Raw genomic sequence first — 57,671 nt, 5'->3', positions numbered from 1 at the left:
CACACCTACAGCCCCGGCGTGCTGGTGTACCTGGACAGTGAAACGGACCCCGAGCGGCCCCACCTCATCTACGAACTGCGCCTGCGCCCGCTGCCAAGGCAGACACAGATCATCGAACTGTCCCTGGGCGTGATGTTCAAGACCCTGCAGATGCTCTACGGGCCGGGCTTCAAACCGCATGCGGTGTTGTCACGTACCGAGGCCCATCTTCCCCAGGCTCGTTACCAGCGTTTCTTCGGGGCGCGCGTGCACTTCGGCCAGGCCTGCACGGCACTGGTATTGCTGCCGGAGCAGCTGAGCAAGCCGATCGACCAGCACAACCGCCAGTTGCACGACACCATGGTGGAGTACATCAGCAGCCTGGGGGCGCACCAGCCGCTGGAGATTCATACGCAGGTAGAGGATGCGATCCGCCGCTTGCTGCCCACGCAACGTTGCGCCCTGCCGCTGATCGCCGAGCAACTCGGGATGCGCGAGCGCTCGCTGCAGCGCCGGCTGGCCGAAAGCGATCGGGTTTTCGAGGCGATGGTCGAGAGTGTCCGTCGCGAGCTGGCCGACCTCTACCTGAGCGAGGCGCAGATGCCCATGGCCCAGGTGGCCGGCCTGCTCGGCTATGCCGAGCAGAGCTCGTTCAACCGCGCCTGCCGGCGCTGGTACGGGACGCCTCCGCGGGAACGGCGCGCGCAATTGCGCGCCGGGGCGGCGGTACAGGGTCAGTCGTAGGTGATGATGATCTTCGCCTGCTGGTCCGGCTGGGCCAGCGCGCCGAAGGCATCGGCCACGCCATCCAGCTTCACCCGCGCGGTGATCATCGGCGCGCCGTCGAGCTTGCCATCGGCCAGCGCGTGAAGCGTCTGCGCAAACTCCTCGCCGGTGTAGCCGAAGGAGAAGTGCACGTTCATTTCCTTGCCGATGCCGATCAGCGGCTCGATGCGGTCGCTCTCCATGCACACGCCCACCACGATCAGTCGCGAGCGCGGCGGTGCGTTCTGGATCACCTGCTGGATCAGCCCCGGTACGCCAACGCACTCGAACACCACGCACGGCCTGGGTTGCGGACCGAGTCCGAGCAGCGCCATGGGGCCATTGATGTCGTAGCCGGCAGGTGCGGCCACTTCCAGCCACGACGCATAGGGCGATTGCTCGGCGGGGTTGACCACCACGTCCGCGCCCATCTTCTCCGCCAGCGCACGACGGCCGGCGCTGAAGTCCGCCGCCACCACCGGGCCAATGCCGCGTGACTTGAGGATGGCGATCATCGCCAGGCCGATGGGGCCACAACCGATGACCACCGGCACTTCGCTGCCGTCGAGCTGCGCGCGGTTCACCGCGTGGGCGGCGACGGTCAGCGGCTCGGTCAGCGCGGCAATGTCCGCCGGCAGGTCGCCGGGCACCGGCAGCAGCATCTGCTCGGCCAGCACCATCTGCTCGCCGTAGCCACCGGGGTAGCGGTTGGAGAAACCGATGTGATGGAACTGCTGCGGGGTGATCACGAACGGCAGCGAACAGACGCGGGTGCCGACCTTGAGCTTGCGCTCGCTGCCCGGTCCGTGGTCGAGAATCTCGGCGCAGTATTCGTGGCCGAACACCACATCCTGACGATCATCGAAGGCGATCGGGATGTTGCCGCGCTTGAAGTTGGCGAGCACGTGCTCGCAGTGGTGGAACATGTGCAGGTCCGAACCGCAGATACCGCAGGCCAGGGTCTTGACCAGCACCTCGCCCTGCCCCGGCTCGGGGTTGGCCAGCGAATCGACCTGCAGCTGCTTGTCGCGCATCACGACAGCTTTCATTGAGCGTCTCCATATCCAGGGGTTGGCCACCGCGATGGGCGGCGTGAACAATCAGCTCAGTTGGCCGACTTCGCGCAGCCAGGCTTCGGAGCGGCGCAGCCCTTCGTCCAGGCTGACCTTCGGCGCATAGCCGAGCATCTGTCGTGCCTTGGCAATGGAAATGCCGCCCGTGCGGGAAAACATGTACATGGCGTCCGGGGTGACTTCGTCGTGGCGCCCGAGCAGCCGATTGACGCCCCAGATGCCCCGGGTCAGCGCCGTCGCCAGGCCCAGTGGCAGGCTGCGCGGCGAGCCGGAGCGGCCCGCCCAGCGCCAGTGATGGCTGAAGAATTCCTTGCAGCTGACGTCCTCTGCCGCACTGATGTGGAAGACCTGGCCCTTGCCCTGGGCGAGGCCCGCCGCCAGCATCACGCCGTCCAGCAGGTCGTCGATGTAGACCGGCGTCCAGCGGCCGGAACCGCCGTTGGGCAGGATCAGTGCGCCGGCCCTGGCCATCTTCAGCGGCTCGCTGAGCCAGGCGCGCGAGCCGGGGCCGTAGACATCGCCCGGCCTGACGATGGTGCAGTCGATTTCCCTGGCAGCGTGGGCCGCCAGCACCAGGTGCTCGCTCGCGCCCTTGGCCACGCCGTAGCGGTATTGCTCGCCGATGACCACGTCGCAGCGCTCGTCGGCCTGCTCGGGGTACTGCCAGCCCAGCGCGGCAATGGATGAGAACTGCACGAAGCGCTTGGTTCCACTCTGGATGGCGACGTCCAGGCAGTTGCGCACGCCACGCACCGACACTTCGCGGTATTGCTTCCACGACGCGGCCAGCGACACCACCGCCGCCGTATTGATGAACAGCTCGCAGCCGCGGGCCTGTTCGGCCCACTGCTGCGGGCGTGTCAGGTCACCCGCGACAACCCCATTGGCGGGGTCGGCGCGCAGGTCCATGCCGCGCACTTCGGTGCCCAGCGCACGATACCGCTTGGCCAGCGCCTGGCCGATGAAGCCGCTGGCGCCGGTGATGAAGACCGAACGCGGCACTTCAGGGGTTTGCCCCTGTGCCCCGACCGGCATTGCAGGATGGCCCATCGAGCACGCTCCAGGAATGTTCGTGAAGGACGGGTGCACGGGCACCCGTCTACCGGATTCAGCCGACGCTGTAGCCTGCGTGGCCAGGGCGGATATAGCGCGCCGGGTCAAGGCCGCGCTCGGCCACCAGGCGATCGATGAGCTGCATGATGTCGGTGGCGTCCATGACATTCACGAAGTTGCCGTCCTGGTCGAAGTTGATGTTGGCGCCATGCACCACCATCACGGTGTCGGTCGGCTCGGTGTTGTCCGCCGGCACGCTGAAGGTGTGGATCGAGCCACCCGGCTCATAGAGGTAGCAGCCGGCGGTTTGCGGCTGGTCCGGGTATTCCACGTAGTTCCACTGGCCGCTCAGGGTGAACAGGTGCACCGGGCCGGTGTGGTAGTGGCAAGGCAGGCGCACGCCGGGCTGGAAGATCACCCGCAGGGTCCACACGCCCAGGTTCGGGTCCAGGTACAGCGGCTGTACGTCGACACCGGGGAAGTACGGCGCGAGGGCGTCCTTGTAGATCGGCAGTTCGCGGGTGTTGAGGGTGAGCAGTTCCTTGTGCTCGAAGACGGGAGTAGGCATTGGCATTGTTGTTCTCCTCAGGCAGGCAATTGACGGGGCGGCTTCTGCGCCCTGTCGCCATACTGCGGCGACGCCTTCCCGAAGAATTGTCACTTCACGTCAGGCACTTGGCATTTGCCGCCAGCGCAGAGCATGAAAGCCCGTGGCCAAGGCAGTGCCGGAGCTGCGCTCAGCCGGCAACCAGAGCGGGCATTGCCCTCCGCATTGTTGCCTGCTGCCGCGCGCCATTCTTGTCATTTGCCGCCGCCGATTTGCCCTTTCGTGCCAGCTGAAAATTCAGCCCCGCCAGCGCTGTTCAAGCATTTACTTCGCGCAACGGTCGGTGCTACCTGAATAGCGATCGATCCGAATCAACGGAAGCGCCCCGGCAACTTGCAAACCTGTGGCTAGACTCCACTGACCCGGTCTGATTTGCCGCCCATGGGCATTCCGTTCAGCCGGAAAATCCCCGTCGATCGCCCCACTGGTACTGAAGATTCCAGGCAATACAACAGGAGTGTCCATGAAACCGTTGATCTTCGCTGCGTCCCTGCTTTCCCTTGCGATCCCCGCCGCCTATGCCCAGATATCCGACAAACAGGCCGAAGACGCCTACCTCTACGGTTACTCCATCGACGAGGCGTACAAGTTCTTCTATGAGACAGCGGTCAAGACCCACACGCCGCTCAATCGCTTCCAGAACATCCGCCACCTGGCCGACGACACCTACACCGACCACCCGACCATCAACAACGACACGCTGCACCTGATGGGCTGGCTGGACGTTGCCGCGGAACCGGTGATCGTCAGCGTCCCGGACATGGACAAGGGCCGTTACTGGGTCCTGCACACCATGGACATGGGCCACTACACCGTGACCATGATCGGCTCGCGCACCCACGGCAACAAAGGCGGCCACTTCATGTTCGCCGCGCAGGACTGGAAAGGCGAAGTGCCGGGCAGCGTCGACGAGGTGATCCGCGTCGACTCCAACCTGGTCAAGCTGATGGGACGGATCATGGCCACCGGCCCGGAAGACACCAAGGTGGCGCTCAAGTACATGGACGACTGGAACGTGCGGACGCTCTCGGCGTACCTGGGCGAGCGCGGCCCCAAGGAAAAGCAGCGCACCTACCCGGACCCGGCGAAGACCAACTGGCTGCAGCGGGTCAACTTCGTGCTGTGCGATGGCAGCATGGGCAAGGCCGACCAGAAGTGGCTGAGCCAGTACAAGGCCGAAGGCCTGGAGCCCTGCAAGGAAAACTTCAGCCAGGAGCAACTGGCCGCCGCCAAGAAAGGTGAAGAGCTGGGCATGAAGCACATCAAGGAGCTCGGCCCGACCCTGACCAGTTCCGAGAAGTCGCTGGGCACCCGCGAACAACTGGGCGACGGCGCCCGTGATCTGTTCGCCGTGGGCACCTATCTCGGCCAGTGGGGGCTGCCGCCGGAAGAAAGCACCTACCTCCAGGCAGTGAAAGGCAGCGACGGCAAGCCGATCAACGGCGCCAACGGCAAGTCCTACCGCATGACCTTCAAGGCGCCGGACGTCAGCCAGTTCTGGTCGTTCACCGTCTACGGCACCGACAACCGCTTCATGGCGCACAACGAGCTCAACCGCCACAGCCGTGGCGACCGCACGCTGAAGCCGGACGCCGATGGCAACTACACCATCGAGCTGAGCGCCAAGGGCGACGCCAACGACCCGAACTTCCTGCCGATCCCCGAGAAGGATGCCTACATCATCATGCGCCTGTACGGCCCGAGCAAAGCGGTGCAGCAGGGCAGCTACAAATTCCCGGCCATCGAGGTCGTCAAACAGTGACGGCGCGTCCTGCCCCTCTCGCGGGGGCAGGACTTTCCCCTCCTCCGCGCCACCCGCCCCGCCAAACCTGACAATCCCGCGCACCCGCTGCGCAAAAGCACAAAGGCCCCTGCATCACCGGTTGTCGATGAGGCAGAGGCCTTCGTTGGCAGGTCCGGCTCCGCTTGCCGGACGCGGACTCGAAAGCGCGATCAGGACTTCTTCGGGCAGGTCCACACCGTCTCGATGATGTTGCGCTGCATGTACATGCCCTTCGGCGCGTACTCGCCCATCACCTTGGCGATGTCGCTGTCCTTGTCGACGCTGTTCACGCCGTGCTTGAAGTCCGGCGAGGTGAGCATGTTGCGCAGTTGTACGACGGCAACGTCGGGGTCCTTCACGCCGTCGCCATCATCGGCGATCGGCAGCCAGGCGATGCCGCATTCGGTGTGGGCGACGCGCGGGCGGTCCTTCTTCTTGCTGACCATGATGGTGTAGTAGCCCTTGGCATCCAGCGGCACCTTCTCGTCGAACACGCAGTCGTTGACGCGGGTGTTGGCGAAGCCCTGGTTGGAGCACATCGACCAGTAGCGCATCTCGCCGCTGCCCATGTGCTTGTCACCCTTGAAGGTGGTCGGGGTGGTCGGCGCCTTGCCGCGGATCACCAGTACGTCGCCGAAGCGAGTGTTGATGATGGTGCGGATGTACTGGTTGTCCAGGTTGGGGAAGAAGCCGCCTTCGCTGCGCCGGGCGTTGGGATCGATGTCACCGGTGTACATGCCGATCAGCGCCTTGCGGTCGAGCTGGATGTGCCACTCGGGGGTTTCCTGGGCCGGGTGCGTATCGGGCTTGCCGGGCTGGTTCAGCAGCGCCAGGTACTGCGACTTGGGAATGCCGATCGCCGCAACGTTCAGGCGCGGCGGCTGCTCGGCGTGCAGGGCCTGGCAGGCTTCCTGGCCTTCGAGCACGGTGCCGTCCTTGAGCGTCAGTACCGGCACGGGTACGTCCACGCCGCCGGTGGGGTGCAGCCCCTTGTCGGAAGCGTAGATGCGGTAGAGCACGATCTGCTGGCCGGCCTTGCTGGTGGGCGCATGCAGGCTGCGGCCGGCGCCGTCCTGTTCGAGCTTGCCGATGCTTTCTTCGCCGGCATCGCGGGACTGGTTAAGCACCGTCAGGCGGTAGTCGCGCTGCTTGCCGTCGCGCGCGGCACCGGCGACGAAGGGGTTGGTGCTGCCGGGCTGCGGCTTGATCAGGTAGTCGGCCACCGACTCGATGGGCACGCCCTTCTCGTCATAGCTGATGAAGGAGATGTAGCGCGAATGCGGGAACTGGCCCTTGATCTCCAGCTTGGCGCCTTCGGGCGTATTGAACATCGCCGCCCAGTACGCCGTGGCGGCGTCCGGGTAGGCGGCGTTGGCATAGGGGTCGCCGCTGACCGGGCCATGCTTGAAGAAGCAGTTGCGCGGCCCGGGCACGCCGATCTCATCCGCCGCGCTGGCCTGTCCGGCCACGCCCATCAGCCCGCTGGAGGCCAGCAGGACAGCGCTTATCAAAGCTTTCATACGCAGTTCCTTTCCATTGTTTCCGGGCGCACCCGGCCAGGCCGGGCGCCATCCGGCGCCCAGCGGTGAGGGTTGTGAGGGAGTGGACTCAGCGGCCCATGCGGCGCAGCGCGTTGGCGCTGAAGTCCATCAGGTGCGCGGGGGCGCTGAAGTTGTAGCCGGCTTCCTGGTTGCGCAGCCCGACCACACCGTAGCGGCGCGATTGCAGGTCGTAGGAAACCTCGCTGGGGGCGTAGGGCATGGCGACGTCATAGAACTGGATCGGATGGGCTTCCTGTACGCGCCACAGTTCACCACGGCCGTCATACAGGTCGGCGGCGACGATGGCCCAGCTGTCCTCGTCGAGGTAGTAGGTGCGCTTGGCATAGATGTGCCGCTCGCCGGCCTTCAGCTTCGCCTCGACCACCCAGACGCGGTGACGCTCGTAACGCAGCAGGTCCTGGTTGAGGTGCCCCGGACGCACGATGTCGGCGTACTTGAGCGCGTGGTCCTGCAGCTTGTAGGTGTTGTACGGGATGAGCATTTCGCGCTTGCCGACCAGGGTCCAGTCGTAACGGTCGGGCGCGCCGTTGTACATGTCGAGCATGTCGGTGGTGCGCAGGCCGTCGAAGTTCTGCTGCGGGTTGTCATAGGCGATTTCCGGCGCGCGCAGCACGCGGCGCTGGCCGGGGTTGTAGGTCCAGGCCAGACGGCGTTCCTTGACCTGGTCCAGCGGCTCGTGCACCAGGTTGGCCGAGCCGGCCACGCTTTCCGGCGCAGTCAGGTAGGTGATGTAGTACAGCAGGCGATTGGGCTCGGCATCGGACACCGCGCTCGCTGGGGCCAGCTTCTGCCGGCGAATCAGCGGCGTGAAGCTGCCGTTGGCCTGCACGGCGAACTCCGCGTAGCTGGTTTCCCAGCCGTTGCCGCGGTAGCGCGCCAGGTGGTTCCACAGCGCTTCCAGGCCATTCTTCGGGATCGGGAACGGCACGCTGGCGCCGCTGTAGCCTTGCAGGCCGTTGCCGTTGGCGAGCAACTCCACTGCCTGGCTCTGCTGGCGAGTAGCCGCGTAGGCGGCGTCGGGCAGCGCCGCGCTCCGGTGGGTCGGATAGACCGGCAGCTTGTAGTCGCTGAAGGTCGTGAGCATCGCCTTCTGCCCCGGCGACAGCAGCTCGGCGTACTGCGCCATGTTGGCGGCGCTGACGGTGAACAGCGGCGCTTCGCTGGCATAAGGGTCGGCGTAGTTGCCGCCGGCCTTGAAGCCTGCCGGAGCCTGGGTCAGGCCGCCGGTCCAGGCGGGGATGCTGCCGTCGGCATTGCCGGCTTTCTCGGCGCCGGTGGGTGTCAGGTCGGTGCCCAGGTGCGCCACCTGGCCGGCATCGAGCTTGGCAAAGGCCACGGGGCTGGCGAGCAGCGACGCTACCGCCAGGGCTATCAGGGTTCGGGTCATGTCGGAATCTCCGGCTTAGAAGCCCATGCTCAGGCTCAGGGAAATGAAATCGGTGTCGGCACCGAGGAAGTACGGCGAGCCACCGGCGGCGTTGTAGGAGAGCTCGGCGCTGTAGCGCGACAGGTAGTCGGCCTTCACGCCCAGCGCGCCCTGCACGCGTTTTTCGATGATCGAGCCGTCCCACGACCAGCCGTCCACGTCGTAGCCCAGCGCCAGGTAGGGCGAGAGGTTGACGCCGGCGAAGGCGTCCGCGTAGTTGAGCTGGGTGCGGGTGCGAATGCCCCAGGCGGTGGAGGTGACGAAGCCCTTGTCGGTGCAGCCCTTCTTCGCCGCCGAGGGGTTGCTCGCCGAGGTGCAGCTGCCGTCGAGCAGGGAGAAGCCGTACATCTCGGTGCGGCCGTAGCGGCGTTGGTCGCTGTCGGGCAGGCCGTTGGCCCAGCGCCAGGCGACCTCGCCGGTGAACGCCAGGTTCTCCGCGCCCAGCACGTTGCCGAAGGTCTTCAGCGTACCCAGCGAGGCGGCGCCGACGTTGAAGCGGTCATAACCCGCATTGCTGCCACCGGCCGGCGTGGCAAGGAAATCGTCGTTGAGCAGGAACGCCGGGTTGCCCGCCAGCGGGCCGCCATAGGACGCCAGGAGATCGCCCGAATGCAGTTGCAGCGGCTGGTTCGGGCGGAAGCTGACTTCGCCGAACACCGACCAGCCAGCCAGGTTGCTGTTGAAACTGGCACCGATGACGTGGATGTCCTCGGGATAGCTCAGCTGGTACTGCGCATTGTTCACCAGGTCCGTCGGGCTGAAGCTGGCGCCGCTGGCGCGGTTGGCCTTGATCGCACCGATCAGCGGCGTGCGGCTGTGGATGTTCAGGTAGTAACCGGCCACCTCCGTGCCCAGTTCATCGATGAAGTAACGTGCCGCGACACCGAACTGGCCGTCGTCGCGCGGGTCCTTGTCGCCCGCGCGGCGCAGGTACGCGCCATTCTCCAGGCGCGTGCCATCGTCGAAGCCGGCCAGCGCCGCGCCATTGGGCGCCATCACCGCGTTGCAGCCCTCGGAGATGTAGTCGACCGCGGCGAAGTAGGTGCCGCAACCTTCGAGCACCGACTTGCGCCACTGCAGCTGGTAGAAGGCTTCCAGGCTCAGGTTGCTGGTCAGGCTGAGGTTGCCGTAGAGCATCGGCACCGGGACCAGCGCCTCCTTGACCTCGGAGCCCGGCCGGCGCAGGGCGGCGGCATCCACCGGGTTGATGCTGTTGATGCCGTTGAGGAAGAACAGCGATTCGCCCCAGTTCACCGACTGGTTGCCACCGCGTACCTGCAGGGCGCTGTCGCCGAGCTGGAAATCACCGTAGGCATAGGCGTCGAGCAACTCCACGCCCTGGAACTTGGCGAGGTCGTCGTAATGGCTGTCGTCCAGCCGCCCGCCGTGGTCGTAGCCATTGGCGGAGCTGCCCCAGGGCACCTCATCGTGGTTCAGGCGGTAGTCGTACCAGGCCTTGGCGCGGGTGAAGAGGCCGTAGTTCTGCCACTTCAGGTCCATCTCGCCGATGAAGCTCAGCGGCGTGGAGATCAGCGTGCCGCTGTCGCGGTAGTTGAGGCGGCGGTCGTCGTTGTTGCGGCCGACGCCGTTGGGGTCGAACGACTGGCCGATGGCCTGGGCGTTCTGCGGGTAGATCATGGACTTGTTGGCATCCTCGGCGCTCCACAGGGCGCCGAGGGAGAGCTTGCCGTTCGCGCGTCCCTGGATATCGCCCAGCTGGAACTCGGCCGCCAGCACCGGGCTGCCGATGAGGGCGATCAACAGTGCGAGGCGGTGCGGACGGAACGCAGGGACGCGCCGACGATGAGCGATGCGGTTCATGCAAGGAGACCTTTCTTGTTTTAGTGTTGGTGGAGCCCGCGCAACGGGTCACCGCACCATTGTCAGACTCTCCTTCTCCCCTGCCCTGACCTTGCGATTCAAAAGACTGACTCTGGAAAGCAGGGCCACCAGCGCCGGCAGCAACAGCAGCGCGCCGAGCATGTTCCAGAGGAACAACAGCGTCAGCAGCAGGCCCATGTCGGCCTGGAAGCGGATGCTGGAGAACACCCAGGTGGCGACGCCCAGTGCCAGGGTGAAGCCGGTGAAGGCCACTGCCGTGCCGGTGCTGCGCAGGGTTTCAAAGTAAGCCTGTTCCAGCGGCAGGCCGCGCTTGAGGAAGGCGTCCAGGCGGCTGTACAGGTAGATGCCATAATCCACGCCAATGCCCACCCCGAGCGCGATCACCGGCAATGTGGCGACCTTCACGCCCATGCCCATGCGCGCCATCAGCGCCTCGCAGAGAATCGCCGAGAGGTACAGCGGCAGCACCAGGCTGAGCGTCACCCGCAGCGAGCGGAACTCCCACCAGACCATCAGCGCGACGATGCCCAGCACCAGCGCCAGCATCCGGTGGTTGGCCACCTCGATGACCTGGTTGGTCGCTGCCTCGACGCCCGCGTTGCCGCCGGCGATCAGCAGCTCGTGTTCGGGCAGCTGATACTCCGCGTTGAACGCCTCGATGGCCTTCACCAGCCCGGCCAGGGTCGTGGCCTTGTGGTCGGCGAGGAACACGCTGATCGGCACGCTGCTGCAATCGGAGCTGGCGAATTCGCTGGAAACGCTGGAACGGGCGGCGTTCATCACGAAGCGATCGCGCGACAGCTCATCCCACTTCGGATTGGCCTCGTTGCGCGCGAGGATCGCCTGGCGCATGCGCTGGTACAGCGAATCGGTGCGGGTCACGCCCGGCACCTGGCGCAGGCGCTGCTCCAGCAGGCTGGCGAGATCCGCCGCCGCAAAGCGCGCACATTGCTCGGCCGGGGTATGCAGCAGCACCACCAGCACATCGGTGCTGGTGCTGTAGTGCTGCAGCAGGTAGGCGTTGTCCAGGTTGTAGCGCGCAGTGGCGCGGAACTCCGGCGCGCCACGGTCCAGGTCGCCGATCTGCAGGTCGCGCGCCAGGTACATCGAGCCTGCCAGCAGGCCGGCGCTGACCAGCACGCAGAGCAGCGCCGGGCGCGGCCGGACCACGCGACTGACCAGGCGCCACAACGGGCGCGGCGAGGCATCGCGCAGACGTTGCCGGGCCAGCCCGCGCGGGCTGACGCCGACATACGACATCAACACCGGCAACAGCAGCATCTTGGTCAGCAGGGCCACCGCCACACCGAGGCTGGCGGAGAGCGCCAGCTGGCGGATCACGCCGATGTCGATGATCAGCAGGGTGGCGAAGCCGATGCCGTCGGCGATCAGCGCCATCGAGCCGGGAATGAACAGGATGCTGAAGTTCTTCCGCGCCGCCTCCAGGCGCGTGGCGCCAGTGGCCATTTCGCTGGCCATCAGGTTGATGTTCTGCACCGCGTGACTGGTGGCGATGGAGAAGATCAGGAACGGCACCAGGATCGAGTAAGGGTCCAGGCCCACGCCCAGCAGGCGCAACAGGCCCAGTTGCCAGACCACCGTGAGCAGGCAGGTGGCGATGGTCACCAGGGTGCTGCGCCAGCAACGGCAGTACAGGTAGATCAACACGCTGATCAGCGCCAGGGTGGCGCAGAACAGCAGGAGGATGACCCCCGCCCCGCTGATCAGGTCGCCGATGATCTGGGCAAAGCCGACCACCCGAATATGGCTGTCCGCACCATCGAAGTGCTCGCGCACCTTGGCTTCCAGGGCATGGCTGAAGCTGGCGTAATCCAGTTGCTGGCCGGTCTGCGGATCAACCTCCAGCAACGGCACGAGAATGATCGCCGAGCGCTCGTCGTTGGCCACCAGCGAACCGACCAGGCCGGCACGCGCGACGTTGCTGCGCACCTGTTCCAGCGAGGCGGCAGCGCCGTCATAACCATCCGGGATGATCCGTCCGGCGCGCAGGCCATCGCTGGTGACTTCCTGCCAGAACACGTTGGGCGTCCACAGCGATTTCAGGTTGCCGCGGTCGACGCCGGGCAGGTAGAAGATCGCGTCGTTGACTTCCCGCAGGCGCTCCATGAAGCCCTTCTCGAACACCGATCCCCTGGGGTTCTCGACGATCACCCGGAGCAGGTTGCTCTGCGGCCGGAGCATGTCCTCGAAGCGCAGGTAGTTGAGGATGAACGGATGCTTGAGCGGGATCATCTTGCTGAAGCTGGCGTCCGGGCGAATCTGCACGGCTTGCCAGGCAAGCAGCAGACTGGCCAGCAGGAACACCAGCAGGACCAGCGGGCGACGGGAAAACAGCACGCGTTCGAGGGTGCCGATGAAGCGGCGCTCGTGGTGGGATACCGGCATGTTCATTGGAAGCGCTCCAGCAGTTCCTGGCGTTTGAGCTGCAGCAGGCCCTGGCGTCCGGCCAGTTCGATGCTGCCGTCGGCGAGCTGAGCGGCCGCCATCCAGCCGCGCTGCTGCGGGTCGCGCCAGAGGCGGAAGGTCTGCAGATCGTCGCTGTAGAGCAGGCTGCCACCCTGGCCGACCAGCAGGACCCCGCCATGGTCCAGGCGCGTCCCGCCGAACAGGCTGGCCTTGGCCGGTACCGGCAGCTTCTGCCAGGTAACACCGGCGTCCTGCGAGCGTGCGACGAAGCCGCCAAAGCCAACTGCCAGCACATCGCCCGGCGCGGTCAGCGGAATCAGTCGATACAGCGAGGCATTGCCCAGCTGGCGCAGCGCGTCCCAGTTCTGCCCGGCATCGTCGGAGCGATACAGGCGCCCTCCCTCACCGGCAACCAGCAGCACACCCGGCGCGGTTTCCAGCACGCTGTTCAGATGCAGCCGCTCAGGGTTCGGCAGGTTGTCCAGCAGACGCCAGCGGGCACCGCCATCGTCGGTTTCGAGCATCACGCCGTAGGCGCCGACAACCCAGCTGCGGCGCTCATCACGACTCCACAGGTCGAGCAGTGGACGGGCAGGTCCGGCGTCCTGGCTGGCCTGGGCGTCGTCGGCATAGAACTGCGCATCATCCAGTCGCAGGCGCAGTTGACTGTCATCCGGCGCGGCATCGCTGGCGGCCTGGGCCGCCTGCAGCGCGCGCTGCGCGGAGTCCTGCAGCAGCTGGTTGATCTGCCGACCATCGAGCACGCGCTGCCACGGCTTGCCCGGCAGCTGGCGCAGGACCAGACCATCGTGCCCGGTCGCCCAGAGCGCCTGGCCAGGCTGGCCGCGCACAGCGGTCAGCAGCACGCTGGAAGGGCTGCCCTGCTGCTGCCAGTTGCCGCGCCCATCGCCTTGCAGGATCAGGCCATCGCGACCGACCGCGACCAAGCCTGCGGGCAGGCTCAGCAGGTCGTTGAAAGACTGCTGCGCAGCCTTGGGTTGATCAGGTGCCGGACGCTCCAGGCGATCGACCGGCGGCTGGGCCGCAAGCGCGCCAGCGCTGGCCAGCAGCAGCGCGGAAAACAGGATGGACAGGTGCATGGGGGAAGCCTCATGGCGGACCGGGCATTGGCCGCCTCCTGCCCCAGCATGGCGCTCGCCGTGACGGCGAACCTGTCCAAACCGTTCAAATCACTGTCCGTGGGAGTCAGCCGCCGGCATCAGCAGGTGGCTCATGCCCTGCTGATAGATGCTGCGCATCCACGCCACCAGTTGCTCGATATCGGCGTCCGGCTGGTGGATCACCATCCAGCGCAGCACGCCGATCATCTGGCCGCTGATGCTGCTGCAGATCACCTCCAGCGGAATCGCCGGGGTGATGTTCTGCGCGGCGCAACGCTGGCGATGCAGCGCCAGGGAAGTCTCGTAGAAACGCGAGTAGAAGCGCTCGAGGGGGATCGGCCCGGCGCCGCCAGTGAGCAGCAGGCGGAACAGCGCTGTCTGTTCGCGCGCCTTTCCCAGCACGGCCTGCACGACCCGGCCGGTGAACGGAGCATCCTGCGCCTGCCCCTGCCAGTCGATGCTGGACTGGATCTCGTCGAGGAGGCGCTCCACCTCCCAGGCCAGCAGGGCGTCCATGTCGGTGAAGTGGCTATAGAAGGTGGCCCGTGCCACGCGGGCACGCTCCAGAACGAGGTTCACCGCGGGTGGATAGGCCTGCCCCTCGCCGATCAGGTCGAACAGGGCATTGGCCAGTTTCTGGCGGCTACGCAGGACTCTCGGATCAGGCATGGCATTCGATCGGCTGGTGATTGACGCCCCGATCATACCTCGCATAGGATTCTGAACAAAAGTACGGAAAGTACAATTATCCGCCCCAATTCCTCCCGTCAGGTGCCCCCTCATGACCGTGCCCAGTGCGTCCGCCCAATGGTTCCAAGGCATGCTGCCAGCGCTCGCACGGCGCGGCGTCGACGTGGAGGACCTGCTGGCCCGCAGTGGTATTGCCGCGGAACTGCTGTGCGACAGCAACGCCAGCATTGCTCACATCCAGATCGCCCGCTTCTGGACGCTCGCCTGCGAAGTCACCGGCGATCCCCTGCTGGCCCTGCGCGCCAGCCAGGACTTCCGTCCCGGCTGCATGAACCAGGTCGGTTACCTGATGCTCGCCGCGCCGACGCTCGCCGACGCACTGGCTCATCTCATGCGCTACCAGCAGTTGCTGAGTGACGTTTCCGACTGTGAGCTCACGCTCGACGCGGAGGGTGGCACGCTGCGCCTGGAGGTGATCCCGCAGCTGCATGCCATTCCCCAGGCGATCAACGACATGATGCTGGGCGCCACCATGGTGTTCTGCCGCTGGGTGCTCGGCCCCGGGTTCCGCCCGCGCCAGCTGTGCCTGCGCCGGCCGCAACCGGCGCCGTCGGACCTTGAACTGTACCGGCGCGTATTCGATTGCCCGATCCGCTTCGACAGCCCGATGGACTGCCTGAAGCTGTCGCCGCGCAACCTCCACGCGCCGCTGCCATCGGCCAACCCCCAGGTCTTCGAGATGCACCGCCAGCATCTGGAGGAGCGCCTGAAGCGACGCCGCCAGCAGTCGATCTCGTTGCAGGTCGGTGATGTGCTGCAACAGTTGCTGCCGGAAGGCGAGCCATCCCGCGAACGCGTCGCCGGCCTGCTCAACCTCAGCCCCAGCACCCTGCATCGCCGCTTGCTCGCCGAAGGCACCTCGTACAAGACCCTGCTCGATCAGCGCCGCGCCGTCCTGGCCAAGGGCTACGTCACCCAGAGTGCCCGCCCGCTGCTGGATATCGCCTTCCAGTTGGGCTTCTCCGACCCGAGCAACTTCTTCCGTTCGTTCAAGCGCTGGTATGGCGTATCACCCGGACGCTACCGCAAGCAGGCCGGCAACCGGACGGCTGAACGTCACCCGGCAGCCAGCAGCATCAGCGCCGGGCATACCGGCAGCTAGCCGGCTCGCGGAATCGGCGACGGTCGCCGGGCCGAGATGAATACCCTGTGCTATACGGATTTCACCCTCCCGATGGATCTCGAAGGTCGCAGTCTCAATTCGTATTGGGCGGTCACTTCACCAACAAATGAGGTTCTACATGCGCATCCTCAGAGACGTCCTGCTGGGTCTCGGCCTGGGCATCGCGGCGCTGGGCTCGGCCCAGGCGGCGGAAAAGCCCAATATCGTGGTGATCATGGTCGATGACATGGCGCCCATGGATGTATCGGCCTACAACCGCGGCCTGGGAGCCGTCACCACACCCAATATCGATCGCATCGCCAAGGAAGGCGTGATGATCTCCGACTACTACGCCGAGCCCAGCTGCACGGCCGGGCGCGCCGCGTTCATCACCGGCCAGTACCCGATCCGTACCGGGCTCACCGCCGTCGGCCAGCCAGGGGCGAAAGTCGGCCTGCAGAGCAGCGACGTAACCCTGGCTCAGTTGCTCAAGGCCGAAGGCTACGCCACCGGCATGTTCGGCAAGTCCCACGTTGGCGACCGCAACGAGTACCTGCCGACCGTCCACGGCTTCGACGAGTTCTACGGCTTCCTCTATCACCTCAACGTGATGGAGATCGCCGAGATGACCAACTTCCCGAAAGACCCGAACTTCCCCGGCATCCCGCGCAACATGATCCACGCCGTGGCCACCAGCACCGACGATGCCACCGAGGAGCCGCGCTGGGGCCGCGTGGGCAAGCAGAAGATCACCGACGAAGGGCCGCTCACCATCGAGCGCATGAAGACCATCGACGACACCTTCACCGCTATGTCGATCGACTGGGTGAAGAAACAGAAGGCGGCCAACAAGCCGTTCTTCCTCTGGTTCAACCCCTCGCGCATGCACCAGAAGATTCACGTCAGCGACCAGTGGCTGGGCAAGAGCGGGCACACCGAATACGCCGACGCGGTGCTGCAGCTCGACTCGCTGGTGGGCAAGCTGCTGGATACCCTCGACCAGGAAGGCCTGAGCAAGAACACCATCGTCCTGTTCACCTCCGACAACGGCGTCAACCTCTCGCACTGGCCGGATTCCGGCGCCGCGTCATTCCGCGGCGAGAAAGGCCTCACCTGGGATGGCGGCTTCCGCGTGCCGATGCTTGCGCGCTGGCCCGAGCACATCAAGCCCGACACCTGGACCGGCGAGTTCATGGCTTCCGAGGACTGGCTGCCGACCCTGATGGCCGCCGCCGGCAAGCCGGACGTGAAGCAGCAACTGCTGAGCGGCCTCGATGTCGGCGGCAAGACTTTCAAGAATCACCTCGACGGCTACAACCAGCTCGACATGCTGACCCAGCCCGATGGCAAGTCCAAGCGGCATGAATTCTTCTACTTCGCGGAAACCAGCATGAACGCCGTCCGCGTCGACCAGTGGAAGATCCACACCGCAGTCAAGGACAAGTGGATGGAGGATGCCCGGAAGATTCCCGGCGGCCTGGTCATCGACATCAAGCTCGACCCCTACGAGCGCTCCCCAGAAGCCGGCGATCACTTCCGCTGGCAGCAGCAGCGCAGCTGGATCATCCCGATCCTCGCGCCGTACATCCAGGCATTCGAGAAGAGCATGAAGGACTTCCCGCCGTCGCAGAAAGGCGCGGGAGGCATCGGCATGGCATCGATGGAGAACTGATCTCCGCCCCTCGGCGGCCCGGTGTCACTGCCGGGCCGCGTCCTATCGAACACGACACGTGGCTCAGGCCTCTGGCGGCCTGAGCGCTCGGCGGTAGTGCACTAACCAGGCCTCGAACGGCAGGCACTCAAGGACCCAGGCAATGACCTATCTGAAAAAGATCCTGATCTGCAGCGCCTTGTTGAATGCGGGTACGGCTTACGCCGGCATTCCCGTGACACCTGAAAACTATGCCCGTGCTGAGGTGGATGAGTCCTACAAGCACATCGTGGCCGATGTGGGTTCCAATGCCTTTCGCCATGACCGTGCACTCATCCCCCTGGACAAGCAGCCGGCAGTCACCATGAACCGCGATACGGTGTACTCATTCGGAGTGTTCTACGCCCCGAAAGGCACGACGATCACCTTGCCCAGGTCGGCGGACAATCGCTACCAGTCGGCCATGATCATGCAGAACGACGACTACACCGACCAGGTGTTCTATGCACCGGGAACATTCGAGATCAAGTCGAAAACGGAATTCGTCGGAGTAGTCATGCGGACGCAGATCAACCCAAGCGATCCCGACGACACGAGGAACGTCAAAGTCATTCAGGATGGCGTCAAGGTGAATTGGCCCAAAGGCGTGAAACCCGAGGAATACAAGATCGTCGACTGGGATCAGGCGAGCCTCAAGTCGCTCCGCGCGCAGTACCAGAAAGAAGCAGCCAAACTCCCGAACTTCAATGACACCTCGGGGCCACGCGGCGTCATCAAGCCTGAGATGCTCCGCTTGAGTGCATCGGTTGCATTGGGGCTGCTGCCAGCCAAGGATGCCGTGTACATCTACCGTGACTACGGGCTGAGTGGCGAGCAATGCTATGAGGCTACCTATACCAGGCCCGACTTCCTCGAGGGCGGCTTCTTCTCCCTCACCATGTACGGGGCCGACAAGTACCTCAAGAGCGAGAATTCCAACCTCAATAATCGCGCGATCAACTTCAACAAGGACGGCACCTTCACCGTTCGCTACGGACCCAAGGAAAAGTGCGGCGACTCGGCCAACTGGCTACCCACCCCAGGTGACAATTGGTATCTCGGAATGCGGATCTATCGCCCCGGCAAGACGGTTATCAGCGGCCAATACCTGCCGCCCACACCCAAGCCCGTCCAGTGACCGGAAAATTCCCCTGCATCCCGACGGCTGCAGGGGAATACACCCGACAAGCTACTCGCTGGCCGCCTTGCAATCACTCGCCCCACGGCGCTCGCAGAACCGATAGCGAACCTGCTCGGCCCAATAGCGTTCGGCCTCGGACACATCGCTCCAGGAGTCGTAGGTGCCGCTCTCGAACAGGCCGATGATGGGTTTGCGCGCACCCACGCGGCGATCGATCATCGCGGCAACCACTTCGCCCGACGCCGAATCCGTCACCTTCCCTTCCACCGTCACCTGCCCGGCGAAAGGCGGCTTGCCCTGGGTATGGGTCATGGTCTGCATGGCGGTCAGCTTGGCGCCCGGAAGGCCGAGCGGAATCGGCACATAGGAAATCGCCTTGGCCGAGGTGTCGGCCTCTTCCGCATCAACGATCGCGACGGACACCTGCAGGGTGTCCGGGCCTGCCTGGTCGACCATCTGGTAGTCCTTGCCCAGTTGCTCATGCAACTGATCGTAGAGCCCCTGGGCGATCACCGTGTTCTGTTCCTTCGGCGTACTGTGCAGCTTGGAGTCGGGACCGCCATAGAGCTTCACCGGGTCCAGGTAGATTTTCCTGTAGCGCGAGAAATCCGCCGCTGCGGCGAATTTCGGGTTGCGGTACAGCAGCAGGGATTCGCCGTCCTTGCCTGGTTTCATCAGCGGGTAGACGTCCGGCATGAAGCCCGAACCATGCACATCCGAGCCCAGCGGCGTGCTTCTTCCGGGCTGAGCTGTCGAAGCGCAGCCGGAGAGAATGACCAGCGCGCTGCAAAGAAACAGTGAACTGAAATGAGTCGCCATGCAGGAAGAGTCTCCTCGATTTGCAGATGATCTCCAGGGCCGATCCGTGGGAAGTCCGGCCCTGAGAGCCCCGTCGACGCGTGAAGCCAGGTGAGTGTAGACGGGGAGTTGGGGAGATTCTGGCTGCCGAAGATATCCGCTGATGCCTGGGAGACTCGCCGCGGCTTACGCACCCCGGTCAACTTCGCGCGGCAGAATCCACCAGGCATCTGAACGGCACGCTTGCGAGTGCCGGCGTACACATCGCGGCGCGGAAACACTGCGCGCAAAGGCCCGGAACAAGCGGCGACATTCGCCTCCTCTCCAGCTCAGCGCCCCTCCAGCATCACTTCGCTTTCCCGGACCCTCCGCCATTCCTCCGTGCTGCAGCGGCGCTTGGCGATGAGGAAGTAAGCCAGGCCCGACACTGCCAGGCCGACCACGAAGGTGATGTCCGCGCCGCCGAGTGCCTGCGCTCCCGGCCCGACGTAGAAGCTCAGGGACATGAACGGAACCATGGCGAGAATCCCCAGGAAGTAGGCGCTGAGCCCGTTCCCTGACCACTTCCCGTAGATGCCGTCGGGATTGAATATCTCGCTGATCGCGTAATGGCCGCGACGGACGCAATAGAAATCGACCAGATTGACGGCGGTCCAGGGGATCAGTGCGTAGAGCATCATCATGATGAAGGTGTTGAAGGTGGCCATGTACCTGTCCGGAATCGCCAGGCTGATGGCCAGGGCAATCAGTGCGGCCAGCGCGATCCCCAGCACACGGCTCTTCAGGGTGGGAGCGATGCTGCGGAACGCATCCAGCGCGGTGATGCTGGTGAGCATCGCACCGTAGAAGTTGACCGCCATGATGCCGAGGATGGCCGGCACGGAGACAAGCACGGCAAAGGTTCCGAAGCCCGGCATCAGTCGGTTGCCGATCTCGCGCAGGCTGCCAATGGCGCTGGGCTCCGGCAGCGCCGAAGCGATCAGCGCCCCCAGGGACATCATCCATACGGCGGAGATCAGCGCCCCCAGGTAGGTCCAGGTGATGATCCTGCGTGCCGGCGTGTCGTGCGGCAGGTAACGCGAGTAGTCCGAGACATAGACCGAGTAGCTGATCTGGTAACCCGCGGCGGCGCCCAGCTGGACGAGGAACGCGTCCAGGGAAAAGCCGGCGCCCTTCACGGCGGCATCGGGGGTGAGATAGATCACCGCGGCGACGGACAGGAGTGCGTAGACGGTGACGATCAGGTAGGTCAACCAGCGCTGGAAGCGGTGCAGCAGATCATGCCCGAAGATGGCGATCACCGCGGCTGCCAGGGTCCAGACGAAGTACCAGGGCTCGCGCGGCCCGGCGACAACGGTCTGCACCGCATCGGTCGCAAGGATGGCATTGAACACGTTGAACCCCGTGTAGCAGAAGTACACGGCGAGCAACGGCAGGACGACTCCGCGCACACCGAACTGGGCACGCGACTGGATCATCTGAGGCAACCCCATGGTCGGCCCCTGGTTGGCGTGGAAGGCCATGAACAGGGTTCCGAAGGCAACGCCCAGGAGGATCGCCAGCACCGAATAGAATGCCCCGAGGGACAGCGAAGGGCCGATGAATCCGATCATCAGCGTCATGATCACGAAGTTGCCGGCGAACCAGAACGGCCCCTGGTGCCAGACCTTTCCATGGCGCTCGTTGCGCGGCACATAGTCGATTGAACGGACTTCGATGACGGGACGCATGGCCCCGCCTGGCTGATTGTCGCTCATGGCATGAATTACCTGATTCTTGTAGTTGTAAGGGCACGACGGCAACGCAGGAGACCGCTGTGCGGCACGCAAGTGGCTGGCCTGTTTCCGACTCGACTGGGCAGCCGGGTCGGCGAAGCGAAGCGTCGCAAGGGCACGGATCGTGACGGCAGCAGAAGCGTCGAGACGGGGCAGCCTTGATTGAATTGCAACCTGCCACCGCCGAGCTGGCGCCACGCGGATTCCGACCCGGGCGAACTCAGTTTGCCCCTGGGGTCGCGGGGTGAAAAATCAGTGCGCCCAAACAATTACTTCAGAGATTCGCAAACCAGGCGAGCGCTTCTATCCGTGGCCATTCAGGCCGGACGAATGAGCGCAACCACATGATTTAAAAAGGCTTTAATCTGAAAAACACCTGCAGAGCGGGCGTCATTGGCAGCATCGATGACGTCGTGCTCGGTCCTCGCGGCTACCGTAACGAGCCTGGAATGCCAGCTTTTCTAAAACCGCGAACACGCTGGTTTTAGAAAAACTGAAACGGCGGCGAAAATTCAGCGGCCGGAGGGTTCAGCGGGGGTTCCGCGTCGGTTGGCATCAGCCGCGGCGCAGCCGATACTCATGGGCGGCCCTGGCGACAGGGATGCAGATCGTCCTCGCTGACCAGAACCCCAGGCATACCCGGCATGCTCCGAAACGTCTCCGACATGGACCTGAAACTACTGCGGCTGTTCGCGGCAGTGGTGCGCTGCGGTGGCTTCACCGCCGCCCAGGCCGAGCTGAACATCAGCCACTCGAACATCAGCATGCAGATTTCAGCGTTGGAAAAGCGCCTGGGCTATCGGGTCTGCGAGCGCGGCAAGGCCGGTTTCAGCGTCACGCCGAAAGGCCAGGCGATTCTCGCCGCAGCATCGAGGATCTTCGACGCCCTGGACCAGTTCAAGGACCAGGCCCAGCTGTTGTCGGGCAAGTTGATGGGGGATGTCTACATCGGCCTGGCGGACAACATCTCCACACTGGCCAGCGCCCACATCGACGCGGCCATCGCACGCTTCTACCGGCGCCAGCACAGCGCGCACCTGCACCTGTTCGTCAACTCTCCCGCCGAGCTCGAAGTCGCGGTGATCGACAGGCAGATCGACATAGCCATCTCCTACTTCAACCGGACCCTGCCCAACCTGACCTACCGGAACCTCTACAGGGAAAGCGTGGGCATCTTCTGCGGCGCATCGCACCCGCTGTTCGGCAACCAGGCCATCCAGCCCGTCGACCTGCAGGAAGCAGACTGGATCACCTATGGGTTTCTCTCCGCCGACCTTGAAAGCATGGTCACCCCCAGCACCTCCAGCGCGACCGCCTACCATCTCGAGGCAGTGATCCACGCGATACTGGCCGGCACGCACCTGGGCTTCCTGCCGCTGCATTGCGCAGAACCCTGGATTGCCCAGGGGCGTATGCGTGTCCTGCTGCCGGAGCTGATGCGACAGGATGTGCAGCACAGCATGATCACCAGCAACGCCCATCCGCAGAGCGAAGCCGCGCAGGCGTTCATCGAGGACCTGTTGCACGTCCACACCGCCGACCAGCACTGATCACCTCCCCTCCCGCCAAACCGCGCCCTGAGCCGGCGCCCTGCGCCCGGCTCGCTGCCGCGTCGCGACCGGCTGGCTTCAGGAAGTCCTGAAGCCAGCTTCTCAACTTCGGGATATATCGCACTTCCGATCATTCCTATCCTGCCCAGGACCGCGGCAGCCGCCATCTGACAGGCGTAGCTGCGGCGCACTTTCGTGTCTTGCCCGCCCCCTCGGTGGCCGCTCCGGCAGCCAGGAGGCCAACCAGAACAAGAGGTAACCAGCATGCCGGTAGATTTCACGCTGACCCGCGAGCAGCTCGCCGCGAGGGAAGCGATGCGCGACTTCGCCCTCACCCACCTTTCCGGGGTCGCCGCAGCCATTGCCCCCTTCGATACGCCGGAGCAGCGCGTCGGGGCGATCAAACCCTTCTTCCGGGAAATGGTCCGCGCCGGTTTCATGAAATCGATCATTCCCGAGAAGGATGGCGGCACCTACCGCGGGCTTCTGGACATGGTCATCAGCGGCGAAGAGGCCTCGCTGGGCGACGTCAACGTCACTTGCGCGCTGTTCTCCTGCGCGCTGGCCCTGTCTCCCATCATCAGCCACGGCACTCCTGCGCAGCGCGAGAAATTCCTCGCGCCCTTCCTCACCGACGACGGCGCCCCGCTGGCCGCGCTGGCCTTCAGTGAAGTCGGCGGTACCGCCAACTTCGATGATCCGGACCCAAGCTCGGGCTCGCAGACGTTCGCTTACCGGGACGGCGATGAATGGGTGATTTCCGGCGAGAAATTCTTCATCACCAATGGCTGGGGCTGGGAAGGTGAAGGGGCCGACCTGTTCGTGGTTTCCGCACGAACCGATCCGAGCGCTCCTGCCGCCGAGTCCCTGGCGATCTTCGCCGTGCCCCGCCCCACCCGCGGCCTGTCCTTCGGCAAGGGGCTGGATACCATGGGCCATCGGGCCACGCCGTCGCCTCGGATCCGCTTCGACCAGGTCCGCGTGCCGCTGGAGAACATGATCGGCAAGCCCGGTGACGGCGTGCAGATTCTCGCCCAGACCTTCGCCGGCTCCGGCGTAGGGGTTGCCGCCGAAGCCGTCTGCGTGATGCGCCAGGCCTTCGAGGCGGCCCTGGCGTTCGCCAAGTCCGACCGCCGCAACGGTTCGGTCCCGATCATCGAACACCAGAACGTCGGCTACATGCTGGCCGACATGAAGATGCGCCTGGAAGCGTCCCGCTACCTGACCTGGAAGGCCGCGCACTACTTCGATACGACCCAGGGCGAAGGCACCGAGCTGGCGGTGATGGCCAAGGTGTATTGCTCCGAGCAGGCCGTACAGGTGGTGTACGACGCGATGCGACTGGTGGGAATCGAAAGCTACGCCGACGAAATGCCGTTTGCCCGCCTGCTCCAGGATGCCGTGGCCTTCCCGTTGTACGACGGCGGCAACATGGGCATCCGCCGCCGCGCCCTGCACAGGACGCTGGCCGGCGCCGGCTACGACCACCTCGCCGCGTGCGAAGGCCGCGCCCCGGCCAGGTCCGGGAGTTGAACCATGCCATTCGTATCGCTGCGCATCACCCGTGGTGCAACCGAACGCCAGAAGCAGGACATCATCCGCGAGTTCACCCAGACGCTGGAGCGCGTGCTGCACAAGGACCCGGCGTGGACCCACATCGTGATCGATGAAGTCGACCCGGCGGACTGGGGGCACGCCGGCCTTTCCGTCAAACAGCACGAGCAGTGCAACCAGGGCGGTTGAGCCCAGGGCCGGCGTCGGGCCGCGCCGGCCCATTCCTCCATGACAGACACCAGGGCACCTTGCATGAACCTGCCACCGCTCAACAGCATCAGAGCCTTCGAAGCCGTCGCCCGACTGGGCAGCGTTTCCGCCGCCGCGGGGGAGCTGAACGTGACCGCGGGAGCCGTCAGCCAGCAGGTGAAGATCCTCCAGGGCCACCTGGGCATGGAGCTGCTGGCCCGGCGCGGCCGGCACCTCGCCCTGACCGTCACGGGCAGCCAGCTGCACAGGCGCCTCTCCAGGGCCATGATCGAGATCCAGGCGGCGATCCACTCGATCCAGCACGACGCGCCCGACACGGCAGTGCCGATCAAACTCAGGCTGTCGCTTCCGCCGACACCAGCCATCGCCTCGCCCTCCGCGATCCTCGGCGACCTGGCGGACTGTCCCGGAGGCCTCGACCTCAGCATCGTCGCCACCCCCTTCGGTGACGAGATCGACTGGAAGAGCGTGGATTGCGCGGTGCTCCATGGGGCACCGCCGTGGGCCGGATTTCACTGGCGCTGCCTGCGCCCGACCCAACTCGTGCCAGTCTGCAGCCCCGAACTATCACGGGGAGCGAGCACGATTCGTGGCGTTGCCGACCTGCGCCGGCATCGGCTGCTGCACGAGGATGACGGCAGTCTCTGGCGAGACTGGCTGGCCGGCGCCGGCATGGCGCTTCCCGGCACGCAGGGTATCCATTTCGCTGCCCCCGCCATGGCCCTCCAGGCTGCCCGTGACGGCCTGGGTGTCGCGCTGGTCGAGGCAAGCGAAGCGCGCAAGGACCTGCAGGCAGGGAGACTGCTCCAGCCACTGAAAATGACGCTCTCGACCCTGTCGGGATACTACCTGCTCGCCCCCGCAGAACGATGCGCGGAAACGCTCTTCGAGCGCTTGTGCCAGACGCTGGAACCCGCCGCGCTCGCACCCTGCGGCTGAATCAGCCGCAGGCTTCAGCGCACGACATGCAGGTAGTGCAGGTGCCGCTCGTACTGGTCGAGAATGTCGGAGATCACATCGTCACGGGTCCAGCCCATGACGTCGTAATCCTGCCCGCCTTCGCGCAGGTGAACTTCCGCCCGGAAGTACTTGCGCGCCTCGCCGCCCTCCTCCTCTTCGAGCATCACGAAGCTCGGGCTGGTGAAGGCCCGCGGTCGGACCTCATAGAGGAAATGTCCCTCCCCCGGCTGCGCCAGTTCCAGCGCCACGCGGCCGTCCTCGCGCTCCAGCACCTGCGCGACATGCCCCTGCTTGCGCAACTCGCCGGCCACTTCCTCGCAGGCCGGGCGCACGACTTCGGCAATGAAACGGGTGACGTGGGCCCGCCGCGGACGGATGGCGATGTTGCGCAAGCGCCGCTGCCAGCCACCGTCGTGGTGCGGTGCATGGCGCGGCGTAGGCAAGGCCTGGTGGCGCAGGCCGCGCCGCGTGGCATCCAGGTGCAGGGCGCGGAACAGCCCCCAGATCGACGCCAGCAGGATCGCCGAGAACGGCAGCGCACTGGCGATGGTCGCCGTCTGCAGGGCCTTTAGTCCGTTGGCCAGCAGCAGCGCGACCGCCACCACGCCGATGCTCACCGACCAGAAGATGCGTTGCCATAACGGCGAGTGTGCATGCCCCGAGGACGCCAGCATGTCCACCACCAGCGCGCCGGAGTCCGCCGAGGTGACGAAGAACACCACCACCATCAGCACGGCGACCATCGACACCACGCTCGACAGCGGGAAGTGCTCGAGGAAGGCGAACAGCGCCAGCGAGCTGTCCTGGTCGACCACCGCCGCGAGGTCGGTCACGCCCTCGTTGAGGATCATGTGGATCGCCGAGTCGCCGAACACGGTCATCCACAACAGGGTGAAGCCGGCCGGCACGAAGAGCACGCCACAGACGAACTCGCGGATGGTTCGCCCGCGCGAGATGCGCGCGATGAACAGCCCGACGAAGGGCGACCAGGACAGCCACCAGCCCCAGTAGAGCAAGGTCCAGCCGCCGATCCAGTCGGTCGGTTCGTAGGCGTACAGGTTGAAGGTCTTGTTGACGATGTCGGAGAGATAGGCGCCGGTGTTCTGCACGTAGGTCTGCAGCAGGAACACGGTCGGCCCGAGGAGCAGGACGAACAGCATGAGGATCACGGCCAGCGCCAGGTTCAGCTCGGAGAGGATGCGGATGCCCTTGTCCAGGCCGCTGGCCACCGAGAGGGTCGCCAGTGCGCAGGTCACGGCGATCAGGATGATCTGCACGGTGGGATTCACCGGCAGGCCGAACAGGTGGTGGAAGCCGCTGTTGATCTGCAGCACGCCATAGCCCAGCGACGTGGCGACGCCGAACACCGTGCCGAGGATCGCAAAGATGTCCACGGCGTGGCCGATCGGCCCGTGGATGCGTTCGCCGATCAGCGGGTAGAGCGCCGAGCGCAGGGTCAGCGGCAGGCCCTTGCGAAAGCTGAAGTAGGCCAGGATCAGCCCGACGATGGCGTAGATCGCCCAGGCGTGCAGGCCCCAGTGGAAGAAGGTGATCTTCATCGCCTCGCGCGCGGCGGCCACGGTTCCCGGCTCACCCACTGGCGGGCTGGTGAAGTGCATCACCGGTTCGGCCACGCCGAAGAACATCAGGCCGATGCCCATTCCGGCGGAAAACAGCATGGCGAACCAACTGCTGCTGCGGTACTCGGGCTCACTGTGGTCAGGCCCCAGCTTGATGTCGCCATAGCGACTGATGGCCAGGAACACCACGCTGATCAGGATCAGCGCGACCGCGAGGATGTAGAACCAGCTGGCATTGGTGAAAATCCACTGCTGGATGTGTTCGAACTGCGTCTGCGCCTGGCGCTTGAACAGGACGGCGTACAGCACCAGCAGCAGGATCAGTACCGCGCTGGTGTAGAAAACCGGAGGGTTCAGGGTGCTCCGTGGCTTGCTGGGTGAGCTCATCGGGGAGGTTTCTCCTGTGCAACGACATCGCGCGCACCGACCTGCAAGCCACGGCGTGCGTGGCGGCACGCCGGTCCAAGGGTATCGCGTTCAGTACTCGTGATGATTCGAGAGGCCCCGCGACGACGCCCCGCGCCGCGAGCGTCAGGGACAGCGCGTCGCACCGCTGGCGTTGGCCCGTGCCACCAGCTCGGCGAACTTGCGCACATTGGCCTGGTGCGCGACCACCAACCCATCCACGCTGCCGTTCGCCGCTGTCTGCAGGCTGCTGTGACAGGACAGCGTCTGCTCCGAACCCGACCGCTGCAAGCGCCAGCGGGCATCGAGCAGTGCGTACTGGCCCGGCACCGAGTCGAAGCGTTGCACGTCTACCCGCAACAGGGTGGCGCCGGGGCCCGGCGCGCCGAGCTGGTCCTCCAGGGCGTTACGGAATTCATCCACCAGGTTGGCGCCCCACCACTCGGTCTCCAGGATCGACAAGCCGCTGCCGCCCTGGCGTACGACGATCTGCGAGCGGTCGACCTGCGGCGGCATGGCGACCCGCTCGACGCGCACCTGGCCACTGGCCGGGCTGCCCGGTTGCGCAGGCACCAGGGTGTGATAGTTGATCGGCGCACTGCTACAGCCCGACAACGCGGGGAACAGTCCGGCCAGGAGCAGCATGGGCAGCTTCGGCATCTGAAGTCTCTCCTTGTACGCGAATCAGGGCTGCAGGTTGTCGGCGTCGGCGTTCTTCGGGCGACCACGGATCAGCGACTCCGGATGCCGCCCAAGGTAGTCGGACAGGTCGCGCAGCGAGCGCGACATGCGGTCCAGCTCATCCAGCGTGTCGCTGAGTTTCTCCCGTTCCGGCGAATTCCTGCCCAGGGCCGAGTTCGCCGTGGCCAGTGTCGAGCGCACTTCCGCCAGCGTGTTGGTGACGCCGGGCAAGGTCTGCGTATTGAACTGCTTGAGGCTGCTCTGCAACTCGCGCAGGTTGCCATCGAGGTTGTTGGCGATGCGCTCCAGCGGCAGCTTGCGAATGCGCTCGACGACGGCCTGCAATTGTTCCTGGAGTTTCTCCAGGCTGCTGGGCACGGTGGGGATGCGCATGGGCCGGGCCGTCGCATCGAAGGCCACGGGCTTGGCGTCCGGGAAGAAGTCCAGCGAGATGTACAACTGCCCGGTGAGCAGGTTGCCGCTGCGCGCCTGCGCGCGCATGCCGTGTTCGACGAAGCTGCCGATCAGGCGGCTGGCGCCCTCCTGGTCACCCACCGTGCTGCCGAATACCTTGAGCATCTTCTGGTGCACCGGGCCCAGGCGTTGCGGGTAGATCACCGCATCGACGATCACCGGGAAAATCTGCTGCTTCTCGTCATAGTCCAGCTGGATGTTGGTCACCTTGCCGAACTCGACGCCCATGAACTCCACCGGCGCGCCGATGCTCAGCCCACGCATCGACTGGTCGAAGCGCAGCCGCAGGTACTGCGGCACGCCCGAGGGCGGTGCAAGGGCGCCAGCGCGATCGGCATACAGCTCGAACGCCTGGTTGTCGGCGGCGGCCGAGGTTTCGTTGCTGCCCTCGGGCGTGCCGAAGGCCAGGCCGCCGACCAGCAGCGCCGAAAGCGATTCAGTGTTCACCTTCAGGCCGTTGGCGCCGACATCGACATCGATGCCGCTGGCGTTCCAGAAGCGGGTGTTCTGGGTCACGAAGGCATCGTTGGGCGACTCGACGAAGATCCCCAGGTCGACCCCCTTGCCGTCGCTGCGCAAGGCATAGGAGGTCACCTGACCTACCGGAATCTTGCGGTAATAGATGGGCGAGCCGATATCCAGCGAGCCCAGGTCATCGGCGCGCAGGACGAAGCTCTTGCCCTTCTCGCCGTAGGTGATCGGCGGCGGCGCCTCGAGCCCGACGAAGCGCTTCTGCGGGGTGCTGGACTCGCCCGCGTCGGCGCCGATGAAATTGCCCGAGAGCAAGGTGTCCACGCCGGTCACGCCCCCGGCGCCGATGCGTGGACGGACCACCCAGAACTTCGCTCCGGCGGTGGCGAACGACTCGGCCTCCTTGTTCAGCTTGACGCTGGCGGTGACGCTGTTCTTGTCCTTGGCCAGCTCCACCCCTTCCACTTCGCCGATCACCACGCTGCGGTACTTCACCTGCGTCTTGTGGGCGACCAGGCCTTCGCCGGTCTTGAAGGAAATCGTGATGGTCGGTCCCTGCTCGAGGAAGTTGCGCACGATCAGCGAGGCACCGATCAGCAACGCCACGATCGGCACGATCCAGACCAGCGAGACGCTCCAGCGCCGGGTACGAACCTGCGCTTGCCCCGGGGTGTGCTGCTCAGTGTGCGCCATCGATAGGGTCTCCCTCATCCCAGATATGCCGTGGATCGAAACTCATGGCCGAGAGCATCGTGAGCACCACGACCATTCCGAAAAACAGGATGCCGGCACGCGGTTCGATGGTGCCCAGCTCGCGCATCTGCACGAGCGCCGCCACCAGCGCCACGACCATCACGTCGAGCATCGACCAGTAGCCGATCAGCTCGACGAAGCGATACAGCTGCGAGCGCTGCCGGCGCGCCCAGGCGCTGCGGCGCTGGGCGGTCCAGAGCAGCAGCCCGAGGGAGAAGAACTTGATGGCCGGCACGCCGATGCTGGCGATGAAGATGATCAGCGCGATATCCCACGCACCGCCCTCCCAGAACTCCAGCACGCCGCCACCAATGGTGCTGTCGATGCCCTGGCCAAGCATCTCGGTGTGCATCACCGGCAGCAGGTTGGCCGGAACGTAGAACACCAGCGCGGCGACCAGGTAGGCCCAGCCGCGGGTGATGGCGTCGTGCTTGCGAGTGTGCAGCGGTGCGCCGCAGCGTTCGCAACGGTGCGGGCTGCGGCGGGTATCGCAGGCCATGCCGCAGCCATGGCAAAGGCACAGCTGCAGGTCACTGGCCAGCGGCGGCGTGCTCATACGCGCTCCCAGAGATCGCGGATGTCCTTGCCGGCGATGGCGATGATCAGCACGCTCAACGCCGCCATGGCCATCAGGCCGATACCGGGAATCACATCCAGCAGCCCGGCCAGCTTGATCACCGCGACCAGGGTACCGAGCAGGCAGACCTCGAGCATGCTCCAGGGTCGCAGCGCTTCCAGCCAGCGCATGCAGAAGGCGAATGCCGGCGCGCGCTGGCTGGCCAGGGCGAAACTCAGCACCCAGAGCAGCAGCGTCACCTGCAGGGCTGGCGCGAGGATGATCGCCAGGCCCGTGACCAGCGCGATGAAGGTGATCGGGCCGCTGCTGAGGATCAGCACCGCGTCCCACAGCGTCGCCGAATTGCTCAGGCCCTGCATGCTGATGGTCATCACCGGGTAGGCATTGGCGAAGGCCAGCAGCACCGCCCCGGTCAACGCCAGCGCCAGGCGCTGCTGCACGCTCAACGCATTGTGCCGGTGCAGCACGCCGCCGCAGCGCACGCACAGGGCCCGCTGGTGACGCTGCAGCGGCTGGCGCTGGTACACCGCATCGCAGTACTCGCAGATGATCAGGTCACGGGCGGTGGCCATAGGCGCTCTCGTGGCATGCCGGCGCGGAGCGCAGGTCAGGAAAATCGCTATCCACGACGAGAGCCAGGTGCAAGGCTCTGGAGCGATCCGTATCAAGTCTGCACAAGACTAGTCGACGATTTTCCCCGGCGAGGGCCAAGCGACGAAATCGCGCTAAAGAAAATCTTGCCGCGTACTCCGCTGCATAAAGGCAGCACGCCGAACAGCGGCCATACTGCACGGACGCCACCTCGACAGGGAGCCACGTCGATGCTCGATTTCCTCCTCCACGCCTTGCGCGCCAATCCCGAGATCGCGGTATTCCTGGCCATCTCGCTGGGCGTTCTGCTGGGCCGGATACAGCTCGGCAGCTTCCACCTGGGCTCGGTCGCCGGCGCGCTGCTGATGGGCCTGCTGATCGGGCAGATCGGCCTGGAGGTGCCGCATGAGCTGAAGTCGGTGTTCTTCGCGCTGTTCATCTATGCCGTCGGTTTCAAGAGCGGCCCGGAGTTCTTCGGCAGCCTCAACCGCGGCACGCTGAAGCTGGTGCTGCTGTCGGTGGTGCTGTGCGCCACCGCGCTGGGGGTGATCCTCGGCATGTATCGGCTGTTCCATTTCGATGCCGGCTTCACTGCCGGCCTGGGCGCGGGGGCACTGACCGACACGGCGATCATGGGCACCGCCAGCAGCGCCATCGCCCAACTGGGCATCGACGCTGCCGCCAAGAACCAGCTCAACAGCCACATGGCCGTGGCCTACGCGATTACCTACCTGTTCGGCACCATTGGCCTGATCGTCTTCGTCGGCAGCATTGCGCCCAAGCTGCTGCGCGTCGACCTGCGGCAGAGCGCGCGGGAACTGGAGCGGGAGCTGGGGATCGAGCGGGAGGAAAACGCCATCAGCATTCCTTACACGCGCATTGTCGTGCGTGCCCACCGAGCCCTGGCGCCGGCGGCGCTAGGCCAGCGCATCGCCGACATCGAGGCGCTGCACGCCGCATTGAGCGTGGAACGGGTGATTCGTGACGGGCGCATCCTCGAGCGCGATCCGCAATTGCGCCTGGAGAGCGGCGATATCCTTGGCGTCTACGCCCTGCGCGAGGCCGTGGCCGAGCTCAACCAGTGGATAGGCCCGGAGGTGGACAACCCCGGCAGCATGTCCTTCGCCACCCGCGATGCCGATATCGTCCTGACTTCGCCGCGGCTGGCCGGCAAGACCATCCACCAGATCAAGACACTGCTGGTCGGTGCCGACCGGATGGGCTGCTATATCCGCTCCATCAGCCGCCAGGGCCTGGAGCTGCCACTGCTGCCCGACACGGTGCTGCGGCGTGGCGACGTCATCACCCTGGTCGGCCGCACCGCCAGCGTCGAAGCGCTGGCGGCGCAGATCGGCCGTATCCGCGCGAGCAACTACAAGAGCGATATCGCCATCCATACCCTGGGCATGGTCATCGGTTCGCTGGTGGGCATGCTCTCCACCCATATCGGCATGATTCCCGTGGAGCTGGGCATCGGTGGCGGTGTGCTGCTCGCCGGCCTGCTGATCGGCTGGTACAACTCGCGACACCCCGAACTGGGCGCCCTGCCCCCGGCCGCGCAATGGGCATTTTCCGAGTTCGGGCTGACCGCCTTCGGCGCCGTGGTCGGGCTGCTGGCCGGCCCCGCCGCCATCGCCGCAATCCAGAGCCAGGGTGCGGCCCTGCTGCTCTCCGGCGCGCTGGTGACCATCATCCCGCCGCTGGTGACGCTGTATTTCGGGCGCTACGTGCTGCGCCTGCACCCGATGATCCTGTTCGGTGCACTGGCCGGTGCGCAGACCGAGGCGGCCTCGATGAACAAGATCATCGAGCAGTCCGGCAGCAACACGCCGGTCATTGGCTTCACCGTGTGCTACGCCATTTCCAACGTCCTGCTGGCGGTGTGCGGCCCGATCATCGTGGCGGTCACGGCGGGCTGAGCCCGCCGGAGCCAGGCGAGCCTTCAGGGAGTGCCCAGGAACCAGCGGTAGTAGGGGTTGTCGCCATCATCGATGGCCACCTGGCGCGCGTCCCGTGCCCAGGCCTGGCGATCGCCGCGATAGGCATGCAGGCTCAGGTCGTAGAAGCGCCGCAGCCTGGCCCAGTTGTCGTCGACCGCAGCGCGAACCGATGGCACGGCATTCTCCAGCGGTGGCGCGGAGCGCAGGGCGAGCAAGGTCGGCAGCACGCGGGCGATTTCCTTCGAACGAACCCACGGGGCGTACTCGATACGCGGTTGATCGTCGGTCACCGGCAATGCATCGCCGGCGTAGCGCAACAGGCCGTCGCGGTCGGTGATCCAGGTGGCGAGCAGGGCTTCGACCGAGTCGATGCCCACCTCGCCCAGGGCCGCGGCAACCTCGGGCTGCTCGAACCGCGCCCGGATCCGCGACACATCCAGCTGCAAGGGCTGCAGCGAGCCTACCAGCAGCATCTCGTGGAACTCGGTCGTCCAGAACGTGGCCGTGGGAAAGACATCGATGAAGCTGCGTACCAGCGCGCGGCTTTCCTCGTCGTTCTGGGTCGGCAGCGGCAGCCACTGGGCGACTATCCCGTTGTCGGCCAGGCGCGAGGCCGCCAACTGGTAGAAGTCCCGCGAGTACAGGTTGACCACTCCGGCGGCCGAGGGCGGTGGCGGCTCCAGGGTGATCATGTCGTAGCGTTCGGCGCTGCCCAGCAGTTCGCGGCGGCCATCGCGCAGGCGGATGTCCAGGCGCGGGTCGTGGACCGCGTCGAAGTTGCCAGTGAAGCGCGGCGCGGCGGCCAGCACCTCGGGCAGCAGCTCGGCCACCACCGGATGCTGCAGGTCGCGATAGCGCAACATCGCGCCGGCGGTGATGCCGGTGCCGAAGCCGATCACCAGTGCCGAACGCGGCTCGCCGTTATGGATCAGCAGCGGCAGCAGGGCTTGCAGGCGCATGTAGCGCAGCGACGGCATGGCATCGCCGGTGTTCGACACGCCCTGGATGTAGAGACGGCTGAAGCGCCTGTCGCCCTTGCCCTGCTCCACCACGGCAACAGTGCCGCCGCGGCCTTCGGCATAGAAGCTGATTTCGCCGTTGCGCGCGCCAGGCAGCAGTTGCGCCAGGTGCCGCGGTGGCGTGAGTACGCCGATGGCCAGCGTCAGGACCGCGACCATGCCGACCCCGAGGCGCAGGCCCTTGCTCACGCCCTCCCCGCGCCAGACTGCCAGCAGGCCGATGAGCGCAGCCAGAGCCCCGAGAACCGCCAGGGTACGCACCAGGCCGAGCCCCGGCACCAGGACGAAGCCGGTCAGCATCACGCCGACGATGCCGCCCAGGGTATTGAGCGCCACCACCACGCCCACGTCGCGGCCGACATGCCGGCGATCCACCGCCAGGCGCAGGGCGATAGGGAACGCCGCACCCAGCAACGTCGTCGGCAGGAACACCACGCACACCGCTGCCACCGCAAAGCGCGCGCACATGCCGGCCAGCTCGCTGCCGCCGGCCTGCAGCACCAGCCACTCGGCGCGGCTCTGCAGGCCGATCAGCCAGTTGCCGAGCCCGGCGACCTGCAGGATGGCCAGCAGCCCTGCCGCGGCAATCAGCAGGCCGAACAGGCCCCAGGGATCGCCCACCCGGTCCGCACGCCGGGCATACAGGGCGCTGCCCAGCACCAGGCCGCAGAGGTAGGTGGCCAGCACCACGGCGAAAGCGAAGGTCCGGGTACTCATGAACTGCACGATGGACTGTGTCCAGACCACCTCGTAGCCCAGCGCGACGCCACCGGCCACGCAGTACAGGGCGATGGCCAGGCGCGCCGCGTTGCTGCGCGGCGCGGCCACAAGCTCGCTCTCGCCCGGCGCTCTGCCGGTATCGCGGCGCAGCAACAGAGCCCCCGTGGCGGCGATCAGATTGCAGGCTGCTGCCGCATAGGCGCTCCCCAGCACACCGAGCAGCGGCAGCAACACGAAAGCCGCCAGCAGCGTGCCCGCAATGGCACCCGCGGTGTTGGCAGCATACAGCCCACCGCCTGCGCGGCCCATCTGCCCGTCGGCGGGCTCCACGGCACGCACCAGAACCGGCAGCGTGCCACCCATGAAGAATGCCGGCACGCCCACCAGCAGCAACGGCAGCGCCCAGGCCAGGAGGCCGAATGCCGCCTGCAGAAATACGAAAGCGCTGGCGGTATTGGCCAGCGCAACGGTTGAGGCGACGGCCAGCAGCGCCACCAGGGCCTCCAGCGCCGCGTAGAGGCGCAGCGGCCGCACCAGGCGATCCGCCAGCCGGCCGAAAGCCAGCCCGCCCAGCGCCAGGCCGGCGAAGAAGGCGCTGATCGCCGTGGTCACGGCATAGACCTCCACACCGACCACCAGCGACAGCTGCTTCACCCACAGCACCTGGAACACCAGCGCCGCCGCGCCCGAAGCAAACAGCAGCAGCGCCGGCAGCCACAGCGCCAGCCGCTGCTGGACGCCAATGGCAGCCTGTTTGACGGGGCGGATGTTCATGCTCGACGAACTGACCGGTGACGGCATCGGGACAACCTTGTCGGACAGAAGAATCCCCGCGACGGCAAAGCCGTCGCGGGGATCGAGGTGGGCATGGCCAAGGCGCTGCCCGGTGCTTGGATCACTGCTTGCCGCTCTGCTTCATCTTCGCGTCGATCTTCGCGTCCACATCCTTGCGAATCTGGTCGATGCTGAAGCTCGCCGGGCGCTGGCTCGGCGGGTAGTCGACGAAGGTCTGCAGGAAGGCCGCCGCCTTGCGCGTTCCCTGGAAGATCAGATAGTCGTTCTTGGTCAGCCAGTCGTAGTACTGGTCGGAGACCACGTCCGCGCGCTCGTAGGGGTCCATGCGCAGGTTGAACAGCTTGGGCACCCGCAGACAGGTGAAGGGTTCGCTCCAGACCTTCAGGCCGCCCGGCGCACGCTGTTCGCACCAGACGATCTTCCAGTCGCCAAAGCGCATGCCCACCAGCTCCGCATCATCGTTGAAGTAGTAGAACTCGCTGCGCGCGCTCTTGTCGGTCTTGCCGGTCAGGTAGTCCAGCTGGTTGTAGCCATCCAGGTGCACCTTGAAGTTCTTGCCGCCGATATCGGCGCCCTTGAGCAGGCGCTCCTTGATGTCGGTGTCACCGATGGCAGCCAGCAGCGTCGGGAACCAGTCCAGCCCGGAGAACATCTGGGTGGACACGCTGCCCGGCTTCACATGGTTCGGCCAGCGGATCATTGCCGGCACGCGGTAGGCACCTTCCCAGTTGGAGTTCTTCTCGTTGCGGAACGGGGTGGTCGCCGCATCCGGCCAGGACCACTGGTTCGGTCCGTTGTCGGTGGTGTAGATGACGATGGTGTTGTCGCCGATCTTCAGGTCATCGACAGTCTTGAGCAGCTTGCCGACGTCACCGTCGTGCTCGAGCATGCCGTCGGCATAGTCGTTGCCCGGCATGCCGCTCTGGCCCTTCATCGAATCACGCACGTGGGTGAAGGCGTGCATGCGCGTGGTGTTCATCCAGACGAAGAACGGCTTGTCGGCCTTGACCTGCTTGTCGATGAAGTTGATGGCGGCCTGGGTGGTATCGTCGTCGATGGTTTCCATGCGCTTGCTGGTCAGCGCGCCGGTGTCCTCGATCTTGCCGTCGGCGGTGGCTTTCAGCACGCCACGGGGCGACGCGGCCTTGGTGAAGGCTTCGTCATCCTTCGGCCAGTACGGCCGCTCCGGCTCCTCCTCGGCGTTGAGGTGGTAGAGGTTGCCGAAGAACTCGTCGAAGCCGTGCTTGGTCGGCAGGTACTCATCGCGATCGCCCAGGTGGTTCTTGCCGAACTGCCCGGTGGCATAACCGTGGGCCTTGAGCGCCTGGGCGATGGTCACGTCACGGTCCTGCAGGCCGACCGGGACGCCGGGCATGCCGACCTTGGACAAACCGGTACGCAGGATCGACTGCCCGGTGATGAAGGTCGAGCGTCCCGCCGTGCAGCTGTTCTCCGCGTAGTAGTCGGTGAACATCATGCCTTCCTTGGCGATACGATCGATGTTCGGCGTCTGGTAGCCGACCACCCCGAACGAATAGGCGCTGATATTGGTCTGGCCGATATCGTCGCCGAAGATCACCAGGATATTCGGCTTGTCAGCAGCGCTGGCAACCGTACAGCCCATTATCGCGGTCGCCGCGAGGGCGAACTGCGATAACCATCTTCCCGTACGCTTCATTGCTGTCTCTCCATTCCAGTTACTCATCGTTTGCCACGACTGCGTCACTGGAGATGCCGACTGCTCGACTGGAAATCCCCGTGTCCCTGCGGTTTGTCTTGGTTGGCTGTGCTATTGGTCGAACGGATAGATCCGCTTCCACTCCTTCTGCATATCCACTACCACCCAGTCCTTGCTCGTTGCCTCATTGAGCGCCTTGTCCAGCCGCCCGACTTCACTCTGCCGGTCATACGCCCATTCACGCTGGGCATCGGTGTGGTGCACCAGGCCGGCGAAGCGCAGGCCCTTGCCGGCCATGGTCCACTGCAGCATCTGCAGGTCGCCGTCGGAGTTGCCGAAAGCCAGGATGGGCCGGCGGCCGATGATGCTGTCGATGCTTTCCGGCTTGCCGGGGCCGTCGTCGTTGTGCACCAGCTTGGGCAGGCGCTGGATCGACAGCACGCCGTCGCGGTCCTCGAAACGGCTGCCCAGGGTGGTGCCGATCACCTGTTCCGGCGGGATGCCGTACACCTCGTCGGCGAAGGCGCGCATGAACGCCACTTCGCCGCCGGAGACGATGTAGGTGCGGAAGCCATTGGCCCGCAGATAGCCCAGCAGCTCCAGCATGGGCTGGAACACCATCTCGGTGTAGGGCCGCTGGCTGCGCGGATGCTTCGCCGTGGCGAGCCAGCGGCGGGCGTTGCCGATGAATTCCTCGGTGCTCACACCGGCATGAGTGGCGGCGACTATCTCCAGGATGCCGCTCATGCCGCTGGCGGCGAGGGTCTTGCGATCGCCTTCGAGCACCGCCTTGAACGGTTGCTGCTGCTTCCACTGCGGATGCTGCGGCGCCAGGCGCTTCACCTCGTCCAGGGCGAAGAGCACCTGGAAGTACATCGGCTGCTCGCTCCACAAGGTACCGTCGTTATCGAACACGGCGATACGCTCGGCCGGCGGCACGAAGTCCTTGCCGCCCTCGCGGGTCACGGCTTCGACGAAAGCGATGATCGCCTGGCGCGAAGCTCCGTCATTCCACGATGGCAATTGCTCCGCTGCCTGCACCAGCAGCGGCAGGCAGAGCAGCAGGAGCATCCAGCGGGCAAGCGGTCGAGCGCGGTACGAGGTCATGTCACGTCCCTGGATCACGGGTTCAAGGGTTTGAGGGCATGGGCCGGCAGACTCTTCTGCCTGCCCCGGCCAATCTCTCGATGAAGTTGCGGCAACGCCTGGAGCAGTTCAGCGGACGCCGTGACCGAGCGCGCGTCAGCCCGCGCATAGCGGGCCCTGAGAAACGCTAGCAAAGGATTGCCGGACTGGCTGGCGCGATCAGCCACTGCGCTGCTTATTTGGCGACAATCGGTTGACCGGCGCAGCCACAGGTAGAGCGCACCCAGTTGCGGCGGCTGCGCTTTGAGCTGGCGGCGAACCTGGCGCCAGGCATGCCCGGGTGACTCGCGCCAGGCCTCGCGCCGGCGTTCGGCGGCGGCCAGCAGCAGGGCCCGCAGCGGCGCTCCCCACCGATGCAGCGCATAACCCAACGCCGCCAACAGCGCCGCTGCGCCAGCCAGCAGCAACCAGTGACCGGCGAGGCGCAGCTGGGCTCGGCGCCCGAGTTCGCGCAGATCGTCGCTGATGGAGAACGGGGCCTGGTATGCCGCCGCGGCCTGGGCCGCGAACCCCAGCGCAGGAGCCGTGACCGAGCGCTGCTCGCCGCTCTCCGCTGCCCACCAGTGCAACTCGATGGCCGGCAATTGGAAATCCCCGGCCCGGTCGATCACATAGGTCACCGCGTCCATGCGCTCACCGCCGCTGCTGCCGCCACGGCCGTCGCTCAACGCCTGCACCGTCGGCGACTGCACATAGCGCCGCAGCCCCTGCAGCGTGGCGAAGTCCGGCGCGGGGATAAGCATGGCCTGGGCGCCCTCAGCCGTGATGTGAAGGGTGCGCGTCACGCTGTCGCCGACCCGCAGTGGCTGGTGGGAAGCCTTGAGTTCCTGGGTGATCCGTACCTGGCTGGCGACCAGGCGCTGACCGCCTTCACTCGCGGCCCCCGCGGGGGCTCTGGCGGTGAAGTGCAGCGGCTGGCTGGTGACCTGCAGCGGACCACTGCCCTGCCCTGGCTGCACCTGGATAACCAGCGCAGGCAGCGTGAACTGCCCGGCATTCTGCGGGGTGATCTGGTAGCCGTAGCGCAGGCCGAAGAACGGCTTTCCGGCAATCTTCTCGTTGAGATGGGTCGCCTCGCTGCTCGGCTCGGAGACCACCGCGCCGGCGATCTTCAGCGCAGGCAGTTGCGGCGGCTGGGCGAACCAGGTGTCCACCAGCAGATCGACCTGCAGCGTGAGCGTGCCGCCGACCAGCACCGAATCACCCGGCAGCAGTTGGCTACGCACCTTTACCTCCGGCTCGGCGGCGACGCCCAGCCAGGGCCAGCACAACAGCAACAGGAGCAGCGCGCGCCTCATGACCCGGCCCCCACCGCCGCGTCCTGCAGCAGGAACTTGCGGCGCAGGAACTGTGCTGGCGAGGTACTCAGGTTGTTCAGCCACTGCTCGTCCGAGTCGGCCTTGGCGCGTGCGCGGGGTACGCTCCGGCCCTTGCCGGCAGTGTTGTCGAACACTTCCTGGTCGGGTTTTTCGTCGGGCGGCCCGGCCTCATGCTGGTCTTCGCGGTCCTTCTGCAGGGCCTGGGCCAGCGCGAGGTTGGCGGTAGCGGCAGGAAACTCCGCCTGGCGTTGCAGCGCCTGACGATACGCGTCGATGGCCTGATCGAACTTCGACAGGCGCACATAGGTATTGCCCAGGTAGAAGTAGGCCTGGGCCGAATCCAGCCGGGCGAAACTGCTCAGGGCAAGCGGATAATCTGCCGCGCGATAAGCCGCCAGTCCCTTCCAGAAGGGATCACGGAAATGCGCAGCCGCCTGCGGATAATCGCCGTGCTCGAAAGCCCAGCGCCCCTGCTGGTCCGCCGTGACGAAGGCCTCGGCCAACACCCCGGCGCGCGCCGGTTGCGGCATACCGCTCAGCCCGGCAGCCAGCAGCAGCACACTCATCCAGTGCACCTTCCAGCCCTTGCGCACACTCACCAGCGCCAGCAGCAGCAACGGCCAGCACAGCCAATAGCCAGCATCCTTCCAATGCAGCTGCCGCTCATCCCCCTGGGCGGCCTGGAAGTGTTGCTGGGCATGCAGTTCGATCCAGTCCAGGTCATCGTCGTTGAGGGTCAGGCTGCCCAGTGGGGCATCCGCCGCATCCGCGAGGCCCTTCAGGCCGTCCGCGTCAAAGCTGGCCAGCAGGGGGCGGCCGGCGGCGTCCTGCTGGCCACCGTCGAGCAAGCCGCCGTCCTGGCTGCCCACCGCCAGCACCAGCACTTGCAGATCACTGCCGCGCAGGGCCTTGTCGATGGCGTCGAACTGCTGTTTGTCGGCGCCATCGGTCAGCAACACCAGGGTGCCCGGCGAATGCTCGGCAGCCAGCAGGCGCTTGGCGATCTCGATGGCGCCCAGCGCGTCCTTGCCGCTGCGCTGGATCAGGCCGGGCGCCAGCGCCTGCAGGAAGCTGTCGAGCAGCGCGGCATCGCGGGTCGCTGGCAGCACCAGGTGCGCGCTGCCGGCATAGGCGATGAGCGCCGTCGGGCTGCCCGGCCGGCGCGCGATCAGGTCCTGCAGCTTGTGCCTGGCCGCCTCGCTGCGCGATGGCGGGACATCGCTGGCAGCCATGGAGGGCGACAGGTCCAGGGCGAGGATCAGCGGCGCACGGTTCTCCAGGAAGGCCGGGCGATCCTGCTCCCAGGTCGGCCCGGAAGCGGCCACGCCGCCGATCGCCAGCACGGCGCCCAGCAGGTGCACCGGGCGCACGCGCTGACGCTCGGCGGGGGTGATCACCAGGTGCTGCAGCAGATGCGGCGCAATGATGCCGTCGAGCAGCCGCGCCAGATCATGCCGTCGACTCCACAGCAGAGGCAGCAGCACGCCCGGCAGCAGGAGCAGCAGCCAGAATGGCCGCAGCAGATGGAAGGCGCTGAGGTCAATGTCCATCAGCCCTCCACTTCCCGGCTCGCGCGGGTAGCGCGCGGCGCGGCCAGGCGCGTGGCAATGACCGCCAGCCCATGGGCGGCCAGCAGCAACAGCAGCGCAGCCCCCAGCGGCAGCCAGAACAGGTCGCGCTTGGGCTGGTGGCTGAGGGTCTTGACCTGATGCGGGGTGATCTGGTCCAGGGTGGCGTACACGGCTTTCAGCGCCTCGCGGTCATCGGCGCGGAAGTAACGCCCACCGGTGGTCCGGGCGATTTCCTGCAAGGTATTCAGGTCCACCTTCGATTCGCCACTGGCCTCGGGGTCGCCAATACCGATGGTGTGCACCACCACCCCGCGCTCGCGGGCCATGCTCGCGGCGTGGCTGGGCGTGATGGCGCTGGCGGTGTCGTTGCCGTCGGTGAGCAGGATCAGCAGCTTTTCCTGCTCCGGCGCGTCCTTGAGCAGCTTGAGGGTCAGGCCGATGGCATCGCCCAGGGCAGTGTTCGGCCCGGCCATGCCGATGCCGACTTCATCCAGCAGGAGCAGCAGGCTGGCATGATCCAGCGTCGGCGGCGCCTGGGCGAAGGCCGCGGTGCCGAAGACGATCAGGCCGATGCGGTCGTCCTTGCGCTCGCCGATGAACTCGCGCACCACGTCCTTGACGATGCTCAGGCGGTCCACCCGCTGGCCATTGGCGTCGCGGTAATCGTTGGTTTCCATTGACTGCGAGATATCGATGGCCAGCATCAGGTCGCGGATCGGCTGCGCGCGCTCGATGGGCTTCTCCACCAGCACCGGGCGCGCACAAGCGATGAGCAGCAGCCCCCAGACCAGCAGGTTGAGCGGCAGTTGCCAGCGCCCTCCGGCGCCGCCGCGGCTGGCATCCTGGCCAGCGGCGCGGCTCATGGCGGCGAAGAACGGCACCCGCAGGGCGCTGCGCGATTCGCGGTAGGCCGGCAGGTAGCGCCAGGCGAGCCACGGCAAGGGCAGCAGGAGCAACACCCAGGGGTAGTCAAGCTGCCACATGATGCACCTCGACCCATTTCCGGCAGGCCACCAGCAAGGCCTGTACCTCCTGCTCGGGCAACTGCTGGAGCCGGGCGTCCGGCGCGTAGGCCAGCAGCGCCAGGCGCTGATCCAGCCCCGCCGGCAACGGTAGCGGGCTGCAGCGTTGCAGATAGGCCTGCCAGGCGCTGCCGGCCAGCGGCGCCGCGACGTCGCCAGCAGGCATCGACAGCGCCACGCGCTTGACCAGCGCCGGCAGCTGGCGCAGCGCTGGCAGCCTGCGGGCCGGGTCCGCCAGGGCCTTGCCGAGATCATCCAGCAGGGCCAGCGCCTCGCGTCGATAACGCTCGCGCCGCCAGCGGCGATAGCGCCACAGCGCCCAGGCGGCGATGGCGACCACGAGCAGTGCGGCGAGCACCGCCCAGGCCCAGGTCTGCGGCCAGTAGCTGACCACCGGAGGGGGGGCCGGGAGCTCCTGCAACTGGTCGATGCGCGGAACGCTCATCGCGCCAGGCGCCCCAGTTCACCGCGCAACTGCTCCAGGCTGTCGCGCCCGCTGCTGAACATCATCAGCGGCACCTGGCTGCGGCGCAGCAGCGTCGCCACGTCCTTCAGCCGGCCACTGAGGAACTCGCCCAGCGGCCGCCGCACCTGGCGCCGGCCGACCTCCAGTTCCACCTGCAGCTGGCCCTGGGTGACGGTCACCCGGCCGCGGTCCGGCAGACGCAAGGCGATCGGATCGAACACCTGCAAGGCCAGCACGTCGTTATGCGCACTCAGCTGCCGCAACAGCTGCAGCGTCTGCTCGGTCACGCCGGCAAAGTCGCTGATGATCACCACCAGGCTGTCGTGCCCGGCCAGGCCCAGGCATTGCCGCAGCACCCGGTCGAGCTGCCCGGGCGCATCGTCTTCGCTGCGCGTGGCGTGCAGCGCATGGTTGTGGCGGACAATGGCCGCGCACAGCGCCTCGACCCTGGCGCGACTGCGCAGTGGGCGGATGTAGTCGATCTGGCGGTCGCCGAACACCAGCCCGCCAACCCGGTCGCCCGCCTGCAGGGCCATCCACGCACCGATGGCGGCAAGCTCCGCGGCCAGCACCGACTTGAAGCTGCGCCTGGAGCCGAAATACATGCTCATGCGCTGGTCCACCAGCAGCAGCGTCGGCCGGTCGCGTTCCTCGGTGTAGCTGCGCACGAACGGTTTGCCGTAGCGCTGGGAGGCGCGCCAATCGAGGTGCCGCAGGTCATCGCCGGGGTTGTACTGGCGCAGTTCGTCGAAGCTCAGCCCCCGGCCGCGCAGGCGCGCGGCATGGCTGCCGGAGAGGATGCTGGACAGCGGCTGCCGCGACAGAAAGCTCAGGCCGCGAACGCGATGTTCCAGCAACATCAACTGCTCCAGCGAGGCGTAGACGAAGCCATCGGCGACCGGCTGCTGATCCGCCATCGGCGCATTCTCCTCAGGCTGGAATCGCGACTTTGTCGAGCAGCCGGTCGATCACCTGATCGGCGCCGACGCCATCGGCCACTGCGTCATAGGACAGCAGCAGGCGATGGCGCAGCACCGGATGCACGACAGCGCACACATCGTCGGGCGTCACATAGTCGTTGCCGGCCATCCAGGCGTGCGCGCGGGCGACCCGGTCCAGGCTGATGCCGCCACGCGGACTGGCACCGACCTTCAGCCAGCGGGCCAGGTCGGCGTCGTAATCGGCCGGGCGGCGCGTGGCATTGATCAGGTCGATCAGGTAGCGGTCGATGGCGGCGGCGACGTGCACGTCGCCCACCTCCCGGCGTGCGGCGAACAGCGTCTCCTGGGCGAGCGGGGTGAGCTCGGCGGGCGCCTCGGCGGACTGCTGGCGGCGTTCCTCGGTACGCACCAGTTGCAGCACGCGCGACTCGTCCTCGACCTTGGGGTAGTCGATCAGCAGCTTCATCAGGAAGCGGTCCATCTGCGCTTCGGGCAGCGGGTAGGTGCCCTCCTGCTCGATGGGGTTCTGCGTCGCCAGCACCATGAACAGCCCCGGCATGCGGTGCGTCTGCCCGGCCACGGTGATCTGGCGCTCTTCCATGGCCTCGAGCAGCGCCGCCTGGACCTTGGCCGGCGCGCGGTTGATCTCGTCGGCGAGGATGACGTTGCCGAACAGAGGGCCGGGCTGGAACTTCAGCTGGTTGCCCTGCTCGGTCTGCTGGAGGATCTCGGCGCCGGTGATATCCGACGGCAGCAGGTCGGGGGTGAACTGCACGCGGCTCATGCGCGCATCGAGGTGGCGCGACAGCGCCTTGACGGTGCGGGTCTTGGCCAGGCCGGGCAGACTCTCCAGCAGGACGTGACCATTGGCCAGCAGGCCCAGCAGGATGTGCCGGACGGTTTCTTCCTGGCCGAGGACCTGCGCCGATACGGCAGCCTCCAGGCCAGCAATCTGTTCACGCGTGGACACGGGGATGATCCTTGTACCGTGGGTTCGGGGTCCTTGCCGCTGGCGTACTGGAGCTGCCCTCCAGACACACTGCCGTGCCACGGCCTGCTGGATAACAGTAGCCCGCTTGCAGCACTTCGCTATGGAAGCGCGTTGCCATACTGCGAACCGGCAGAACCACAGCCGCTGGCGGCAGCGTGCCTGGCGTTCCTGGCTTGCGCCATCGCCACTTCGAGCAGTGCGAGGCCCGCGCAGCAATGCGCGCGGGCCACGTGCAGCGGCGCCGGGGAACGCTCACTGCTCCTGGTAGTGCATGAACTTCTCGAGCATCTGGTCCACGGTGAAAGTGGCCGGGCGCTGGCGCGGCGGGAACTCCTTGAACGTGGTGAGGAACTGCTGGACACGGATCATCGCCGGCAAGGCCACCACTGCCACCTTCTTGTCCCACCAGACGTTGTAGCTGTTGGAGTCGGTGTCGGCGCGCTCGAACGGATCGCGCCGCAGGTTGAAGACCTTGGGAATCCGCAGGTCGACGAAGGGGTCGCGCCACACGTCGAAGCGCTTCGCGCGCTGCTCGGAGAACACCACCTTCCAGTCGCCATCGCGCATGCCGAGCAACTTGCCATCATCGCTGAAATAGTAGAAGTCGGTGCGCGGACCCTTCTCGCTTCTGCCCTCCAGGTAGGGCAGGAAGTTGTAGCCGTCCAGGTGGACCTTGAACTGCTTCGGCCCGGCCTGGTAGCCCTTGAGCAACTGCTCCTTGACGTCGCTGACGCCCGCGGCGGCCATCAGCGTCGGCAGCCAGTCCTGGGCGGACATGATGTCGTTGGACACCTCACCGGCCTTGAAGTGATTCGGCCAGCGGACGATGGCCGGCACCCGGAAACCACCCTCCCAGTTGGTGTTCTTCTCGCCGCGGAACGGCGTGATACCCGCATCCGGCCACTGGTTGAAGTGCACGCCGTTGTCGGTGGTGTAGAGCACGATGGTGTTTTCGCTCACGCCCAGGTCGTCGAGTTGCTTGAGCAACTGGCCGACGTGGCCATCGTGCTCGAGCATGCCGTCGTTGTAGAAATCCTGCCCGGACTTGCCCGCCACCTTGTCGCTGATGTGCGTGTAGTAGTGCATGCGGCTGGAGTTGAACCAGACGAAGAAGGGTTTGTCGGCCTTGACCGCCTTGTCGATGAAGTTCTTCGAGGCTTGCAGGAATTCTTCGTCGATCGTTTCCATGCGCTTGCTGTTGAGCGCGCCAAGGTCCTCGATCTTGCCGTCGGCGGTGCTGTGGATGACGCCGCGCGGGTGGATCAGCTTGTCGATGGCCGGGTTCTTCGTCCAGTCAGGGTCTTCCGGCCCCTCTTCGGCATTGAGGTGGTAGAGATTGCCGAAGAACTCGTCGAAGCCGTGGTTGGTGGGAAGGAACTCGTCGCGGTCGCCCAGGTGGTTCTTGCCGAACTGGCCGGTCATGTAGCCCAGCGGCTTGAGCAGCTCGGCCAGCGTCGGGTCCTCTTTCTGGATGCCGATCGGCGAGCCGGGGATTCCGACCTTGGTCAGGCCGGTGCGCACCGGGTGCTGGCCGGTGATGAAGGCCGCACGTCCGGCGGTGCAGCTCTGCTCACCGTAGTAGTCGGTGAACATCACGCCCTCGTTGGCCAGGCGATCTATGTTGGGCGTCTTGTAGCCCATCATTCCGTAGCTGTACTTGCTGATGTTGGTGATGCCGATGTCGTCGCCGAAGATGACCAGGATATTCGGCTTGTCAGCAGCCAGTAGCGCTGTCGGCGAGGACATGCATGCAAGCATGAGCGTGGCGATGCCACACCAATGAGCCAGACGAGAACCCGATTTCATTGTTGTTATAGCCTTGTTGCAGGGAGTTGGGCTGGTTTCGGCGCAGCGCTCAGAATCGATTGAAGATGTCACCTACGCTGGCCGGGATTCCCCCGAGCCCTGCCGTATCGGCCCTGGGTGTCGGCACATGGTCCTGAGTGGCGGCACAGGAAAGCCCGACTGCCGCGACAAGGAACAGGCAAGCCAATAAGCGCATGGCGATCTCCTACATTCGGCACCGGCCGCTGCAGCGTTGTTATTGCCTGCAAGTGTTCGGAAGAAGCGCACCTGTTTTCTTGGCTTTTCACGTCAGGTTTTTTTCATTTCACGTCAGCGAGACGCCTCCTGGCCTACGCACTGCCCGGCGTAGCCGAGCAAATGGCATGCACCCGGAGAGGCCATGCGCTGCGCATTAATTTCACCCGGAACCTAAAGTCGGCTTGCACATCGCATTTGGCTATCTAGGCTGATTCCACAGTCCCCTCTCGATGGGGAAGCAGCAGTCGACTCCAGACAGCATTCGGAGCATTGAGCCGCCACAGGCCTGCATTCGTGGCGGTTGGTAACGGCATGCACTCGGAGCGCCAGATGAACGCGGATCACCCACGAACCAAGCCTGCTTCTGTTTATCTGCTGTCGACAGTTTTCCTGGCTTGCCTGAGCAGCCCTGCGCTGGCGGGCGGCATCCTGATCTACGAAACCGGGCAGGAAGGCAACGGCCTCGCCAACGCCGGCTCCGCGGCATTGGCCAACGACCCCAGCGTGCTGATGAGCAACCCGGCCGGCATCGCCGAGCTCAAGGGCACGCAGATCAACGCCAACGCCCAGGTGATCCTCGGCGACATCCGCTTCTCCCGCGACAGCAACAATCAGTTCGATGGCAACGAAGGCGGCAATGCCCTGCAATGGCTGCCCGGCTCCAGCCTGTTCATCAGCCACCAGGTCGACGACCGCTCGGCCATCGGCTTCGGCATGTACGGCAACTTCGGCCTGGCGCTGGACTATGACGACGACTGGGCCGGGCGCTATTTCACCCAGGAGGCGGCGATCATCGGTGTGTCCTTCCAGCCGACCCTGGCGCACAAGTTCACCGACCAGCTCACGGTCGGCATCGGCCCGCGCATCGTCTATGGCTACTACCGCACCGAGATGGCGATCAACAACAACCTGCTCGGGTTGCGCGACCGCCCCGACGGCCAGCTGGAATACAAGGACACCGACGTTGGCACCGGAGTCAACCTCGGCCTGCTCTACCACCTGAGCGACAGTACGCAGATCGGTTTCGCCTACACCAGCAAGGTCAAGCTGGAGTTCAAGGACAGCCCCGATGTACGCAAGGTCAGCAACCCGATCATCAATGCCGCGCTGAATCGCCTGGACGTCGACTCCCTCGAGCTGGACATGAACATCCCGCAGACAGCGACCCTGAGCATCGCCCACCAGCTCGACCCGCAATGGAAGCTGCTGGGCAGCCTGGGCTGGCAGGACTGGAGCGACTTCGGCCAGATCGGCGTGGAGGTCGATGCCAACGCCGGCGGCGTCGACCGCACCGTCGACCGCCAGTACAAGGACACCTGGCACGCCTCGCTCGGCGCCCAGTACCAGGCCAATCCCCGCCTGCGCTGGAGCATGGGGCTGGGCTACGACAGCTCGGCGGTGGACGACAAGGACCGCACCGTGGACAACCCCATGGGCGAAGCCTGGCGCCTGGCGACCGGGGTGAACTACCAGCTTGACGAAGGGCTCGACCTGCACCTGGCCTATACCCTGGTGTGGCTCGGCGACATGGACGACGAGCAGACCAAGTCACGCTCCGGCGAAACCCTTTCCGGTACCTATCGCAACGCCGCCCTGCACATCCTTGGCGGCGGTGCGACCTGGCGCTTCTGATATTCCGCGGCAGAAGCAGCACTCACGCGACGAAGAACGCGACCCAACACCTGCAGTACCTATAAGGAGCGACTCGATGCACAGCAAAATCCTGGCCCTGTGCCTGGCTTCCCTCACCCTCGCCGGCTGCGCAAGCAAGTACGTCGAGCCCGAGAAATACTCCGGCTTCCTCAAGGACTACAGCGTCCTCAAGGAAGAAAAATCGCCCTCCGGCGCCCCGGTGATGCGCTGGATCAAGCCTGGTATCGACGTCAGCCAGTTCACCAGCGTGTATGTCGAACCCAGCCAGCTCTACCCGCAACCCCAACCCAGCGAGAAAATCCCGCAGAGCACCCTGAGCGGCATCACCCAGTACTACGACCAGACGCTGAAGACGCAATTCTCCAAGGTCCTGCCGCTGGCTGACGGTCCTGGGCAGGGTGTGCTGATCGTGCGCCCGGCGATCACCGCCGTGAGTGCCGCCACCAAGGGCCTGCAGCCTTACGAGGTGATTCCCATCGCCTTGATCGCCGCTGGCGTCAGCACCGCGACGGGCATCCGCGACCAGGACACCAGCATCGCCACCGAAGCGGCCTTCCTCGACGGCAGCGACGGCAAGGTGGTCGCCGAAGTGGTGCGCAAGGGCGCCGGCACCGAACTGGAAAACTCCTCCCAGGTCATGTCCGCCAACGATGCCAAGGCCCTGCTCGATACCTGGGCGCGGGACATGGTCAAGTCCTACGAGCAACTCAAGCGCAAGTGATGCCCGGAGCCTGGCTCGCCTTCAGGAGCCAGGCCTCCCGAGGTTCGAACGCCGCCATTGGCGTGACGGACGCAGCAACCTGCAGGTTGCCCTCGCGCCGTTCACTCGACCGCGTGCCCCGGGGTCGTTGGCAGCGCTTTCATCACGCAGGCTTCAAATGAGAATGACAATTTCTTAACAGCCATAACGCCAATATCGCCGCCATTCGCGAGCGACGATCCGGGCACTGCGTGGCCCTGCTCGTCGTCGACAAGAACCCATTGGAGCGGCGATTGATGAAAGTGCACGGTGCCTCGTTAGTGATCCTGATAGCAATCGGAACTGCGGCGTTGCTGGGCATCGGCACGGCATACGCGGCATCCGACGACGAGGGCATCGTAGTCTACGACGCCCAGCACGAATCACTGACCAAAGCCTGGAGCGAGGGCTTCACTCGCGATACCGGAATCAAGGTCACCCTGCGCAAGGGTGACGACATCGAACTGGGCAACCAGATCGTCCAGGAGGGCAAAGCCTCCCCTGCCGATGTTTTCCTGACCGAAAACTCCCCAGCCATGATGCTGGTCGATCATGCCGGGCTCTTTGCCCCCGTCGACCCGAGCACGATTGCCCAGGTCGCAGCGCCGTTCCGGACAGCGCAAGGTCGCTGGGTCGGTATCGCGGCCCGCTCGACTGTGTTCGTCTACAACAAGGACCGGGTGAAAGAGTCCGAACTGCCGAAGTCGCTGCTGGAGCTGGCCGAGCCGCAATGGATCGGCCGCTGGTCCGCGTCCGCGGCAGGTGCGGACTTCCAGGCGATCGTCGGTGCGCTCCTCGAACTGAAAGGCGAACAAGCCACGCTCGACTGGCTCGACTCGCTCAAGGCAGGCGCCAGGAACTATCGCGGCAACAATGCGGTTCTGAAGGCCGTCAACGCCGGCCAGATCGATTCCGGGGTGATCTACCACTACTACTTCTTCGGGGATCAGGCCAGGACCGGGGAGAACAGTAACCACACGGCATTGCACTACTTCAGGAACCAGGACCCCGGCGCCTTCATCAGCCTGTCGGGCGGCGGCGTATTGGCTTCCAGCAAGCATCCTCAGCAAGCCCAGGCATTCCTCAAGTGGATTACCGGGAAGAAGGGGCAAGCCATCTTGCGGGAGGGCACCTCGTTCGAATATGCCGTGGGTGAAGGTGAACCGTCGAACCCGCAACTGGTCCCGCTGGACCAGCTGGACGCCCCCGTCATCGACGTATCCAGGCTGGACAGCCAGAAGGTCGTGGACCTGATGATTCAGGCAGGCCTGCTCTAAGTGACGGCACAACAATTCGAACCCGATGCACGCCTGCATGGCGGCCGCGGCAAGGTATTGCGGCAGCCCACCCGGCTGATGCGACGCTGGCGCCAGCGATCGGCTCACCCCTGGGTGCTGGGAGCCGCCCTGGTGGTTTCCGCCGCCGCCTTGCTGCCGCTGTTCTTCGTGGTTGCCGCGGGCTTTCAGGGCGGGCTCCCGCTCATCTCCAAGCTGGTGTTCCGCCCACGGGTTGCGGAGCTGCTGTACAACACGGTGATCCTGGTTGCGTTGACCGTGCCGCTTTGCGTGTTGCATGGCGTCGCGATGGCCTGGCTGACAGAGCGCAGCACTCTTCCCGGCAGGCGCCTGCTGTCCTTGCTGGTGGTGGCCCCGCTGGCTATCCCGGCGTTCGTCCACAGTTATGCGTGGATCAGCCTGGCGCCCTCGATTCACGGATTGTTCCCGGCAGTGCTGGTCTCGCTGATCGCCTATTCACCGTTCATCTACCTGCCAGCGGCGGCGGCACTGCGGCGGCTTGATCCGGTCCTGGAGGATGTCGCCGAGTCACTTGGCAATCCGCCTGCCAGGGTTTTCTGGCGAGTCGTGCTGCCACAGCTGCGGGTGGCGATCTGGGGCGGATCACTCCTGGTCGCCCTGCACCTGCTGGCCGAGTACGGCCTGTTTGCGCTGATCCGCTTCGACACATTCACGACGGCAATCTTCGACCAGTTCCAGTCGTCCTTCAGCGGCCCTTCGGCTAACCTGCTGGCAGGCGTATTGGCCCTGGGCTGCCTGCTGCTGCTGAGCCTGGAATCCACCACCCGCGGCTCGGCGCGCTACGCCCGGATCGGCTCCGGCAGCCCACGCGCTGCGCCGCTGACCCGACTTTCGCGGCGCTGCTCGGTGCTGGTCCTGGTGCTGTGCGCGGGGTTCACCGCCGCCTCCCTGGGCGTCCCGCTGGTGACGCTGGGGAAATGGCTCGGGGCGGGTGGCGTTGCCGTCTGGAGCTCGAGCGAACTGCTGGTCTGCCTTGGCCAGACGGTGCTGCTGGGCGCCGCCGGGGCGCTGCTCACAACCATTGCCGCGGTGCCAATGGCCTGGATTTCGGTGCGCGCACCGAGCCGCTTCCAGCGCTTGCTCGAAGGCAGCAACTACATTGCCAGCGCGCTCCCCGGCATCGTCATTGCGCTGGCGCTGGTGAGCGTGACGATCCGCTTTGCGCAACCGCTGTACCAGACCCTGTTCACCGTGCTGCTGGCCTACGTCTTGATGTTCCTGCCACGTGCGCTGGTGAGCCTGCGAGCCGGTCTTGCCCAGGCTCCGGTCGAGCTGGAGAACATCGCCCGCAGCCTGGGTCGCACTCCCCTGCAGGCCCTCTGCGGCGTCACCCTGCGGTTTGCCGCGCCAGGTGCGGCAGCGGGCGTCGCCCTGGTGTTCCTCGCCATCGTCAATGAGCTGACGGCGACCTTGCTGCTTTCGCCGAGCGGCACCTCCACCCTCGCCACCGCGTTCTGGTCAAAAACCAGCGAGATCGATTACGCCGCAGCGGCGCCTTACGCCTTGCTGATGATCCTCCTTTCACTCCCCCTGACCGGGATTCTCTACCACCAATCCAAGCGAGTAGCAGGTCGATGAGTACGCTTGAACTGAAGTCCGTCTCCCGGTTCTTCGGGCCCTATGCAGCGATCGAGAACTTCAGCTTATCCGTACCGGCAGGAAGTCGCGCGGCCATCGTCGGTCCCTCCGGCTCGGGCAAGACCACCCTGCTGCGCCTGATCGCCGGCTTCGAGGTGCCCGATCTGGGCACGATCACGCTGGGCGAAACCACGCTGGCCGATGACGAGAGCTTCGTTCCGGCGCACCGCCGGGTCATCGGCTACGTTCCACAGGACGGTGCACTCTTCCCACACCTGTCAGTGGCCGAGAACATCGGCTTCGGCCTGCCCAAAGGCATGCAGGGCCGCACGCAACGCATTCATGAGCTGCTGGACATGGTCTCGCTGAATACCTCCATGGCGACACGTTGGCCACACGAACTGTCGGGCGGCCAGCAGCAGCGCGTTGCCTTGGCCAGGGCGCTCGCCCAGAGCCCCAGACTGATGCTGCTCGACGAGCCGTTCTCGGCCCTGGACAGTGGCTTGCGCGTGACCATGCGCAAGGCCGTTTCGAAGGTACTGAACGACGCAGGCGTGACGGCCATCCTGGTGACCCATGACCAGGAGGAAGCGCTTTCCTTCGGCGACCAGTTGGCGGTCATTCGCCAGGGGCGCCTGATCCAGGCCGGGGCACCGAAAGAGCTGTACCTGCGCCCGACTGACGAGGAGACGGCTGCGTTCCTCGGTGACGCCCTGGTGTTTCCAGCCCGCATTCACGACGGCTGGGCAGAATGCCCGCTGGGCAAGGTCAGGGCCGGCGCGGACGCCGCCAATGGACACGCGCAGATACTCCTTCGCCCCGAGCAGCTGCACCTGAGCCCGCAGGCCATGTTCCCGACCAGCCCGGACGGCTGCTACGCCGTGGTCGTCGGCAGCGACTTCGGCGGCGACAAGTGCACCGCGATGGTCCAGCTCGAAGCGCCATCTGCCGGGGCGCAGGCCAGCCCGGCCGCCCTGACGATTGCGGTCAGAGTGCCGGCGATGGATTGCCCTGCTATCGGCACGCGAGTGCACCTGTTCGTCAGCGGCACTGCCCATCTCTTCGCAACACCGGCCTAGCTCGTTTCCTGTGGGTGCGCGAGTTGCCGACATAGCGTGGCGAACCGGCGACTACTTCACCGCCCAGCAGGCTCCGCAAGGGTAACGCGCGGCAATCGTGCGTCACCTTCCGCGCGCAAGCGCGACCTGGAGGCGTGGGCGCGCCAGATCACTCGCCAAGCGGCCCTGCGCTCATGTATTCCCAAGGCTATAGAGATCGCGGCCGCTCACCGCGAAATCCGCGCGGCGCGGATCGCGCTCCTGGCCGACCGATCGCTCTGCACGCCGCGCTTGAGCTGACCCTGCAACGAGCAGGAAGACCTCCCGCAGCTCTTCGAGCGGCCTCAGTCTCAGCTAAGTATTGGCCGGTAGGCTCTCCTCCACGCCAACTGATGCGTAGCCGGAGAGACGCCTCGAATGAACCCAACCAGCACAAGCCACTGGCTCAACAAGGTCCCGGAAGTGACGTTGTCCTTCTGGATCATCAAGATCATGTCCACCACCGTGGGAGAGACGTTCGCCGACTTTCTCGCGGTGGATGCAGGGCTCGGCCTGGGCATCACCACCGCGGCCATGGCGCTGTTGCTCGCGGCTGCACTGGCCTGGCAATTGCGCACCCGCGCCTACACGCCCTGGATCTACTGGCTGACGGTCGTCGTGGTGAGCATCCTCGGTACGCAGTTGACCGACATTCTCACCGACGAGCTCAACGTCAGCCTGTATGTCAGCACGGCAGTGTTCTCCGTACTCCTGGCGGTCAATTTCGGCTTCTGGTACGCGATCGAGCGGAATCTTTCCATCAAGGAAATCGTGACCCCGCGGCGCGAGATCTTCTACTGGACCACGGTGCTGTGCACCTTCGCCCTGGGCACTGCCGCCGGCGACCTGGCGACCGAGGCCCTGAGCATGGGCTTCACCGTCGGCGTCGTGCTGTTCGGTGCGCTGATCGCGGCGACCTTCGTGGCCTGGAAGCTCGGCGCGGATGTCGTCCTGGCCTTCTGGACCGCCTACATCCTGACTCGCCCGTTCGGCGCCTCCCTGGGCGACCTGCTCACCCAGGCCAAGACCTACGGCGGCCTCGGCATGGGCGCCACCTGGACCAGCGCCATCTTCCTTTGCGTGATCCTGATGCTGGTGACGGTAGCCCAGCTCGGCATCGGCAATAGCAAACGTCTCACTCAGTAATGCTGACTTCTTCCGAGGTTTTACCAATGCCCTACTTCAAGAAAATCATCTGCAAGCTCGCCCTCGCCTCTGCCATCGCCCTGCTGGGCCTCGCCGCGGGCTGCTCGAAGCCGGACGAGCCCAAGGTCGGCGCCAGCCAGCAGACCAGCTCCGCCCAGGCTACCCAGCTTGGCGATCTGTCCGAGTTCCGCAACATCGCCGCAGACGTGAGCGCACTCGTCGAGCAGAACCAGCTGGAAAAAGGCAAGGCGCGCATCAAGGACCTCGAACTGGCGTGGGACGAAGCCGAGGCCGGCATCAAACCTCGCGCCGTCAGCGACTGGCATACACTCGACAAGGCCATCGACCGGGCGCTGGATGCGCTGCGCGACAGCAATCCGCAGCAGGCGAACTGCAAAGCGGCCATGGACGACCTGATGAAGGTATTCGATAAACTCCAGGGCCAGCGCCAATCGTAACGTTCGACAAGACTATCCTTCCCGGGACAAACGTCCGGGGTCGATGCACGGCCGCCTCACTGGCGACCGTGCATCGCGCATTTGCAATCCAGAGGCCGACGTATGCGGGTACTGCTTGTCGAAGACGACGCCATGATCGCTGAGGCCATCGAAGGCGCGCTGGAGGATGCCGGCTATGCCGTCGACTGGGTGAACAACGGCCCCAGCGCACTTTCAGCCCTGCGCGCGCAGGCATATGACCAGATCCTGCTCGACCTCGGCCTGCCCGGGCGCGATGGGTTGAGCGTACTCGCCGATATCCGCTCGCAGGACAACCCCGTCCCCCTGGTCATCATCACCGCACGAGACAGCCTCGACAACCGCCTGAAAGGGCTGGACGGTGGCGCGGACGACTATCTGCTGAAACCCTTCGCGATGGCTGAGCTACTCGCACGGATGAGGGCGGTGATGCGCCGCAAGGGAGGAAATGCCTCCCCCGCGCTCAGCAATGGCATGGTGACGCTCGACCCTGTTTCAAAGCACGCCAGCAGCTCGGAAACCCAGGGCGTCCTGCTCTCCAACCGGGAGTTCAGCCTGCTGCAGGCGTTGCTGATACGACCTGGAGCGATCCTCTCGCGCAGCGAACTGGAGGACCGCATCTACGGCTGGGGGCACGAGGTTGAAAGCAACGCGGTCGAGTTCCTGATCCACTCGCTGCGCAAGAAACTGGGCACTCACGTCATCAAGAATGTCAGGGGAATGGGATGGATGGTCTGCAAAAGCGACTGAGGGATTCCGTGCAGTTCCGCCTCTCCCTGGCGCTCTGCGTGACCATCCTGATTGTCGCCATGCTCGCGGGCATCTTCGCTTTCGTATCGGCCTACGACGAAGCGCTGGAGATGCAGGACAACACCCTGAAGCAGGTTGCCGCGCTGTTCGAACGGCAGCAGATGACCCTGCAATACCCGGCGGCTGCCCCCGCCATCGCGGGAGACAACGAAGAAACCCGGGTCGTGGTGCAATTCCTGGCAGACAGCGCCAATGCGCCCGGCACGGGCGACAATAGCCTGCCGCTGCCGATACCGAGCACGCTGCAGGAGGGTTTTTCCACCGTGGCCGTTGCCGGCGAGGAGTTCCGCGTGCTGGTGCGTACCACCGCCGGCGGGCAGCGTATCGCCGTCGCCCAGGAGACCGGCAGCCGCGACCGCGACGCGCGCGAGAGCGCCTGGCGGGGGCTGCTTCCCCTGGTGATCCTGATCCCGGTCCTGCTGCTCGTCGTGGCGGACCTGGTTCGCAAGTTGTTCCGACCGATTGCCACGCTGTCCAGCGAGCTGGATCGCCGCGACGAGCAGGACATGGCGCCCATCGAGACGCGCCATCTGCCCACCGAGGTGCGCTCGTTCGTCCTGGCGATCAACCGCCTGCTGGGGCGCGTTGCACGGTCCATGGAGTCGCAGCGGCGCTTCGTGGCGGATGCCGCGCACGAACTGCGCTCCCCCCTGACCGCACTGTCCCTGCAGGCGGAGCGGCTTGCAGCCACGCCAATGCCCGAGCCGGCCAGGGAGCGCTTGAGCAAACTCCGGCAAGGCATCGAGCGTGGCCGCAACCTGATCGACCAGCTACTGGCGCTTGCCAGTGCGCAGTCCTCGACGGCTGCGCCCGAGCAGCAGGTGTCGGTGCACAAGGTCTACCGGGCGGTGCTGGAGGAACTCCTGCCGGTCGCAGACAGGAAGCAGATCGACCTGGGCGTCGAGGGGGATGACTGCGAGGTGGTGGTCAACGAATTCGACCTGCAGATGCTGATCAAGAATCTGGCTGACAATGCGGTGCGCTACACGCCTCCCGGCGGCAAGGTCGATCTCCTGGTGCAGCGTCGCGGCGCCGTCGTCGTTCTCCAGGTCCGGGACACCGGCCCCGGCATCCCCGAAGCGGAGCGGGAGCGGGTTTTCGACGCCTTCTACCGCATCGCGGGTAGCGAAGAAATTGGCTCAGGCCTGGGCCTGTCGATCGTCAGTGCGATAGCCCACCGACTCGGCGCGAGGATAACGCTGGATTACTCGGACCCCGAGAGCAGGAGCGGCCTGTGCGTCCAGCTCGAGCTTCCCGCCTGAGGCTGCTGCCACGGCAAGCCAGGCGGGAAATTCGAGCTGGAGGGGTACCTCAGGCTCTGCGCAGCGGCACTTCCTGCAGCAGCCAGGACAGCATGAAGGCCACGCCGCTGACCACGCATGCCACCAGGAATACCCAGTGCATCGACCCGGAGAATGCCTCCAGATAGGTCTGCTGCAATGCGGCGGGCAACGCATGCACGGCGGCCGGTGAGAGGTTGGCGGGCGACCCGGCACTTGCCGGGAAGCTGCTGGTGAGCCGGCTCATCAGTTCATGGGAAAAGAGTGCGCCGAACACCGACACGCCAATCGAGCCACCGATGGAGCGGAACAGCGTCGCGCCGGAGGTGGCCACGCCCATATGGCGGAACTCGACGCTGTTCTGCACCGCCAGGATCAGCACCTGCATCACCATCCCCAGCCCTGCCCCCAGCAACGCCATGTAGAGATTCATCTGCAGCATGGACGACTGCAGGTCGAGACGACTCAGCAGTGCCAGGGCAATGACCTGCAGCAGGGTGCCGAGGATGGGGAATACCCGGTAGCGCCCCCACCGACTGATCAGGCGACCGGTGATCGCCGACACCACCAGCATCGCCCCCATCAGGGGCAGCATCTGCAATCCCGCGCTGGTGGGCGTGGCGTCCTTGACCACCTGCATGTAGAGCGGCAGGAAGGTCACCGAACCAAACAGCGAGACCCCCACGGTGAACCCGATCAGCCCGGCCAGCACGAAGGTGCGGTGGCGGAACAGGTGCAGTGGCATGATCGGCTCCGCGGCGATTCGCTGCTCGTGGACGAAGCCGACCACTCCGACAATGGCGAAGAGCGCAAGGCACATGATGTCGATCGACGTCCACGGCAGGGTGCTGCCGCCCAGGCTGGTGATCAGCACCAGGGAGGCGAGCGCCAAGGTGAGGAAAAAGGCGCCGAAGTAATCGATGACGTGTTTCACCCGGGCAACGTGGGGGCGGAACGCGCTGCCGATTACCAGCAACGCGAGCAAGCCCAGCGGCAGGTTGATGTAGAAGATCCAGCGCCACGACAGGTGCTCGACCAGGAAGCCGCCCACCAATGGACCGACCACCGTGGCGAGGCCGAACACGCCACCGAACAGCCCCTGGTAGCGACCACGCTCGGCCGGCGGGATGACATCGCCGATCGCCGCCATCGCCACCACCATCAGCCCCCCGCCACCCAGCCCCTGGAGAGCCCGCAGGACAATCAGCTGGGTCATGTTCTGTGC

General features: G+C 65.6%; 46 protein-coding genes (2 of these 46 cut by a window edge). 19 read left to right on the top strand and 27 right to left on the bottom strand.

The window, feature by feature from the left end:
- Positions 1–723, top strand: the 3' portion of a protein-coding gene (locus tag L6D89_RS04170; protein WP_236198851.1) for an AraC family transcriptional regulator. The gene continues 309 nt to the left of window position 1, outside the view; the window shows 723 of its 1,032 coding nt (coding positions 310–1,032); its start codon lies off the left edge, out of view; its stop codon occupies positions 721–723.
- On the opposite strand, the gene L6D89_RS04165 is transcribed toward L6D89_RS04170, so the two are convergent.
- Genes L6D89_RS04165 through L6D89_RS04155 form a run of 3 tightly spaced genes read right to left on the bottom strand, consistent with a single transcriptional unit; the run spans position 714 to position 3,444 of the window.
- The gene (locus tag L6D89_RS04165) at positions 714–1,793 is read right to left on the bottom strand and encodes a zinc-binding dehydrogenase (RefSeq protein ID WP_236198850.1); all 1,080 of its coding nucleotides are present in this window, start codon (positions 1,791–1,793) and stop codon (positions 714–716) included. The two genes, L6D89_RS04170 and L6D89_RS04165, sit on opposite strands and share 10 nt — an antisense overlap.
- A 51-nt stretch (positions 1,794–1,844) precedes the next feature.
- Positions 1,845–2,867, bottom strand: a complete 1,023-nt coding sequence (locus tag L6D89_RS04160; protein WP_236170580.1) for an NAD-dependent epimerase/dehydratase family protein — start codon at positions 2,865–2,867, stop codon at positions 1,845–1,847.
- 58 nt (positions 2,868–2,925) lie between these two features.
- Positions 2,926–3,444 (bottom strand): 2,4'-dihydroxyacetophenone dioxygenase family protein, encoded by a 519-nt coding sequence (locus L6D89_RS04155; RefSeq protein ID WP_236198849.1) that lies wholly within the window; start codon positions 3,442–3,444, stop codon positions 2,926–2,928.
- A gap of 496 nt (positions 3,445–3,940) precedes the next feature.
- Here L6D89_RS04155 and L6D89_RS04150 point away from each other — a divergent pair, with 496 nt between their 5' ends.
- Positions 3,941–5,239 (top strand): DUF1254 domain-containing protein, encoded by a 1,299-nt coding sequence (locus L6D89_RS04150; RefSeq protein WP_236198848.1) that lies wholly within the window; start codon positions 3,941–3,943, stop codon positions 5,237–5,239.
- Positions 5,240–5,430: 191 nt separating this feature from the next.
- Here L6D89_RS04150 and L6D89_RS04145 read toward each other — a convergent pair whose 3' ends face one another.
- The 6 genes from L6D89_RS04145 to L6D89_RS04120 all read right to left on the bottom strand — a co-directional run bounded on the left by L6D89_RS04145 (position 5,431) and on the right by L6D89_RS04120 (position 14,307).
- Positions 5,431–6,780, bottom strand: a complete 1,350-nt coding sequence (locus L6D89_RS04145) for a hypothetical protein (protein ID WP_236198847.1) — start codon at positions 6,778–6,780, stop codon at positions 5,431–5,433.
- Between the two features lie 88 nt (positions 6,781–6,868).
- Positions 6,869–8,209, bottom strand: a complete 1,341-nt coding sequence (locus tag L6D89_RS04140; protein WP_236198846.1) for a DUF1329 domain-containing protein — start codon at positions 8,207–8,209, stop codon at positions 6,869–6,871.
- Positions 8,210–8,224: 15 nt separating this feature from the next.
- Positions 8,225–10,069: a DUF1302 domain-containing protein gene (locus tag L6D89_RS04135; RefSeq protein ID WP_236198845.1), complete on the bottom strand. Its 1,845-nt coding sequence runs from the start codon at positions 10,067–10,069 to the stop codon at positions 8,225–8,227.
- 48 nt (positions 10,070–10,117) lie between these two features.
- Positions 10,118–12,502: an efflux RND transporter permease subunit gene (locus L6D89_RS04130; RefSeq protein ID WP_236198844.1), complete on the bottom strand. Its 2,385-nt coding sequence runs from the start codon at positions 12,500–12,502 to the stop codon at positions 10,118–10,120.
- Positions 12,499–13,617 carry a WD40/YVTN/BNR-like repeat-containing protein gene (locus tag L6D89_RS04125; protein ID WP_236198843.1) on the bottom strand — a complete coding sequence of 373 codons (1,119 nt, stop codon included), beginning with the start codon at positions 13,615–13,617 and terminating at the stop codon, positions 12,499–12,501. Before L6D89_RS04125 ends, L6D89_RS04130 begins: the two co-directional genes overlap by 4 nt.
- Before the next feature lie 90 nt (positions 13,618–13,707).
- Positions 13,708–14,307: a TetR/AcrR family transcriptional regulator gene (locus tag L6D89_RS04120; RefSeq protein ID WP_236198842.1), complete on the bottom strand. Its 600-nt coding sequence runs from the start codon at positions 14,305–14,307 to the stop codon at positions 13,708–13,710.
- Between the two features lie 112 nt (positions 14,308–14,419).
- Between L6D89_RS04120 and L6D89_RS04115 the strand changes: the two genes are divergently transcribed.
- From L6D89_RS04115 to L6D89_RS04105, 3 genes are all read left to right on the top strand, one after another.
- Positions 14,420–15,490: an AraC family transcriptional regulator gene (locus tag L6D89_RS04115; protein WP_236198841.1), complete on the top strand. Its 1,071-nt coding sequence runs from the start codon at positions 14,420–14,422 to the stop codon at positions 15,488–15,490.
- Between the two features lie 139 nt (positions 15,491–15,629).
- On the top strand, positions 15,630–17,162 hold the full coding sequence (locus L6D89_RS04110; RefSeq protein WP_236198840.1) for an arylsulfatase: 1,533 nt from the start codon (positions 15,630–15,632) through the stop codon (positions 17,160–17,162).
- 142 nt (positions 17,163–17,304) lie between these two features.
- Positions 17,305–18,318: a DUF1214 domain-containing protein gene (locus L6D89_RS04105; protein WP_236198839.1), complete on the top strand. Its 1,014-nt coding sequence runs from the start codon at positions 17,305–17,307 to the stop codon at positions 18,316–18,318.
- 51 nt (positions 18,319–18,369) lie between these two features.
- Here L6D89_RS04105 and L6D89_RS04100 read toward each other — a convergent pair whose 3' ends face one another.
- Together L6D89_RS04100 and L6D89_RS04095 are read right to left on the bottom strand one after the other, a co-directional pair.
- A complete protein-coding gene (locus L6D89_RS04100; protein WP_236198838.1) occupies positions 18,370–19,140 on the bottom strand; it encodes a DUF3313 domain-containing protein in 771 nt (256 codons plus the stop codon).
- Positions 19,141–19,448: 308 nt separating this feature from the next.
- The gene (locus L6D89_RS04095) at positions 19,449–20,876 is read right to left on the bottom strand and encodes a purine-cytosine permease family protein (protein ID WP_236198837.1); all 1,428 of its coding nucleotides are present in this window, start codon (positions 20,874–20,876) and stop codon (positions 19,449–19,451) included.
- A gap of 662 nt (positions 20,877–21,538) precedes the next feature.
- Between L6D89_RS04095 and L6D89_RS04090 the strand changes: the two genes are divergently transcribed.
- From L6D89_RS04090 to L6D89_RS04075, 4 genes are all read left to right on the top strand, one after another.
- A complete protein-coding gene (locus L6D89_RS04090; RefSeq protein WP_236198836.1) occupies positions 21,539–22,444 on the top strand; it encodes a LysR family transcriptional regulator in 906 nt (301 codons plus the stop codon).
- Positions 22,445–22,708: 264 nt separating this feature from the next.
- Complete coding sequence (locus L6D89_RS04085) at positions 22,709–23,977, top strand: acyl-CoA dehydrogenase family protein (protein ID WP_236198835.1); 1,269 nt, start codon at positions 22,709–22,711, stop codon at positions 23,975–23,977.
- Positions 23,978–23,980: 3 nt separating this feature from the next.
- Complete coding sequence (locus L6D89_RS04080; RefSeq protein ID WP_236198834.1) at positions 23,981–24,187, top strand: tautomerase family protein; 207 nt, start codon at positions 23,981–23,983, stop codon at positions 24,185–24,187.
- A gap of 63 nt (positions 24,188–24,250) precedes the next feature.
- Complete coding sequence (locus tag L6D89_RS04075) at positions 24,251–25,147, top strand: LysR substrate-binding domain-containing protein (RefSeq protein WP_236198833.1); 897 nt, start codon at positions 24,251–24,253, stop codon at positions 25,145–25,147.
- Between the two features lie 14 nt (positions 25,148–25,161).
- Here the strand turns inward: L6D89_RS04075 and L6D89_RS04070 are convergent, their stop codons facing one another.
- From L6D89_RS04070 to L6D89_RS04050, 5 genes are all read right to left on the bottom strand, one after another.
- Positions 25,162–27,135 carry a BCCT family transporter gene (locus tag L6D89_RS04070; protein ID WP_236170597.1) on the bottom strand — a complete coding sequence of 658 codons (1,974 nt, stop codon included), beginning with the start codon at positions 27,133–27,135 and terminating at the stop codon, positions 25,162–25,164.
- A gap of 144 nt (positions 27,136–27,279) precedes the next feature.
- Complete coding sequence (locus L6D89_RS04065; protein WP_236198832.1) at positions 27,280–27,813, bottom strand: PqiC family protein; 534 nt, start codon at positions 27,811–27,813, stop codon at positions 27,280–27,282.
- 24 nt (positions 27,814–27,837) lie between these two features.
- Complete coding sequence (locus tag L6D89_RS04060; protein WP_236198831.1) at positions 27,838–29,472, bottom strand: PqiB family protein; 1,635 nt, start codon at positions 29,470–29,472, stop codon at positions 27,838–27,840.
- Positions 29,459–30,088, bottom strand: coding sequence for a paraquat-inducible protein A (locus L6D89_RS04055; RefSeq protein ID WP_236170600.1), 630 nt, complete (start codon positions 30,086–30,088; stop codon positions 29,459–29,461). Before L6D89_RS04055 ends, L6D89_RS04060 begins: the two co-directional genes overlap by 14 nt.
- On the bottom strand, positions 30,085–30,681 hold the full coding sequence (locus tag L6D89_RS04050; RefSeq protein ID WP_236198830.1) for a paraquat-inducible protein A: 597 nt from the start codon (positions 30,679–30,681) through the stop codon (positions 30,085–30,087). Before L6D89_RS04050 ends, L6D89_RS04055 begins: the two co-directional genes overlap by 4 nt.
- A gap of 249 nt (positions 30,682–30,930) precedes the next feature.
- On the opposite strand from L6D89_RS04050, the gene aspT reads away from it, so the two are divergent.
- Positions 30,931–32,619 carry an aspartate-alanine antiporter gene (gene aspT / locus L6D89_RS04045; RefSeq protein WP_236198829.1) on the top strand — a complete coding sequence of 563 codons (1,689 nt, stop codon included), beginning with the start codon at positions 30,931–30,933 and terminating at the stop codon, positions 32,617–32,619.
- Positions 32,620–32,642: 23 nt separating this feature from the next.
- Here aspT and L6D89_RS04040 read toward each other — a convergent pair whose 3' ends face one another.
- From L6D89_RS04040 to L6D89_RS03995, 10 genes are all read right to left on the bottom strand, one after another.
- Positions 32,643–35,180, bottom strand: coding sequence for a fused MFS/spermidine synthase (locus L6D89_RS04040; protein WP_373874923.1), 2,538 nt, complete (start codon positions 35,178–35,180; stop codon positions 32,643–32,645).
- Between the two features lie 94 nt (positions 35,181–35,274).
- On the bottom strand, positions 35,275–36,852 hold the full coding sequence (locus L6D89_RS04035; protein WP_236198828.1) for an arylsulfatase: 1,578 nt from the start codon (positions 36,850–36,852) through the stop codon (positions 35,275–35,277).
- A gap of 111 nt (positions 36,853–36,963) precedes the next feature.
- Complete coding sequence (locus tag L6D89_RS04030) at positions 36,964–37,959, bottom strand: HAD family hydrolase (protein WP_236198827.1); 996 nt, start codon at positions 37,957–37,959, stop codon at positions 36,964–36,966.
- A 14-nt stretch (positions 37,960–37,973) separates the two neighbouring features.
- Positions 37,974–39,296: a BatD family protein gene (locus L6D89_RS04025; protein ID WP_236198826.1), complete on the bottom strand. Its 1,323-nt coding sequence runs from the start codon at positions 39,294–39,296 to the stop codon at positions 37,974–37,976.
- Complete coding sequence (locus L6D89_RS04020; protein WP_236198825.1) at positions 39,293–40,867, bottom strand: VWA domain-containing protein; 1,575 nt, start codon at positions 40,865–40,867, stop codon at positions 39,293–39,295. The genes L6D89_RS04025 and L6D89_RS04020 overlap by 4 nt, the downstream gene beginning before the upstream one ends.
- A complete protein-coding gene (locus L6D89_RS04015) occupies positions 40,867–41,871 on the bottom strand; it encodes a VWA domain-containing protein (protein WP_236198824.1) in 1,005 nt (334 codons plus the stop codon). The genes L6D89_RS04020 and L6D89_RS04015 overlap by 1 nt, the downstream gene beginning before the upstream one ends.
- On the bottom strand, positions 41,858–42,355 hold the full coding sequence (locus L6D89_RS04010; protein ID WP_236198823.1) for a DUF4381 domain-containing protein: 498 nt from the start codon (positions 42,353–42,355) through the stop codon (positions 41,858–41,860). Before L6D89_RS04010 ends, L6D89_RS04015 begins: the two co-directional genes overlap by 14 nt.
- On the bottom strand, positions 42,352–43,293 hold the full coding sequence (locus L6D89_RS04005; protein ID WP_236198822.1) for a DUF58 domain-containing protein: 942 nt from the start codon (positions 43,291–43,293) through the stop codon (positions 42,352–42,354). Before L6D89_RS04005 ends, L6D89_RS04010 begins: the two co-directional genes overlap by 4 nt.
- A 13-nt stretch (positions 43,294–43,306) precedes the next feature.
- The gene (locus tag L6D89_RS04000; protein WP_236198821.1) at positions 43,307–44,287 is read right to left on the bottom strand and encodes an AAA family ATPase; all 981 of its coding nucleotides are present in this window, start codon (positions 44,285–44,287) and stop codon (positions 43,307–43,309) included.
- Positions 44,288–44,560: 273 nt separating this feature from the next.
- Positions 44,561–46,054, bottom strand: a complete 1,494-nt coding sequence (locus L6D89_RS03995) for an arylsulfatase (RefSeq protein ID WP_236198820.1) — start codon at positions 46,052–46,054, stop codon at positions 44,561–44,563.
- Between the two features lie 627 nt (positions 46,055–46,681).
- Here L6D89_RS03995 and L6D89_RS03990 point away from each other — a divergent pair.
- From L6D89_RS03990 to L6D89_RS03950, 9 genes are all read left to right on the top strand, one after another.
- Entirely contained in the window at positions 46,682–47,983 is a 1,302-nt protein-coding gene (locus tag L6D89_RS03990; protein ID WP_236198819.1) for an OmpP1/FadL family transporter, read from the top strand.
- Between the two features lie 76 nt (positions 47,984–48,059).
- Complete coding sequence (locus L6D89_RS03985) at positions 48,060–48,725, top strand: DUF3313 domain-containing protein (protein ID WP_236170614.1); 666 nt, start codon at positions 48,060–48,062, stop codon at positions 48,723–48,725.
- Positions 48,726–49,000: 275 nt separating this feature from the next.
- A complete protein-coding gene (locus tag L6D89_RS03980; protein ID WP_236198870.1) occupies positions 49,001–50,020 on the top strand; it encodes an iron ABC transporter substrate-binding protein in 1,020 nt (339 codons plus the stop codon).
- Positions 50,021–50,098: 78 nt separating this feature from the next.
- A complete protein-coding gene (locus L6D89_RS03975; protein WP_236198869.1) occupies positions 50,099–51,637 on the top strand; it encodes an ABC transporter permease in 1,539 nt (512 codons plus the stop codon).
- Positions 51,634–52,716, top strand: a complete 1,083-nt coding sequence (locus L6D89_RS03970; protein ID WP_236198818.1) for an ABC transporter ATP-binding protein — start codon at positions 51,634–51,636, stop codon at positions 52,714–52,716. The genes L6D89_RS03975 and L6D89_RS03970 overlap by 4 nt, the downstream gene beginning before the upstream one ends.
- A gap of 396 nt (positions 52,717–53,112) precedes the next feature.
- A complete protein-coding gene (locus L6D89_RS03965; protein ID WP_236198817.1) occupies positions 53,113–53,880 on the top strand; it encodes a COG4705 family protein in 768 nt (255 codons plus the stop codon).
- Positions 53,881–53,906: 26 nt separating this feature from the next.
- Positions 53,907–54,338 (top strand): hypothetical protein, encoded by a 432-nt coding sequence (locus L6D89_RS03960; protein ID WP_236170617.1) that lies wholly within the window; start codon positions 53,907–53,909, stop codon positions 54,336–54,338.
- A 102-nt stretch (positions 54,339–54,440) separates the two neighbouring features.
- Positions 54,441–55,106, top strand: coding sequence for a response regulator transcription factor (locus tag L6D89_RS03955; protein ID WP_236198816.1), 666 nt, complete (start codon positions 54,441–54,443; stop codon positions 55,104–55,106).
- Complete coding sequence (locus tag L6D89_RS03950) at positions 55,082–56,428, top strand: sensor histidine kinase (RefSeq protein ID WP_236198815.1); 1,347 nt, start codon at positions 55,082–55,084, stop codon at positions 56,426–56,428. The genes L6D89_RS03955 and L6D89_RS03950 overlap by 25 nt, the downstream gene beginning before the upstream one ends.
- Before the next feature lie 49 nt (positions 56,429–56,477).
- Here L6D89_RS03950 and L6D89_RS03945 read toward each other — a convergent pair whose 3' ends face one another.
- A protein-coding gene (locus tag L6D89_RS03945) for an MDR family MFS transporter (protein ID WP_236198814.1) crosses the window boundary here: on the bottom strand, positions 56,478–57,671 show its 3' portion. Its footprint extends 333 nt past the window's final position; the window shows 1,194 of its 1,527 coding nt (coding positions 334–1,527); the start codon falls outside the window, past its right edge; its stop codon occupies positions 56,478–56,480.

The sequence above is a fragment of the Pseudomonas pseudonitroreducens genome (genome assembly GCF_021603645.1).
Classification (GTDB): domain Bacteria; phylum Pseudomonadota; class Gammaproteobacteria; order Pseudomonadales; family Pseudomonadaceae; genus Pseudomonas; species Pseudomonas pseudonitroreducens.
This window is presented reverse-complemented; position numbering and strand designations above follow the sequence as displayed.

Coding starts and splice junctions, on each gene's coding strand:
- L6D89_RS04165 (WP_236198850.1), bottom strand. CDS start 1,793: ATGAAAGCTGTCGTGATGCGCGACAAGCAGCTGCAGGTCGATTCGCTG.
- L6D89_RS04160 (WP_236170580.1), bottom strand. CDS start 2,867: ATGGGCCATCCTGCAATGCCGGTCGGGGCACAGGGGCAAACCCCTGAA.
- L6D89_RS04155 (WP_236198849.1), bottom strand. CDS start 3,444: ATGCCAATGCCTACTCCCGTCTTCGAGCACAAGGAACTGCTCACCCTC.
- L6D89_RS04150 (WP_236198848.1), top strand. CDS start 3,941: ATGAAACCGTTGATCTTCGCTGCGTCCCTGCTTTCCCTTGCGATCCCC.
- L6D89_RS04145 (WP_236198847.1), bottom strand. CDS start 6,780: ATGAAAGCTTTGATAAGCGCTGTCCTGCTGGCCTCCAGCGGGCTGATG.
- L6D89_RS04140 (WP_236198846.1), bottom strand. CDS start 8,209: ATGACCCGAACCCTGATAGCCCTGGCGGTAGCGTCGCTGCTCGCCAGC.
- L6D89_RS04135 (WP_236198845.1), bottom strand. CDS start 10,069: ATGAACCGCATCGCTCATCGTCGGCGCGTCCCTGCGTTCCGTCCGCAC.
- L6D89_RS04130 (WP_236198844.1), bottom strand. CDS start 12,502: ATGAACATGCCGGTATCCCACCACGAGCGCCGCTTCATCGGCACCCTC.
- L6D89_RS04125 (WP_236198843.1), bottom strand. CDS start 13,617: ATGCACCTGTCCATCCTGTTTTCCGCGCTGCTGCTGGCCAGCGCTGGC.
- L6D89_RS04120 (WP_236198842.1), bottom strand. CDS start 14,307: ATGCCTGATCCGAGAGTCCTGCGTAGCCGCCAGAAACTGGCCAATGCC.
- L6D89_RS04115 (WP_236198841.1), top strand. CDS start 14,420: ATGACCGTGCCCAGTGCGTCCGCCCAATGGTTCCAAGGCATGCTGCCA.
- L6D89_RS04110 (WP_236198840.1), top strand. CDS start 15,630: ATGCGCATCCTCAGAGACGTCCTGCTGGGTCTCGGCCTGGGCATCGCG.
- L6D89_RS04105 (WP_236198839.1), top strand. CDS start 17,305: ATGACCTATCTGAAAAAGATCCTGATCTGCAGCGCCTTGTTGAATGCG.
- L6D89_RS04100 (WP_236198838.1), bottom strand. CDS start 19,140: ATGGCGACTCATTTCAGTTCACTGTTTCTTTGCAGCGCGCTGGTCATT.
- L6D89_RS04095 (WP_236198837.1), bottom strand. CDS start 20,876: ATGAGCGACAATCAGCCAGGCGGGGCCATGCGTCCCGTCATCGAAGTC.
- L6D89_RS04090 (WP_236198836.1), top strand. CDS start 21,539: ATGCTCCGAAACGTCTCCGACATGGACCTGAAACTACTGCGGCTGTTC.
- L6D89_RS04085 (WP_236198835.1), top strand. CDS start 22,709: ATGCCGGTAGATTTCACGCTGACCCGCGAGCAGCTCGCCGCGAGGGAA.
- L6D89_RS04080 (WP_236198834.1), top strand. CDS start 23,981: ATGCCATTCGTATCGCTGCGCATCACCCGTGGTGCAACCGAACGCCAG.
- L6D89_RS04075 (WP_236198833.1), top strand. CDS start 24,251: ATGAACCTGCCACCGCTCAACAGCATCAGAGCCTTCGAAGCCGTCGCC.
- L6D89_RS04070 (WP_236170597.1), bottom strand. CDS start 27,135: ATGAGCTCACCCAGCAAGCCACGGAGCACCCTGAACCCTCCGGTTTTC.
- L6D89_RS04065 (WP_236198832.1), bottom strand. CDS start 27,813: ATGCCGAAGCTGCCCATGCTGCTCCTGGCCGGACTGTTCCCCGCGTTG.
- L6D89_RS04060 (WP_236198831.1), bottom strand. CDS start 29,472: ATGGCGCACACTGAGCAGCACACCCCGGGGCAAGCGCAGGTTCGTACC.
- L6D89_RS04055 (WP_236170600.1), bottom strand. CDS start 30,088: ATGAGCACGCCGCCGCTGGCCAGTGACCTGCAGCTGTGCCTTTGCCAT.
- L6D89_RS04050 (WP_236198830.1), bottom strand. CDS start 30,681: ATGGCCACCGCCCGTGACCTGATCATCTGCGAGTACTGCGATGCGGTG.
- aspT (WP_236198829.1), top strand. CDS start 30,931: ATGCTCGATTTCCTCCTCCACGCCTTGCGCGCCAATCCCGAGATCGCG.
- L6D89_RS04040 (WP_373874923.1), bottom strand. CDS start 35,180: ATGCCGTCACCGGTCAGTTCGTCGAGCATGAACATCCGCCCCGTCAAA.
- L6D89_RS04035 (WP_236198828.1), bottom strand. CDS start 36,852: ATGAAGCGTACGGGAAGATGGTTATCGCAGTTCGCCCTCGCGGCGACC.
- L6D89_RS04030 (WP_236198827.1), bottom strand. CDS start 37,959: ATGACCTCGTACCGCGCTCGACCGCTTGCCCGCTGGATGCTCCTGCTG.
- L6D89_RS04025 (WP_236198826.1), bottom strand. CDS start 39,296: ATGAGGCGCGCGCTGCTCCTGTTGCTGTTGTGCTGGCCCTGGCTGGGC.
- L6D89_RS04020 (WP_236198825.1), bottom strand. CDS start 40,867: ATGGACATTGACCTCAGCGCCTTCCATCTGCTGCGGCCATTCTGGCTG.
- L6D89_RS04015 (WP_236198824.1), bottom strand. CDS start 41,871: ATGTGGCAGCTTGACTACCCCTGGGTGTTGCTCCTGCTGCCCTTGCCG.
- L6D89_RS04010 (WP_236198823.1), bottom strand. CDS start 42,355: ATGAGCGTTCCGCGCATCGACCAGTTGCAGGAGCTCCCGGCCCCCCCT.
- L6D89_RS04005 (WP_236198822.1), bottom strand. CDS start 43,293: ATGGCGGATCAGCAGCCGGTCGCCGATGGCTTCGTCTACGCCTCGCTG.
- L6D89_RS03995 (WP_236198820.1), bottom strand. CDS start 46,054: ATGTCCTCGCCGACAGCGCTACTGGCTGCTGACAAGCCGAATATCCTG.
- L6D89_RS03990 (WP_236198819.1), top strand. CDS start 46,682: ATGAACGCGGATCACCCACGAACCAAGCCTGCTTCTGTTTATCTGCTG.
- L6D89_RS03985 (WP_236170614.1), top strand. CDS start 48,060: ATGCACAGCAAAATCCTGGCCCTGTGCCTGGCTTCCCTCACCCTCGCC.
- L6D89_RS03980 (WP_236198870.1), top strand. CDS start 49,001: ATGAAAGTGCACGGTGCCTCGTTAGTGATCCTGATAGCAATCGGAACT.
- L6D89_RS03975 (WP_236198869.1), top strand. CDS start 50,099: ATGCGACGCTGGCGCCAGCGATCGGCTCACCCCTGGGTGCTGGGAGCC.
- L6D89_RS03970 (WP_236198818.1), top strand. CDS start 51,634: ATGAGTACGCTTGAACTGAAGTCCGTCTCCCGGTTCTTCGGGCCCTAT.
- L6D89_RS03965 (WP_236198817.1), top strand. CDS start 53,113: ATGAACCCAACCAGCACAAGCCACTGGCTCAACAAGGTCCCGGAAGTG.
- L6D89_RS03960 (WP_236170617.1), top strand. CDS start 53,907: ATGCCCTACTTCAAGAAAATCATCTGCAAGCTCGCCCTCGCCTCTGCC.
- L6D89_RS03955 (WP_236198816.1), top strand. CDS start 54,441: ATGCGGGTACTGCTTGTCGAAGACGACGCCATGATCGCTGAGGCCATC.
- L6D89_RS03950 (WP_236198815.1), top strand. CDS start 55,082: ATGGATGGTCTGCAAAAGCGACTGAGGGATTCCGTGCAGTTCCGCCTC.